This is a genomic window from Lentzea sp. NPDC058436, assembly GCF_042721515.1.
Lineage (GTDB): Bacteria > Actinomycetota > Actinomycetes > Mycobacteriales > Pseudonocardiaceae > Lentzea.
Genome location: NZ_JBHXLF010000027.1, coordinates 1 through 54785 on the forward strand (window position 1 = coordinate 1; position 54785 = coordinate 54785).

The window sequence follows — 54785 nt, forward strand, 5'->3', positions numbered from 1 at the left end:
TCACGAGTCGCGCCATAGCTCTTGCTGCACCTGGTCAGGGGTGTCAAGCGGACACGCTTTTCGTCCGCTTGACACCCCTGACCAGGTGTGGCCCGCTCTTGGTGCGGCTCGTGACGGGACCCCACCGCCAACGCGCCCACCAACGCAACCGGCAGCCGCCCTACGCAACAGGCGTGCCATCTGCCTACGGCCGGCGCTACCCCCCGATCAGATTGCCGGGGGTCTGGGGGCAGAGCCCCCAGGGGAAGCACGCAAGGCGACCAGGCCGCACGCAAAACGACCCACCCGCGAAATCGCGTCCCGCGAAATCGCGTAAGCCCCACGTAACAACCACCCGGGAACACCCCTCCCCCAGAAATGGTTGGATCCACACGTGAGGCACTTCGACCTGGTCATCATCGGCACCGGCTCCGGCAACAGCATCCCGACGGAAGCCATGGCAGGCTGGCAGATCGCCATCCTGGAAAAGGGCACCTTCGGCGGCACCTGCCTGAACGTGGGCTGCATCCCGACAAAGATGTTCGTCCACACCGCGGACCAGGCCGCAGCCCCGGCCAACGCCAAGAAACTAGGCGTGGACGCACACACGGACGCAGTCCACTGGCCAGAAATCCGCGACCGCATCTTCAACCGCATCGACCCGATCGCCGAGGGCGGCCGCAACTGGCGCGCCAACGAGAACGCGAACGTCACGGTCTTCGAGGGCACGGCCCACTTCGTCGACGCGCACACGATCGACACCGGCACCGGCGAGACCATCACCGCCGACCGGGTCGTCATCGCGGCGGGCAGCCGGCCCAGCGTCCCCGACATCGCGGACCTGGACACGACCGGTTTCCACACCAGCGACACCATCATGCGTCTCGACGAGCTGCCCGAGAGCCTGATCATCGTCGGCAGCGGTTTCATCGCGTCGGAGTTCGCGCACGTCTTCAGCAGCTTCGGCGTCAAGGTCACCGTGATCGCGCGCTCGGGCCTGTTGCTGCGCCACGAGGACCTGGAGATCGCCGAGCGCTTCACCGAGATCGCGAAGCAGAAGTGGGACGTCCGGCTGCAGCGCAAGACGACGCGCGCCGAGAAGACCGCGACCGGCGTGAAGCTGCACCTCGAAGGCCCCAACGGCGAGGAAACCGTTGAGGCGCAGCAGCTCCTCATCGCGACGGGCCGCCAGCCGAACAGCGACCTGCTCCAGGTGCAGAACGCGGGTCTCGACCAGCACCCGGACGGGCGCGTCAAGGTGGACGCGAAGCAGCGCACCAGCCAGCCGCACATCCTCGCCCTCGGCGACATCAGCTCGGACTACCAGCTCAAGCACGTCGCGAACCACGAGGCGAAGGTGGTCCAGCACAACCTGCTGAACCCCGACGACCAGATCGAGAGCGACCACCGGTTCGTTCCGGCCGCGGTGTTCTCCAACCCGCAGATCGCCAGCGTCGGTCTGACCGAGGAAGAGGCGAAGGCCAAGGAGATCCGGTACGTCACGGCGAGCCAGGCCTACGCGTCGATCGCGTACGGCTGGGCGATGGAGGACACGACCGGCTTCGCGAAGCTGATCGCGGACCCGGCGACCGGCAAGCTGCTCGGCGCGCACATCATCGGGCCGCAGGCGTCGACGGTGATCCAGCCGCTGATCCAGGCGATGAGCTTCGGGCTGGACGCGAAGTCCATGGCACGTGGGCAGTACTGGATCCACCCGGCGATGCCCGAACTGGTCGAGAACGCGCTCCTCAACCTGCCGCTGGACTGAAGGCCTTAAACGACAGGGACTTCCGCCGCTGCCCAAAACTCGCCGCACCGACCACGATGCAGCGATGACGGACAGAGTTCTGGTCGCTTACACCTCCAAGATCGCCGCCACCGACGAGATAGCCGAGATCATCGGCACCGAACTCGCCGGCTGCGGGCTGAGAGTCACCGTGCTCCCGGTCGCCGCGGCCGAGACGCTGCACGGGTTCGGTGCCGTGATCATGGGCGACGCCGCGACGCGTGACGCGCATCGGTTCGTGAGGCGGCACAAGGTTTCCCTCAAGCACACGCCGCTGTGGTTGTTCCACCGCGGTGCGCCGCCCGTGCCGAACGACGTCACGCGCATGGTTCGCAGGCTCGGTGCCAGCGGGCCGATCAGCTTCGGCGGCGCGGCACCGGACTGGGACCGCGCGAAGGCGTGGGCCCGTTACCTCGCCGACCAGCTCACGGTGCTGCACCGCGGTTTCGTGTCGAACTAGCTCTGCTGGATCCGCACGGTGTTGCCCGCCGGGTCGCGGAACACGCAGTCCCGCGCTCCCCACGGCTGGTCGGTCGGCTCCTGCACGACGTCCGCTCCGCCCGCCTGCAGCTTGTCGAACGCGCCGTCGAGATCCGGCGTGGCCAGGTTGATGAACGCGTACGAGCCGTTCTCGATCATCTCGGCGACGGCGGTGCGCTGCGCGTCGGTGAGCCCGTCCGCCATGGCCGGCGGCTCCAGCACGACGGCGGCCCCGGAACCGCTGGGCGCGACGGTGATCCAGCGCATCGTGCCCTGCCCGACGTCGGCGCGGACCTCCCAGCCGAGCAGGTCGCGGTAGAACGCCAGCGAGGCGTCGGGGTCGGTGTGCGGGAGGAACGAGGCGTGAATGCTGATGTCCATGCCACAACGCTAGGACCAGCGAGAACGCCCCGCTTCTCGATTCCTGACCAGACGGGCGTCAGACGTACCGGGGACGGCCGGCGACCATGCCCAGCACGGTCAGCGCGGCCAGCAGCACGAGCTGCAGCACGAGCGACACCGTCCACGCCCCCGTGGACTCGCGGAGCACGCCGAACGCGAACGGCCCGGAGGCGGCGATCAGGTAGCCGAGGCTCTGCGCCATGGCCGACAGCCGCGCGGTGTCCGAAGTGGACTTGGTGCGCAACGACATCATCAGCAGCGCCAGCGGGAACATGCCCATGCCGAACCCGATCAGCACCATCCAGAGCCCCGGCGCGGCGGCGGGCGCCACCAGCATGCCCAGGATTCCGGCGAACGACAGCACCCCGAGCGCCAGCACCACGGGCCCCTGGTCGGAGAACCGCGCGGCGATCGGCGGTACGAGCAGGCTCACCGGAACGCTCAGCAGCATCGACACGGCGAGCAGCAGCCCGGCGGTGTTCCTGTCGACGCCGGCGTCGACGAGCATCGCGGGCAGCCAGCCCATGACGGTGTAGGCGAACAGCGACTGCAGGCCGAAGAACACCGTGATCACCCACGCCAGCGGGCTGCGCAGCAACGAGCGCTTCTCGGCCGGCGCGGTCGAACGCACCACGGAGGCCACCGCACCGTGCCGCGCTCCGGCGAACCACACGATCACGGCACCGGCCGACAGCAGTGCCCACGCTCCGACGGCGAGGCGCCACGAGCCGAGGTAGTCCTCCAGCCGCGGCGTCAGGGCGGCGGCGAACGCGGCGCCGGCGGCGAGCGCTCCCGTGTACACGCCGGTGATCAGGCCGACCTTGTCCGGGAAGGAGGCCTTCACCACCACCGGGATCAGCACGTTGGACACCGCGATGCCCGCACACGCGACGAAGGTGCCGCCCAGCACGACCCACGGACCGTCGATCACGCGCAGCACCAGGCCGAGCGTGAGCACCCCCAGGGAAAGTCCGATCGCGCGGGCCATGCCGAGGCGGCGGCTCAACCACGGCGCCGCGAACGCCGCGAAGCCGAAGCACAGTGCCGGAACGGCGGTGAGCGCACTGGTCCAAGCGGCCGAAACGCCCAGGGCGGCGCGGACGTCGACGAGCACCGAGGCCAGACTGGTCACCGCCGGACGGAGATTCGCGGCAGCGAGGGCGACCCCGATCGCGAGCAACGCGGACCCGACCAGCGGAACGTGACGATTCTGGACAACCGTCACCCTGCGACCCCGATCGGTGGCAGGGTGGGCGGCAACAGTCGTCTGCTTCATCGTCACGCGCTTCACTATCGCAGACGTAGGATGTTCGGATGAAAGGACGACGCTGTGCCGTTGGCCACTACCCGACGGGCGGGTCTCGTCGACCAGGTGATCGAGCAGATGCGCAGCGCGATCACGACTGGTGAATGGCCCGTCGGGCAGCGCATCCCGCCCGAGCCAGAGCTGGTCACCGCGCTCGGCGTGGGGCGGAACACGGTCAGGGAGGCCGTGCGCGCGCTGTCCCACGCGGGTCTGCTGGAGGTGCGGCAGGGCGACGGGACGTTCGTCCGCGCGACCAGCGAGATCTCCGGCGCGGTCCGCCGCATGTGCGGGACCGAGCTCAAGGAGGTGCTGGAGGTCCGCCGCACCCTGGAGATGGAGGGCGCGCGCCTGGCCGCCAAGCACCGCACGGACGCCGAGCTGGCACGCCTCACCGAGCTGCTGCGCAAGCGCGACGCGGCGATGGACGGCGAGCAGTGGGCCGAGGTCGTCGAGCACGACACCGCGTTCCACGTGATGCTCGTGCAGTGCTCGCACAACACACTTCTGGCCGAGCTCTACCGGGGTTTGACCGAGGCGGTCAAAGCTTCGGTGGCGGCCTCTGTCGACACCAGCACGCCTGGTCGGGACCAGGTGTCGCACACCGGGCTGCTGGACGCGGTCCGGGACGGTGACCAGGAGAAGGCGGCGATCGAGGCGGGCGGGTTCTTCGAGGAGCTGATCGAGAAGTTCTGCTGACGAAGCTGAAAAACCGCGGACGGCGCTGTCCGCACGAGCTCATTGCGTGGGGGCCATGGAGTTCACTCCGTTCCGCATCGACATCCCGCAGGCCGAGATCAACGACCTCCGCGCCCGCCTCGCCAACACGCGGTGGCCGGAGGACGACCTGCCGGGCGTCGGCTGGTCCTACGGCGTCCCGCTGAGCTACCTGCGCCCGCTGGCCGCGCACTGGCGCGACGGGTTCGACTGGCGTGCGCACGAGGAGCGGCTGAACTCCTACCCGCAGTTCACGACCGAGATCAGCGGGCAGCGCTTCCACTTCCTGCACGTCCGCTCCCGGAACCCGGACGCGACGCCGTTGCTGCTCGTGCACGGCTGGCCGGGCTCGGTCGTCGAGTTCCTCAACGTGATCGAACCGCTGTCCGAGGACTTCCACCTGGTCATCCCGTCGCTCCCCGGCTTCGGCTTCTCGGGACCGGCGACGAAGCCCGGCTGGAACGTCCTGCGCATCGCGTGGGCGTTCTCGAAGCTCATGGAGGGCCTCGGGTACGACCGCTACGGCGCGCAGGGCGGCGACTGGGGTTCGAGCATCGCGCAGGAGATCGGCAGGGTGTTCCCCGAGCACGTCATCGGCGTGCACGTGAACATGCTGATGACGTTCCGGCCGGCCGGGGTCAGCGACCTCTCGGAGGAGGAACTGCGGTCGCTGGAGACGCTGGACCACTACCAGAAGGACCTCTCCGGCTACATGCACGTGCAGCGCACCCGGCCGCGCACCCTCGGGTACGGGCTGACGGACTCGCCGGTCGGCCAGCTGGCGTGGATCGCGGAGAAGTTCCACGACTGGACGGACAACGAGGGCACGCCCGAGGACGCGGTGGACCGCGACCAGCTGCTGGCCAACGTGTCGGTCTACTGGTTCACCGGCACGGCGGGCTCGTCGGGCGCGCTGTACAAGGAGCAGGCGGCGTACTGGGGTCAGCAGAAGCCGACGACAGTCCCGACGGGCGTCGCGGTCTTCCCGGACGACGTGAGCCTGCCGGTGCGGTCGCTGGCGGAGAAGATGATCCCGACGATCGTGCACTGGACGGAGTTCGACCGCGGCGGTCACTTCGCCGCGATGGAGGAACCGGACCTGCTGGTCCAGGACATCAGGAAGTTCTTCGAATCACTGTGAGCACAACACTTTCCACCCGCACCCTCAACCGGACGCTGCTCGCGCGGCAGATGCTGCTGCGGCGCACGGACATGCCGGTCGTGGCCGCCGTCGAACACCTCGGCGGCCTCCAGGCCCAGGCGCCGATCCCGCCGTACCTCGCGCTGTGGGCACGCCTTGAGCCGTACGACGTCGACGCGCTCAGCAAGCTCATCCTGGACCGTTCGCTGGTGCGGATGACGTTGTGGCGCGGCACCCTGCACCTCATCTCGGCCGACGACGTGTTCCTGATGCGCACCGCGTTGCAGCCGGAGCTCGACAAGTGGGCGAAGACCGTGATGCCGCCGGCCACCCGCGTCGAGATCGACCTGGCCGAGCTGGCCCGGATCGCGCGCGAGTACGTCGACTCCGAACCGCGCGCGGTCGCGGAGATCGGCACGCACCTGGCGCCGCACTTCCCCGGGGTCAGGGCGCGTGAACTCTCCACGCAGGCCCAGATGCTGGTGCCGATGGTCCAGGTGCCGCCGCGCGGGATCTGGGGCGTGGGCGGGGTGCCGCAGAACCTCGCGATGGCCACGTGGCTGGGCCGCGACCTGCCGTCCGAGGCCGCCCTGCCGGAGGTGATCACGCGCTACCTGCGGGCGTTCGGCCCGGCGACCCTCGCCGACGTGCAGGCCTGGTCGAAGCTGACAGGGCTCAAGGCCCACACGGCCGGGCTCGGCCTGGTCGAGTACCGCAACGAGGACGGCAAGGTGCTGCTCGACGTACCGGACGGCGTGATCGTGCCCGAGGACGTCCCGGCGCCCGCACGGCTGCTGCCCTCGTTCGACAACGTGCTGCTGGGGCACGCGGACCGGCGGAGGATCATGAGCGAGGACGCTCGGGCGCGGTGGGGCGCGGTGCGCAACGGCGTGTTCCCGCCGACGTTCCTCGTGGACGGGTTCGTGCACGGCACGTGGAACGTCGTGGAGTCCAAGGACACCGCGACGCTCACGATCCAGCCCTACTTCCCCACGGTGGAGGAGGACCTGGCCGACGTCGTCCGGGAGGCCAAGGCCGTGCTGAAGGTCATGGCTCCTACGAAGGAGCACGTCGTCACCGAGCGACCTGCTTGATCACGTCGAGAGCCGCGGTGATGGCGGGCCTGCGCGAGGCCTGCGTCCGCCACACCGCGTAGAGCCGCCGCGTGGGCGTGGGCCGCAGCGGTACGGCCCTGACGTTGTCCGGCACCTCCCCCCTTCCCAGCCTCGGGATCAGCGCGACCCCGATCCCCTTGGCCAGCAACGCGAACTGCGTCCGGTACTCGCTGATCCGGTACGCCACGACCGGCTCGATGCCCGCGCCGTGGAACGTCCGCTCCAGCCAGTCGAAGCAGATCGACCCCTCCGTCTGGCAGATCCACCGCTCGCCGGCGAGGTCGACCGGTTCGAGGAACTCCCTGCGCGACAACGGGTTCGAGTCGGGAACCAGCACCTCGGCGACGTCGTCGACCAGGTACGCGCGGGACAGCGGCGCCGGTACCGGCAGCGGCGTGTTCGCCCAGTCGTGCACGATCGCCAGGTCGAGCTCGCCACGGGCGACGGCCTCGGTCGCGTGGGGCGGGTCGATCTCCGTGAGCCGCACGTCGAGGGCCGGGTGCTGCTCGGCCAGGTGCACGAGGACGTCGGGCAGCAGGCCGCGGGCGGCCGTGGCGAACGCGCCGATGCACAACCGGCCGATCGCGGCACCGCGCTGTTCCTCCAGCGCGACCTCTGCCTCCTCGACCAGCTTGAGGACCTGGCCCGCGGTGTCGGCGAGCAGGCGGGCCGCGTCGGTGAGGCGGACGCCCCTGCCGTTGCGTTCCAGCAGCGTGGTGCGGGTCTCGCGTTCGAGCTTGGCGATCTGCTGCGACACGGCGGAGGGCGTGTACCCGAGCACGTCCGCGGCGGCGCCGACCGTGCCGTGCACCGCGATGGCGTGCAGAGCCTTCAGTCTTCCCAGATCGAGCATGTAGCGATGCTAAACCCAAAACCTAAGCAATCGGAACTGGTGCTAAACAGTTCGCGAGCGCAGGCTGGAGTGCATGAGTCCCCGTCACGTCCTGCTCGCCGTGCTCGTCGCCGCCATCTGGGGCTTCAACTTCGTCGTGCTCAAGGTCGGCCTCGACGAGTTCCCGCCGATCCTGTTCTCCGCGCTGCGGTTCCTCGCGGCGGCGGTGCCCGCGATCTTCTTCGTCGGACGGCCGAGGGTGGCGTGGCGCTGGATCATCTCCGTGGGGCTGGTGCTCGGCGTCGCGAAGTTCAGCTTCCTGTTCATCGGCCTCAAGGCGGGCATGCCGGCGGGCCTCGGGTCGCTGGTGCTGCAGAGCCAGGTGATCTTCACGACCCTGTTCGCGGCGGTCGTGCTGCGCGAACGTCCGAAGTCCGTGCAGATCGCCGGGATCGCGCTGGCCGTCGCGGGCATCGGCGTGATCGCGTGGGACTACGGGCTCTCGTCACCGCTGCTCGGGTTCGTGCTGCTGGTCGCCGCGGCGGCGTGCTGGGGCGTGTCGAACGTGCTGATGCGGTACGCGCGGCCGGCCGACGCGCTGCGGTTCATGGTGTGGGTGAGCGCGGTCGCGGTGCTGCCGCTGTTCGCGCTGTCGGCGCTGACCGAGGACATGAGCGCGCTCGGCCGCCTCGGCTGGGCGGGCGTCGGCGCGGTCGGGTACGTCGCGTGGATCTCGACGTTGCTCGGGTTCGCCGTGTGGGGGTTCCTGCTGCGCCAGTACGAGTCGTCGGTCGTGGCGCCCTACTCGTTGCTGGTGCCGGTGTTCGGGATGCTGTCGGCGTGGGCATTCCTCGGCGAGAACCTCACCTGGGTGCAGGCGGCGGCCGGTGGGCTCGTGCTCGCGGGGCTGGCTGTTCCGCAGTTGCTGGGGCGCCGGGCGGCACGAACGGAAGCCCCGCCGGAGCTCCTCGTTCCAGCAGGTCGATGACGGCCTTCGTGTCGAGGTGATCGGCGACCAGGTCGCCCAGCAGGTCCAGCTGGGCCTCGCGCTCGGCCTGGAAGCTCACCGCTCCCGGCACGAAGTCGCGGCCCGCGCGTTCCGCCGCCCACAGCAGGAACTTGCGGCGGAACGCGTCGTTCTCCAGCAGGCCGTGCCAGTGGGTGCCGAGAACGCGGTCGGTCTGCGCGCCCTCGTCGCCGACGAGCGGGTTCTCGGTGGTGCGGACGACCTGGCCGTGGTGGATCTCGTAGCCCGTGACGGGTTCGTCCCACGCGGTGCCCGACGGCGTGGCCAGGGTCTTGCGCGCCCGGAAGCGGATGTCGACGTCGAGCAGGCCGAGGCCGTCGACCGCGCCGCGCCCCGACTCCACGTCGTCCTCGATGTGCTTCGACAGCATCTGGAAGCCGCCGCAGATGCCGAGGACAGGGCCCGTGAAGCGCTGGATCGCTTGCGCCAGGCCGGTTTCGCGAAGCCAGGCGAGGTCGGACACGGTGGCCTTGGAGCCGGGCAGCACGACCAGGTCCGCGTCGGCCAGCCGGGACGGCTCGGTCACGAACCGCACGGACACACCGGGTTCGCAGGCCAGCGCCTCGACGTCGGTGGCGTTCGAGATGCGCGGCAGGCGGATCACGGCGACCCGCAGCCAGTCGCGGTTCGGTGGCTGCGGCCTGCCGATCACGCCATCGGCGTTGTAGGACAACGAATCCTCGGCGTCGAGCCACAGCTCCTCGCGCCACGGCAGCACACCGAGCACCGGCCGTCCGGTGAGGGCCTTCAGCTGGTGCAGGCCCGGTTCGAGCAGCCGGGCGTCACCGCGGAACTTGTTGACGACGAAGCCGGAGATCAACGCCTGGTCCGCCGCGTCCAGCACCGCGACCGTGCCGAAGAGGTGCGCGAACACGCCACCGCGGTCGATGTCGCCGACGACGAGCACCGGCAGGTTCGCCTTCGTCGCGAGGCCCATGTTCGCGATGTCGTTGGCGCGCAGGTTGATCTCGGCCGGCGAGCCCGCGCCCTCGCACACGACGACCTCGTGGTCGCGCCTGAGTTCCTCCAAAGTGGACAGAACGGTCCCGAGCAGGTGCTGCTTGCGTTCGCGGTAGCTCAGCGCCGAGACCTCGCCGACCGCCTGGCCGAGCACGACGACCTGGGACGTGCGGTCGCTGCCGGGCTTCAGCAACACCGGGTTGAAGCGGACGCTCGGTTCCTTGAACGCCGCCCGCGCCTGCACCGCCTGGGCGCGCCCGATCTCGCCGCCGTCGAGTGTGACGAACGAGTTGTTCGACATGTTCTGCGCCTTGAACGGCACGACGTCGACGCCCTGGCGTGCGAGGAACCGGCACAGACCGGCCACCAGGACGCTCTTGCCCGCGTCCGAGGTCGTCCCACAGATCAACATCGCGCCCCGCATGGACGCCAATGCTGCCATCATCACCCCCATGCTCACCGTCGTGCTCATGCACAGCCCGTTCCTCGGCCCGTCGAGCATGCGCCCGCTCGCCGACGAACTGGCCTCCGACGGGGTGGCCGTCCTGCTGGTCGACCTGCAGATGACGATCAACGAGGCACCGGTGCACCAGCGGCTGATCGGCGCTTTCGCCGACGCCCTGGAGGACTCCGGCGTCCCCGGACCGCTGGTGCTCGTGGGCCACAGCGGCGCGGGCCCGTTGCTGCCGGGCTTCGCCGACGCCCTGGAGCTGGACGTGGCGGGCCTGGTGTTCCTCGACTCCGACCTGCCGACGCCGGGCAGGGCGTGGCGCGAGACCGTCGACCCCGCGCTGGTGAACCAGGTCAAGGCGTCCGTGCGGGACGGCAAGCTGCCGCGCTGGGACCGCTGGTTCGACTCGGACCCGTTGAAGCTCGTGCCGGCCGGGCTGCGCGAGGAGATGCGCGACGAGGCCCCCGAGGTGCCGTGGGAGTTCCTGAAGGAGCAGCGCCCGGTCGTCGAGTGGTCCGGGGCGTGCGGGTACGTGCTGCTGTCGCCGGTCTACGAGGCCGCGGCCGCCCGTGCGGAGGAGCTGGGCTGGCCGGTCGAACGGGTCGAGTCGCACCACCTCGCGGCCGCGACGTCACCCTCGGCGGTCGCGGCCGCGCTGAAGTCCGTGATCAGCGGACTCTGAACCTCACCCGCGCGAGCCTGGCGGGCACGTCCAGCGGGTCACCGATCGACAGGCCGGTGATCCCGGTCTCCCGCTCGTGGCTGATGCGGCCGCGGAACGAGGAGGGCCGCAGCACCTCGACCTCCCAATCCGGCTCGGCGAAGGCGGCCCTGATGACCTCGTCGTCGACCTCCGGGCCGAAGTGCGGGCCGTCGGTGGACATGGCCAGCACGACGACGTGCCCACCCGGTTCGAGAAGCCCGGCCAGCGAACGGACGTAGGCGGCGCGGTCAGCCGCGTCGAAGATGTGGAAGAGCGCGCAGTCGAGCACGGTCGCCCACCGCCGGGCGGGGAGCTCCAGCTCGGCCGGCCGCAGCGCGTCGCCCACCACGAACCACGGCTGGACCTCCTCGGCCACGGCCTTGGCGCGGGCCAGGTCGATCGCTGCTTCGGAGATGTCCACGCCGAACGTCTCGTACCCGGCGCGGGTGAGGAAGATCGTGTTCTCCCCCGCCCCGCAGCCGAGGTCGAGCACGGGACCGGTGAACCAGCCCTCCCGCTCGGCCTGGACGACCGCCAGCTGGGGCCCGCCGATGACCCACGGGGTCACGCCCTGCGCGTAGGCGTTGTCGTAGAAGTCCTTGTTCATCAACACGGTGTCAGCTCCGGCCTCGCTGCACGACCACGCTGTTGGTGATCACCGGCGGCCCCGCGAAGACGGTGCCGACGAGGTCCGAGACCGCCTGCTTGCCCGAGGCGCCCTCGATGTGGACGTCGAGCGCCTCCTGGTCGGTGAACGTGTCGAAGATCCCGTAGGTCTCGTCGTCGATCTTCACCGCGAAGAAGCTCGTCGTTCCCGGTTCGGCGTCGAGGACGTCCTTGGAGAACGCGAAGAACCTCTCGGCCTCGGCCTGCTGGCCGGGGAGCACCTTCAGCGTCGCCCAGATGGCGAGTTCGGCCTTCGTGACGACGTCCACGACCGCGAAGAAGTGCGGCCGGAACTCGGCGACGCCCTCCCAGTACACGGCCTCGTCCTGGAAGCCGGGACGGCCGAGCAGGTCGCCGAAGCTCTCGAAGCTGTTCCAGGCGCCGAGGTTGATCACCTGGCCGCCGTCGAGGCTGCGGTGGAAGTTGATCCCGAGCAGACCGGGCGTGCCGATGGAGTCGGGCGCGTGCTTCCTGGCGAGCTCCAGCATCCGCTCCTGGTCGTCCGCGTCGACCGAGAAGACGCCGAAGTGCGCGAGCGGCGTGTCCCGCACCGAGAACCGGGTGAGGTCAGCGGGCGCGCTGAAGTCCACGGTGTACGTGCGCCTGTCGACCAGGTCGAAGCCGGCGAGCTCACCGGCGACGGACCACTCGGCGGGCACCTCCGCCGGCGGTTCGCCCGCCGCGCGCCACTGGCTGTACACGACGAACTCGCCGTCGAGCCCGGCCAGCAGGAGCGCGGCGAGGAACCCGTCGCGGCTCTTCAGCACGGACGGCAGCAGCTCGCGGGCACGCACGACGTCCGGGTTCCGCACGACGTCCTCGGGACGTCCGGCAGGCCTGCGCGGCTTCGACGACGTGCCCTGGTCCTCGGTGACCGCGCCGGCGAAGCGTTCGATCACGGTGATGACAGGCACGTCCGGGCGGACGGTCAGCACGGTTTCGGTGGTCATGGGGATCTCCTAGTCCGGGGATGTGAGTCGCACGTCCGCGACCACGCCATCGACGCTAGCCTTATTTGCTCGCGCGCGCAAACAATTTCCCTTCCGAGGCCTCCCCCAGCAGAATGGGGCGCATGGCTCACACTTCGCCCGGCATCGACGGCACCGCTCAGGACCGCGGGGCCCTGACCCAGGAGGAACAGGCGATGTGGCGCGCGCTGGGCCGCGTCGTGCAACGGCTGCCGCGCCAGCTCGACGACGCCATGATGCGGTCGACCGGGCTCACGATGACCGAGTTCTCCGTGCTGCACGTGCTGCACGAGGCGCAGGACCAGACGCTGCGCATGAGCGACCTCGCCACCAGCACCGGACTGTCGATCAGCCGGGTGAGCCGCGTGGCGCTCGCGATGGAGGGCCGCGGCTGGTGCGAGCGGCGCCGAGACGAGGAGGACGGCCGTTCGGCGCTCGCCTCACTGACCCCGGCCGGCGTGTCCGAGGTCCAGCGGGCGAAGACGCACTACAGCGACATCGCCCGGCAGCACGTCCTCGACCGCGTGCCCGCCGAGAGCCTCCACGTCCTCGCGGAGGCTCTGGCGGCCATCGCGTCCCGCCCGTGACGGTCAGCAGACCGTGAGGATCTCCGAGCCCGTGTCGGTCACGACGATCGTGTGCTCGAACTGAGCGGTCCAGCTCTTGTCCTTCGTGGTGACGGTCCAGCCGTCGTCCCACATCTCGCCCTCGAAGTCGCCGAGCGTGATCATCGGCTCGATCGTGAACGTCATACCGGGCTCCAGCACCGTCTTCACCGACGGCTCGTCGTAGTGCAGCACGACGAGTCCGCTGTGGAACGTGCGCCCGATGCCGTGGCCCGTGAAGTCGCGCACGACGCCGTACCCGAACCGCTTGGCGTACGCCTCGATGACGCGACCCACGACGTTCAGTTCACGACCGGGCTTCACGGCCTTGATGGCACGCATGGTCGCCTCGTGCGTGCGCTCGACGAGGAGCTTGGCGTCCTCGGAGACGTTGCCGGCGAAGAACGTCGCGTTCGTGTCGCCGTGCACGCCACCGATGAACGCGGTGACGTCGATGTTGACGATGTCGCCGTCCTCGACGACCGTGCTGTCCGGGATGCCGTGGCAGATGACCTCGTTCAGCGAGGTGCAGCACGACTTCGGGAAGCCCCGGTACCCCAGCGTCGACGGGTACGCGCCGTTGTCGCACAGGAACTCGTGCGCCACCGCGTCGATCTCGTCCGTCGTCACGCCGGGCACGACGACCTTGCCGGCCTCCTGCAACGCCTGCGCGGCGAGGCGGCCGGCGACCCGCATGGCCTCGACGACCTCGGGCGGCTGCACCCACGGGTCGGTGCTCTTCTGCGGCGCGGGCCTGTCCACGTACTCGGGACGCACGATGCGCGACGGCACCTGACGACGCGGGGATTGCACACCGGGTTGCAGCACAGCACGAACAGCCATGCTCCCCAGATTAGCCGTCCGCGCCGGGTGCCAGGACCGGGAGCCCGACCTCGTCAGCGGCGGCGAGCAGGCGCTTGTCGTAAGCGATGAAGGCGTCCAGGACGTCGCGGAGTCGAATCGCCGAGGCCAGGTGAATGGCGTCGAGCGAACGCACCGGTTGCGGCAACGCCCCTGCGGCATCCAGGAGATCGAACGTCATCGGGACGTTGTCGAGCTCCACCAGGATGGTGGAGGCCTGCCGCTTCTCGGCTTCGCCTTCATCACGAATCGCCCGCATGAGCTCAACCCTGGCGAGAGAGCTCGTGACAAGGTCTGTGCGCTCTCCGAGCCAGTCGACGAGAGCGTCCGTCTCCGCCTCGGTCCTCACCAGTTTCACCAGGGCCGAGGTGTCGAGATAGATCACCAACGCTCCTCGTCGCGCATCTGCTGCACCTTGTCGGAGAGCTGCACGCCTTCACGCGCCGGCAACGGCCGCGGTAGCCGCCGACCACGGCCACGCACGAGAAGACCGTTGGCGGTCAACATCAAACGCACGTTCGCGGGATCGCTCGGCGGGCCCATCTCAGCGACGACCCGGCCCCTGTCGGTGATCGCGATGCGTTCACCGGCCTCCGCCCTGCGAACGTACTCGGCAGCGTGATGCCGGAGATCACGCAGACCGACAGAATCAGCATCCATGTTTCACAATGTATCACATTGAGAGATGTGGCCTGCTCGCTCCTCCGCGCAACCGCCCGACACACTCGCGTGCGCTCACGCCCCGCGGCTCGGCCTCCACCCGAGGCTCCGGCACCCCCGACTCGGGCAGCCGAGGCGCCGGCAACAGGATCCCCGCCCGGATCAGGCGTTCCCGCACCGTCAGGTCCTTCGTCTTGCTCATCACGGCACCGCCTTCAGGAACCTCGCCGCCACGTCCACGGCCGGAGTCGAAGTCTCTCCGCTGAGCACCAGCGTCGCGAACGCGACATCGCCCCGGTACCCCATGAACCACCCGTGTGAGTGCACGCCGTCACCGAACTGCGCGGTACCAGTCTTGCCGCGCACGTCCCCATACGGCTGGAGTTGTGGTGCAGTGCCGTTCTCGATGACCTCACGCATCATCGCGCGCACGGATTCCAGAACAGCGGCAGGCGGTGCGGCGGGCTGTTTGTCCGCCTTGGTCTCCTTGCCGCGCACCAGTTGCGGCACCGGCATCGAGCCCTTCGCGATGGACGCCGACACCAGCGCCATGCCGAACGGCGACGCCAGCACCTTGCCCTGGCCGAACGAGTCCTCCGCCCGTTCCACCACGTCGGTCGCGGGCGGTACGGAACCGGTGATCGTGGTGAGGCCCGCGATGTCGAAGTCGACGCCGAGCCCCAGCGACAGGGCCGCGTCCGGCAGCAGGTTCGGTGCCATGTCCACGGCGAGCTGCGCGAAGGTCGTGTTGCAGGAGAAGGCGAACGCCGAGTGCAGCGGGATGGTGCCCTTGTCGAACTCGCTTGAGTTCGGCACGATCCGGCGTCCGTCGATGGTGGTCTTGCCGGGGCACGGGACCAGGGTGTCGGCGTTGACCTTGCCTGACCCGATCACGGCCAGCGCCGAGACGGCCTTCATCGTGGAACCCGGCGGGAAGCGGCCGGTCAGGGCCAGCGCGCCCTGGGCGTCGGCCGGGTCGTTCTGGGCCACGGCCAGGATGTCGCCGGTCGACGGTTGCAGAGCCACCAGGATCGTGGGCTCCTTCACCGGCTCGACGGCGTCCTCGGCGGCGGCCTGGATCACGCGGGACAGCGCCGTGTTCACGGCCTTGGCGGGTTCGGGCGCCTTCGAGTGCAGCTCCTCGATCTCGGCGCCCTGCGCGTCGACCGTGCTGACGCGGAAGCCCGCGTTGCCGGCGATCTCGTTCTCCATGAGCTTGCGCACCGCGGGCAGCACCTGGGAGCCGAACGTGCGGCTCGGCGCGAGGAGCGAGGTCTGCGCGCTGAACCGGACGCCGGGCAGTTCGTAGATCTTCGGCTTCACCGACTGGTAGTCGGGGTCGCGCAGCGCCGCCACCTGGTAGGCCTGACCCTCCGGCGTCTTGGCCACGCCGTCGGTGATCGTCTGCTGCGTGATGGCCTTGTCGAACGGGTTCAGCGCCTCCGCGAGGGTCTTCGTGACGGCCGCGACGTCACCGGCCTCCTTCGCGACGAGCAGCACCGAGACGACGCGTTCGGGAGCCAGCAACGGCGTGCCGTCGCGGTCGAGCACCGGCGCCGGGTCCGGGGTGAGCTCGGTGAGCTTGACCGACTGCTGCGGCGCTAGCTTCGGGTGCACCACCGACGTCGCCCAGTGCACCTTCCACGTGTCGCCCTCCTGGCGCACGTCGAACTTCGTCGGGTACGTCCAGTGGCGGTTCTTGCCGAGGTTCCAGTCGAGCGTCACGGACGCCTCGGACGCGAGCTCGCCGTTCTTGCGGATCTGGTCGACCTTGCTGCTCAGGCCCTCCGGCTTGAGCGCTCCGCGGAACTTCTCGAGTGTCTCCTTGGCGTCGTTCGGGTTGTCGGTCATCCCGGCCGCGCCCTGCACGTCGCCGGACGCGAGCTTCGACAGGAACTCATTGGTGATCTCGGGCGCCCCCGGTTCCGACTCGAACAGCCCACAGCCGCTCACCGTCACCAGGATCACCGTGATCGTCGCGAGAAGGCGCACCCGCGCGAGTATGCCCGTTCAGAAGAGGACGGTGGCGTATTGCCCGACTTGTTCGAAACCGATTCGGCGGTAGGCGGCCTGCGCGACGTGGTTGTAGCCGTTGACGTAGAGGCTCGCCGTGCGGTTGAGAACGCGGGTCAGCCGGTCAGCGACCGCCGCCGTTCCCGCTGTTCCGATGCCCTCTCCCCGGCGGTCGGGGCGGACCCAGACGCCCTGGATCTGACCGACCCTGGACGACATCGCGCCGATCTCGGCCTTGAAGACGACCTCACCGTGCTCGAACCTGGCGAACGCCCTGCCGGCGGCGATCAGCTCGCTCACCCGCGCCCGGTAGCCCGCGCCGCCGTCCTCCGCGCACGGGTCGATGCCGACCTCCTCGATGAACATCGAGATGGCGGCGGGCAGGTAGCGGTTCAGCTCACTGGGGCGGACCTGGCGGACCTGCGGGTCCGGGGCGATCTTCGGGGCCGCCGAGATGGCCATCAGCGGCTGGTCGGCGCGGACCTCGCGGGCAGGGCCCCAGTCGGGCTGGAGCTCCTCCCAGAGCGTCAGGACCTGCTCGGCCGGTCCCACGAGGCTGGAGCACATACGCCCCCGGCGACGGGCCCGGTCGGCGAACATGCGCATCGCCGCGGCACTGCCCTTGAGGGGGATCAGGTTCGGGCCGGAGAAGCAGAGGCCGTCGACCTTGCCCCTGATCGGCTTGGAGTCGGAGCCCCACATCTCGCCGCCCAGGCGCCACGGATCGAGGCCGGCGACCTCGACCCTCGCGGCGACCATGCACGCGGCGACGGGGTCCGTCTCGAAGACCCCGCGTACGTCGATCAGGTCGCGTTCGTCCAGCACGCGCGCTCCGGCCAGCCTCAGCACGTCACCTAGCGTGCCAGATGGACCGTGCAGATGACATCAGCCAACAGTGCCTTGTGCCTGGACACACGGTGAGGGGCGCCTCTCAGAACGAGAGACGCCCCTCATGCCGTTGCTGGTTCTCAGCCGACGGTGACGGCGGGCGCGCCGCCCTCGATCGGCTCCATCTCCTCGGCGAGGCGCATGGCCTCCTCGATGAGGGTCTCCACGATCGCGTGCTCGGGCACGGTCTTGATGACCTTGCCCTTCACGAAGATCTGGCCCTTGCCGTTGCCGGACGCGACACCCAGGTCGGCCTCACGGGCCTCACCGGGGCCGTTCACGACGCAGCCCATGACGGCGACGCGCAGCGGCACCTCCATGCCCTCCAGACCGGCCGTGACCTGCTCGGCGAGCGTGTACACGTCCACCTGTGCGCGGCCGCAGGACGGGCAGGACACGATCTCCAGCTTGCGCGGGCGCAGGTTGAGCGACTGGAGGATCTGGTGGCCGACCTTGATCTCCTCGACCGGCGGGGCCGACAGCGACACCCGGATGGTGTCGCCGATGCCCTGGCGCAGCAGCGCGCCGAACGCGACGGCGGACTTGATGGTGCCCTGGAAGGCGGGACCGGCCTCGGTCACGCCCAGGTGCAGCGGGTAGTCGCACTGCTCGGCCAGCAGCTCGTACGCCCGCACCATCACGACCGGGTCGTTGTGCTTGACGGAGATCTTGATGTCGTGGAAGTCGTGCTCGGCGAAGAGCGACGCCTCCCACATCGCCGACTCGGCCAGCGCCTCGGGCGTGGCCTTGCCGTACTTCTTGAGCAGGCGCGGGTCGAGCGAACCGGCGTTGACGCCGATCCGGATCGGGGTGCCGTGGTCCTTCGCGGCGGCCGCGATCTCCTTCACCTGGTCGTCGAACTTGCGGATGTTGCCCGGGTTGACCCGGACAGCGGCACAACCAGCCTCGATGGCGGCGAAGACGTACTTCGGCTGGAAGTGGATGTCGGCGATCACCGGGATCTGGGACTTCTTGGCGATCGCCGGCAGCGCGTCCGCGTCGTCCTGCGACGGGCAGGCCACGCGCACGATGTCGCAGCCGGACGCGGTGAGCTCCGCGATCTGCTGCAACGTCGCGTTGACGTCCGACGTGAGCGTCGTCGTCATCGACTGGACGGAGACGGGGAACTCGCTGCCGACACCGACGTTGCCGACCATCAACTGCCTGGTCTTGCGTCGTTCGGACAGCACCGGCGGCGGCAGTGCCGGCATTCCGAGCATCACGCCGTCACTCATGGGTTGTGCACCTTTCCGTGGATCACTTATTGCAACCTGATCGGGTTGACGATGTCGGCGGTCACGGTCAGCAGCGTGATGGCGCCGCCGATGAAGATGACCACGTAGGTGAGGGGCAGCAGACGCATGTAGTTGACCGGGGCTCCGGCGGGCTTGCCGCGGAGCTTCCTCAACCAGTCTCGCACCCGTTCGTAGAGGTTGACGGCGATGTGACCACCGTCAAGCGGGAGCAGGGGCAGGAGGTTGAACACACCGACGAAGAAGTTCAGGCCCGCCAGCATAAGGATGAAGAACGCCCACAGACCGCGTTCGGCCGCGTCACCACCCAGCCGTGAAGCACCGACCACCGAGATGGGCGTGTCCAGGTCTCGCTCTCCGCCACCGATCGCCTTCACCACGGCCGGAATGCGCTCCGGGAAGCGCATGAGGCCCTTCCAGGTGTTCACGAACATGTCGCCGGTGAACGCGATCGAGGCCGGCACCGCGGCGAGCGGGCTGTACTCGAAGTTCTGCTGCCAGGTGACGCCGATGGCGCCGACCTCCTTGACCTCGCGGCCGCCCTTGCCGTCGAGCACCTCGCGGGTGACCTGCGGCACGTTCACCGTGAGCGCGAGCTCCTTGCCGTCGCGCAGCACCTTGAACTCGGTCGGGCCGCTCAGGTCGCGGGTGATCTTGAGCATCTCGGACCACGTCGAGATCGGCTTGCCGGCGATGGCCGTGACCTCGTCGCCGGGCTGCAGGCCCGCGTCCTTGGCCGGGGCCGGGGCGCCGGGCTGGCACGGCGCGGTGAGACCGACGGTGTGGTCCTGCACGCACGGCGTGATCTCGGACAGGACCGGCAGGTCCTTGTTGTTCGGCAGGCCCAGCGACATCGCGAGGATCAGCAGGATGATGAAGCCGAGGATGAAGTGCGTGATCGACCCGGCCGCCAGCACGACGACGCGCTTCCACACCTTCTGGTTGTAGAAGGCGCGCTTGCGGTCGTCCGGGTGCACCTCGTCGAGCGCGGTCATGCCGGTGATCTCGCAGAAGCCGCCGGCGGGGATCGCCTTCAGGCCGTACTCGGTCTCGCCCTTGCGGAACGAGAAGAGCTTCGGGCCGAAGCCGATGAAGTAGCGGGTGACCTTCATGCCGAAGGCCTTCGCGGTCAGCAGGTGCCCGAACTCGTGCAGCGCGATGGACACCGCGATGCCGGTCGCGAACAACAGCACCCCGAGGATGTTGATGAATGTGTTCACGGAAAGGTCAGTTCCTTCCAACCAGCTCGCGGGCACGTGCGCGTGCCCAGTCCTCGGCGGCCAGGACCTCCGCGACGTCCGCGGGGTCGTTCACCCATTCGTTCGCCTCGCCGAGAACCTGGCCGATGGTGTCCACGATCGACAGGAACGACGTGCGGCCGGCGACGAAGGAGGCGAGTGCCTCCTCGTTCGCGGCGTTGTAGATCGCAGGATGGCAACCACCGGTGGTGCCGGCCTGCCGCGCGAGCTCGACCGCCGGGAACGTGACGCTGTCCAGCGGTTCGAACGTCCACGAGGTGGCGGTGTCAAAGGTACAGGCGGGAGCCGCGCCCGCGACGCGCTCCGGCCAGCCCAGCCCGAGTGAGATCGGCAGCCGCATGTCCGGAGGCGACGCCTGCGCGAGCGTCGAGCCGTCCGTGAAGGTGACCATCGAGTGAATGATGGACTGAGGGTGCACCACGACGTCGACGCGGTCGTACGGGACCCCGAACAGCAGGTGCGCCTCGATCAGCTCGAGCCCCTTGTTGACCAGGTTCGCCGAGTTGATGGTGACGACCTGCCCCATCGACCACGTCGGGTGCGCCATGGCCTGCTGCACGGTGACCGATTCGAGTTCTTCGCGGCTTTTGCCCCGGAAAGGCCCGCCGGAAGCGGTGAGGACCAATTTGTGGACCTCGTTCTCGGTGCCACCCCGCAGGCACTGCGCGAGCGCCGAGTGCTCGGAGTCGACCGGCACGATCTGACCGGGCTTCGCCGCCCCCAGCACGAGCGGCCCGCCCGCGATGAGCGACTCCTTGTTCGCGAGGGCGAGCGTGGCCCCGGACTCCAGGGCCTTGAGCGACGGCTCCAGCCCCCTGGACCCGTCCATGCCGTTGAGGACGACGTCCGCCGGGCACGCCTCGATCAGGTCGACCATGCTGGTCAGCGTCCTGACACCGGGCACCTCGGCACCGTTGGCCACCGCGACGGTGTTCACGTCGAACTCGGCTGCCTGCTCTTTCAGCAGGTCCAGCTGACGCCCGCCCGCGCCGAGCCCGACGACCTGGAAGCGGTCGCGGTTGCGCCGGATGACGTCGAGCGCCTGGGTGCCGACAGAGCCGGTCGACCCCAGGATCAGGACAGTGCGTGGAGTACTCATCGCCCCTCATTGTTCCGGAGAGTGCCTGAGAGCCTCGGCACAGCCCGTTACTTTGATAACGGAGCGGTTTTGGAGGTGTGAAGTCGCCAGATCGAGGGCATTCCAGCCACGTCAAGTCGTTGGAAGGAGACTCTCGGTGGGCATCCTCGGATGGATCGTGCTCGGCCTCCTGGCCGGAGCCATCGCCAAGGCGATCATGCCGGGCAAGGACCCGGGCGGAATCATCATCACGATGCTGATCGGCATCGTTGGCGCGATCCTGGGCGGATTCATCGGATCCGCCGTGTTCGGGACCGATCTGGGTTCGTTCTTCGAGATTCGGACGTGGCTGCTGGCCATCGTCGGATCGTTGATCCTGCTGGGCATCTACCGCCTGGTGACGGGTCGGCGAAGCCACGCCTAGCCGCTCATGACGTTTGAGGCCGTTCGGGTGTCACCCGAACGGCCTTGTTTTTTGGTCGCGGCTGCGCCGCTCCGGCTCGTTCGCCGAGTAGCTGGTCGTCCGGCCACCGCTTCGCCGCGATTGGGCTTCGCCGAATCACGACGAAGGGGCGACCGGACGACCAGCGCGAACTCGCGAGCACGCGTGTAGCCGACCACCAGCCGCTGGCTGTCAGTTCGCGATGCCCGCGTCCCGTGCCAGCAGTGCCGCCTGCACGCGGTTCGTCAGCCCCAGCTTGGCCAGCAACCGCGACACGTAAGTCTTCACCGTCGCCTCCGACATGTGCAGCTTCGCGCCGACGTCGGCGTTCGACATCCCCTGACCGAGCAGCGCGAGCACCTCGACCTCGCGGTCGGTCAGCCCCTCGACGGCCTTCTGCGCCTCCTGCCGCTTCGGCTGCCCGGAGGTCGCCACCATGCCGACCACCCGCGACGTGACCATCGGCGACAGATACGCCTCACCGTTGTGCACAGCACGCACGGCCCGTAGCAACTCCTCGGGCGCGGAGTCCTTCAACAAGAACCCAGCCGCACCGTCGGAGAGAGCGCGCACGATGTTGTCGTCCTCGCCGAACGTCGTCAGCATCACGACGCGCACGGAAGGCGCCACGACGCGCAGCTCACGAGCGCACGCCAGGCCGTCCATGCGGGGCATGCGGATGTCGAGCACGGCCACGTCGACCCGGCGTTCGCGCACGATCTGCACGGCTTCGCGGCCGTCGCCGGCCTCCGCCACGAGCTCGATGTCGTCGGCGGTGCCGAGGATGGCCTTGATGCCCGCACGCATCAGCGGCTCGTCGTCGGCGATGAGCACCCGGATCATTGACCAGTCCTCTGCACGTGGATCTTCTTCTCGACCAGCTTGCCGTCTCGGAAGCAGAAACGCACCACCCTGGTGCCCTTCGCGAGGTACGACTGCTCGTCGGTGATGTGGTAGACGCAACGGGCGCCGGGCGGTTCGGGGGACGCCTGCGACTTGCGCTCGCCGTCGGCGACCAGGGGTTCGTCGCCCGCCGGGAGCAGCGCGAGCACGTCCGCCTCGGACTGGCCCTCCTGGATGCGGTCCAGGTTCTCCTGCGACACGACCTCGGTCACCGGTTGCGCGCCGAGGTAGGTGAAGCCGCCGATGATGACCGCCAGCACGAGGGACGCGCCCGCGATCGAGCCGATGCCCGCCCACTTGCGGATGCCGCGCGGCGACTCGGTCTCCTCGTGCTCGTCCTCGGGTTCGTCGGGCAGCGGCGTCTCCTCGTACGGCAGGACGGCCGCGATCCGGAAGCCGCCGGACGGGAGCGCGCCCACGTGCAGGATTCCGCCGGCCACGCGCACGCGTTCGGTGAGGCCGATCAGGCCCACGCCCGGTGCCTGGACCGGCGAGCCGTTGCGGGACGGGTTGTTGCGCACCTCGACGACCAGGGCGTCCGGCTCGTACTTCACCGTCACCTGCACGGCGGCGCCCGGTGCGTGCTTGGCCGCGTTGGTGAGGCCCTCCTGTGCGACGCGATAGGCCGCGTGAGAGACACGTGACGGCAACGGGTGTGCTTGTCCGCCGCGCACCAGACTGACCAGAACGCCTGCCTTGCGCGCGTCGGCGACCAACGAGTCGATGGACTCCGCGGTGCGTGTCGCCGGGTCGTCGTCGGGACCGTCCTCGGCCCGTAGAACGCCGATGATCGACCGCAGCTCCCCCATGCCGGTCAACGCCGCCGAGCGCAGCACCCCGATCGCCTCGCGCTGCTTCTCCCCCAGCGACGGGTCCAGCGCCAGCGCGCCGGCGTGCACGGAGATCAGCGACAGCCGGTGGCCGAGGCTGTCGTGCATGTCCTGGGCGATGCGGCTGCGCTCGCGCAACCGGACCTGCCGCGACAGCATCTTGTGCTCGCCGCGCATGCGGGCCTCGCGCTCCTGCATGGCCAGCACCAGCGCCTCGCGTTGCGCCAGGTACCGCCCGACGAGGAACGGCAGCGCCACGCCCACGCCGAAGATCGTGATCAGGATGAGCATCCCGTAGACGGGCTCGATGTCGAGCGGCCGCGCGTCCCAGTCCCACAGCAGCACCACGACGACGAACGTCATCGTCGCCGACACCACCGCCCTGACCCACGACTCGATCCGGCGGCCCGCCGTGTAGCTCAGCACGACCATCGCCGCGGGACCGAGGAACGTCAGCGCCGCGCCGCCGATCATGGCCGTCGCGGGCAGCAGGTGCCGCAACGACAGCAGGACCACGTAGACGGCGAGGATGCCGGCGAGCGTCCAGCCCGACGCCCTCGTCTCGGCCCACGGCCCCGGCCACACGTCCAGCAGGATCGCGGCGACCATGACGATCAGGTCGCCGACGAGCCGCACGACGGTCAGCCCCCGTAGCCGCTCCAGGGTGTCGGCGCGGAACGCCTCGGCCCTGGTGCGCACAGCAGTAATCACGCTCCCAAGCTACGAGACGTCCCATGTCCGCGCGGCACGCTGGAGTATCGAATTCCCGCGACGAAAGTTGACGCCGCGGTCATCCAGGTCGCCTGGAACCCCTTCGACGAGGTTCGAAGGAGCCTCCCCACGCGAGATCGTCTCGGCATGCTCCGCCTCCTGCACATCAATCTCAGGGGGAAACATGAGAAAAGCGTTGTGTGTGCTGTTCGCCGCCGCCTTGGCGCTGATGACGCTGCTGGGGACGGCGTCGGCGTCGGGAACGGCACCGGCCGAGATCGACCTGAGCGTCCCCGCGGAGGTGGCGGCACCGCCGCAGCCCGACGTGTCGGCTCAGGCGTTGTCGTGCGGCAGCGGCAACATGTGCGCGTGGCCGGTCGGTGACGGCAGCAGCAGCCGGTGCAGCTGGGGCGTCGCCGACCCCGACTGGCAGGGCGGGGACGTCCGGTGCTCGTGGTCGGGAACCAGCGCGGTGCGGGCGGTCGAGAACGCCGGCGTCAGCACGTCCTACACCAGGGTGTGCCTGTACCCCGGCGCGAACTACAGCGGCAGCGTCGCCTACTGGGTCGCCCGCGGGGCGGAGGCACCGAACTTCCCGAACGTGCTGATCCGCTCGCACAAGTGGGTCACGGGGAACACCTGCTGGTGACCACCTGATCGCCGGGGGCCGTCCGGCGGATGTCCGAAGTGGACGCTCGTCGCGGCGGCCCCCGGCCGTGCGTCACCGCCCCGCGAGCAACCGCAGTCCCAGCGGGGTGATGAGGTGCCGGGCGAAGTTCTCCTCGCGTTCGGTGGCGATGAGGCCCGCCTCGCGCAGAACGCCGGTGTGATGGCTGACCGTGGCGGGGGCGACGCCCACCAGCCTCGCCAGCCTGCAGGTGGTGTTCCCACCGATCACCGACCGCAGGATCGAGGCCCTGGTGGCTCCCAGCAACGCGGTCAGATGGTCACCGCCCGCCCGCTCGCCCGCGCGGAGGCGGGACTCGGCCTGGATCGGCAGCACCAGCACGGGCCGCGTCGGCGTCACCAGGTGCCGCACGGCGAAGTAGCAGGGGATCAACGTGAGACCGCGGCCACCGAGATGCAGGTCGCGGTCGTGCGCGTGGTCCACGGACAGCACGGGCGGATGCCATCGGGTGGCGGCCCCGAGCGTGCTCAGCAGTCCTTCCGGTCCGCGGCGCAGGTACTGGTGGATCCTGGCCGCCGCGTCGGTGCACAGCCCGTCCTCGATGACCGGGAGGTGCGGCTCGATCACGCGCCGGTGGTACACCCGCAGGGCCCGGTGCAACCGCCGGAGCGCGGCGGGCCCGGCGGTGGCGAGGTCGTCCGGCCAGTGCGGCGCCACCGCCGCCACCGTGTGCACCGCCATCCGCAGGTCCGGGTCGCGTGCGGCGAGCTCGCGCACGTGGCGGCGCCACGGACCGAAAGGCAGGTCGCCGTCCCCGCACCGCAGCGTCCGGGCGCTGCTGACGATCTCCCACATCAGGTCGGTCTCCAGTTTCAACCGCGTGTGGGCGATGTCCCGGTCGGTGAAATGGATGTGCAGCTGCGGCACGTCTTCCTCCCCCAAGGAATGCCGATTACCCCCGCAGGAGAAGTCGTGCCCACACAGGCGGAGATACAGCCCTGGCTTGAAGTTAGGCCAGCCGTGCGACGGATCCAGCCCGCCGCGCACGCCACGACGCGAACACCACACCGATGATCAGCAGCAGTGCCGTCGCCGTCACCATCAACGTCGAAAGCGCCACGATCTCCGGAGAGATTCCACGCTTCGACGCCTGCGCGTAGACGAACACCGGCAGCGTCGTGGACCCGACACCGGTCAGGTACGACGAGATCACCACGTCGTCGAACGACAGCAGGAACGCGAACGCCGCACCCGCCGCCACCGCGGGCGCCACCAGCGGCAGCGTCACGGTCCGGAACGCCACGAACGGCGACGCCCCCAGGTCGGCCGCCGCCTCCTCCATCCGGACGTCCATTCCGGACACCCGCGACCGCACCACGACGACCACGAAGCTCAGCGAGAACGCCACGTGCGCGAACAGCAGCGCCCCGAACCCCAGCGGCACACCGGCGAGCTTCACGAAGAACCCCAGCATCGCCACGCCCATGACGACCTCGGGCACCACGAGCGGCAACGACAGCAGCACCGTCCACAGTCCACGGCCGGGGAACGCCCTCCGCAGCCCGAACGCGGCCAGCGTCCCGATCACCGTCGAGATCACCGCCGACGCCAGCGCCAGTTGCAACGTCAGCTGCAGAGAGGCGAAAACCCGTGTGTCGTCAGCAAGTTCCGCGTACCACTGCAGCGAGAACCCGCTGATGCGCGACAACGACCGCGACGAGTTGAACGACGCTACGGCGAGCCACGCGATCGGTGCGTACAAGAACAGGAACACCAGGGCCACAACGGCGCCGAGCGCCCACGGACGACGGTTCACAGCACGTCCTCCCCACGCCGTCCGCGCAGCACGAGCACGAACACCACCAGCACGAGCAACAACACCGCCATCGCCGACCCGAGAGGCCAGTTGTTGCCACCGCGGAACTGGTCGTCGATCACCGACCCGAACGTCGACTGGTCGACGCCGCCGAGCAGCTTCGGCGTCACGAAGTCACCGGCCGCGGGCACCAGCACCAGCAACGACCCGGCCAGCACACCGCTCATCACCCCCGGCAGCACCACGCGGAGGAACGTCGACACCCGCCCGTGCCCGAGGTCGTACGACGCCTCCACCAGCCGCACGTCGAACCGCTCGCACGCCACGTACAGCGGCAGCACCATGAACGGCAGGAATCCGTACGTCAGACCGAGCACCACGGCACCGTCGGTCAGCAGGAACCCGCCGTCGCGGTCCAGCCCGACCCACCCGAGCACGGTGTTCACCAGCCCCTCGCCGTCGAGCAGCGCCTTCCACGCGTAGATCCGCGCGAGGTAGCTCGACCAGAACGGGATCAGCACCGCCGCGAGCAACGCCGTCCGGTAGCGCCCGCCGTACCGCGCGATGAACCACGCCAGCGGGAACCCGAGCAGCAGGCACAGGACGGTCGTCGCGCCGGCGTAGAGCAGGGTCCGCCCGAAGATCGGCAGGAACGCCGGGTCGAGCGCCGTCCGGTACGCCTGGACCGTCCACGGCAGCACCGCGCGGGCGACGCCGGTGTGGCGCGTCGCGAAGCTGAACTCGACGACCACGACGAGGGGTGCGATCAGGAAGAACCCGAGCCAGAGACCGGTCGGGGCGAGGAGGGCGTTGGCCTTCAGCCAGCGTCGAAGCACGGATCCACATCCTGCCACCCGACATGATGGTGAACACTCATGTACCGTTGTGAACATGAGTGTTCACCTCCTGCAGACGGCGACCTCCGTCCTGCTCAAGGACCCGACCGCGTCCCTCGGCGACGTGGCACGGGCCGCCGGTGTCGGCAGGACCACACTCCACAAGCGCTACCCGACCCGCACCGACCTCGTCCGCGCGGTCGCGAGCGAGGCGCTCGACCTGATCCACTCGGTCGCCCGCGAAGTGGACTTCGAGAGCGACGACGCCCTGGAAGACCTGATGAGGCGCTTGGTCCCGCTCGGCCCGCGGGTGGAGTTCCTGCTCCGCTTCCCCGGCCTCGAACGCGACGAGGAGGTGGCCGGACGCATCCGCGAGATGGACCGGCCGGTGCTCGACGTGATCACCCGGCTGCAGGGCACGAGGCTGCGCCGCGACCTGCCCGCGTGGTGGATCCTCCAGACCGCCTACGCCGGGCTCTTCATCGCCTGGGAGGCGATCAGCGACGGCCGTCTCGCGCCGCTGGACGCTCCCCGGTTCGTGCTCACCACTGTGTTCGAGGGGGTACAGCATGTTGGAACAGCTGACCGGGCATGAAGATCCGCATCCGATCTACGAACGGCTACGCGCGCACGGACCGCTGACGCGCGACGAAGACGGGATGTGGGTGACGACGGGTCATGCGCTGACCAACAAGATCCTGCGCGACCGCAGGTTCGGCGTCCGTTACGCCGACGGCAGCTTCCCCGACGACGGGAGTCCGCTGCCCCAGTCGTTCCTGGGGATGGACGCGCCCGACCACACGCGACTGCGCAGGCTCGCCACGCCGGCGTTCAGCCCGAAGAGGATCGACCACTACCGCACCCGCGTCGAGAAGGTGGCGGACTCGTTGCTGGACTCCGACGAGTTCGACCTGATCGCGGACTTCGCGGCGCCGCTGCCGATCTCGGTGATCAGCGATCTGCTGGGCGTTCCCGACGCCGACACCGCCGACTTCGCCGCCTACGGGGCGCTCGTCGGGGCCTCGTTCGACACGGGTGTCACACCGGAGATGGCCGATGCCACCGACAAGGTGCTCGCGCTGTTCGACCGGTTGATCTCCGAACGCCGCAGGACGCCGGGCGACGACGTGATCAGCTCGCTCGTCGCCGCCGAGGCGGAGCAGAAGCTGACCGCACGGGAGATGCTCGGCACGCTGGTGTTGCTGCTGGTCGCGGGCTTCGAGGCGATGGTGAACACGATCGGCAACGGCTGCCGCGCGCTGCTGGAGCACCCTGAGCAGTGGCAGCTCCTCAAGTCGAACCCGGACCTCGCGCCCGCCGTCGTCGAGGAGACCCTGCGCTGGGCGCCGGCGGTGCACCTGACGACCCGGATCGCGCACGAACAGGTCGACGAGATCGGCAAGGGCGAAATCGTCACGCTGATCATCGCCGCGGCGAACCGCGACCCCGAGGTCTACCCGGACGCGCACAGGTTCGACATCACGCGCCCGCACAAGCCCGAGCACCTCGCGTTCTCCAGCGGCGCCCACTACTGCCTGGGCGCCACGCTCGCGCGCATGGAGGGCGACGTCGCGTTCCGCGCGCTGGCACGCCGCATGCCGCGGCTGAGGCAGGCCGGTGAGATCCGGTACCGCGAGTCGGTGGTGATCCGCGGGATGAGGTCGATGCCGGTCAGCCGGTCTTGACCTTCGTCCACGCGTCGGCGTAGCGCGCTTCGGCGTCGCCGCCGAGGTCCTTGGTGAACGGGAGCTTCGCGAGCTGGTCCTCCGGCGGGTAGACCACCGGGTCGTTCAGCAGCTCCTTGTCGATCAACGGCTTCGCGGCGGCGTTGGGGCTGCCGTACCGGACGGCGTTGGACAGCGCCGCGCCCGTCTCCGCGCCGAGGACGTAGTCGATGAACCGGTGGGCGTTCGCGGCGTGCGGGGCGTCCTTCGGGATGACGAGGAGGTCCACGTAGGACAGTCCGCCCTCGGCCGGGATGGCGTACCCGATGTCGTCGTTGGTGTCGCTCGCCTGGAACGCGTCACCGGAGTACGCCTGGGCGAGCCGGACCTGGCCGGAGGTCAGCGGTTCGATCACGTCCGAGGTGATCTGGCCGAGCTTCTTCTTCAACGACAGCAGGAAGTTCGCCGCGTCCTCGATCTGCTTCGGATCGGTGGTGTTCGGGTCGTGGCCGAGCTTCAGCAGCCCGATCGCCATGCCGTCGCGGGCCTCGTCGAGGATCGAGCTGCGGCCCTGGGCGTTCGGCAGGTCGAAGGCGTCGAAGCTCGTGACGTCGCCGCCGATCTGCGACTTCGAGTACGCGAGACCCGTGGTGCCCCAGGCCCACGGCACGGAGAACCGGTTGCCGGGGTCGTACTCGGCCTCGACGAACCGCGGTTCCAGGTTGCGCAGGTTCGGGATCGCGTCGTGGTCGAGCGGCTGCAGCAGGCCGGACCTCAGGAAGCGGCGGAGGAAGTTGTCGCTCGGCACCACCAGGTCGTAGCCGGCCTGGCCGGACGCGATCTTGGCTTCCATCTCGTCGTTGGTCGAGAAGTTGTCGTAGGTGACCTCGATGCCGCTGACGGCGGTGAAGCCCGGCAGCGTCTCCGGCGCGATGTAGTCGGTCCAGTTGTAGAAGTTGAGCTTCGGCTCGTCGGCCAGGTTCGTGGCCTCGGCCTCGCTCGGGCCACCGGAGTTCGTGGGCGCGGGGCCGACCGCGCAGGCGGCGAGCGCGAAGAACGCCATCGAGCCCAGCATCGTGCGCCGGGTCACCCGCGGGCTGTCGACGTCCCACAGCCGGGCGATCCGGACGCGCTCAGCCATCCCCCGGCTCCAGCAGCACGGTGAACTCCGGGTCCCACGCCATCCGCACGGTCTGGCCGGGCGCGCCCGCGTCGTCGATGCGCTGGGCGTTCTGCACGAACGCCGTCAGCACGCCCGCCGGGGTCTCGACCACGAACTGCGTCGAAACGCCCGTGTAGACGACGTCCTGGACGACTCCTCGCAGCACGCACCAGCCCGTCGGCGGCTCGGAGGTCTCGTTGAACAGGTGCACCTTCTCGGGGCGCACGGTGGCAGCGACCTTCTTGCCGTGACTCACACCGCCGGAGAACTTGGCGCGCAGGCCGGTGGCGCCGGGGGCGTTCAGCGAGACCAGCCCACCGTCCACACCGGACACCTCGGCGTCGAGGATGTTGGACGTGCCGATGAACCCGGCCACGAACCGGGTCGCGGGCCGTTCGTAGACGTCCTCGGGGTAGCCGACCTGCTCGATCCGGCCCGCGTTCATCACGGCGATGCGGTGCGAGAGGACGAGCGCCTCCTCCTGGTCGTGCGTGACGTAGAGGAACGTCGTGCCGACCTCGCGCTGGATGCGCATCAGCTCGATCTGCAGCTCCTTGCGGAGCTTGGCGTCGAGCGCGCCGAGCGGCTCGTCGAGCAGGAGCAGCCGGGGACCGGCGGCGAGCGCGCGGGCGATGGCGACGCGTTGCTGCTGACCGCCCGAGAGCTGGGCAGGCCTGCGCTTCGCGAACTGCGAGAGCCGCACGAGTTCGAGGTGCTCGCCGACCCGCTTCTTCAGCTCGTCGCCGCGGACCTTCTTGCGCTTGAGGCCGTACGCGACGTTGTCCCACACCGACATGTGCGGGAACAGCGCGTACGACTGGAAGACGGTGTTGACGTCGCGCCGGTAGGGAGGCACGCCCACCATGTCGTTGCCGTCGAGCTCGATGCGGCCCTCGTCCGGATCCACGAACCCGGCGATCATGCGCAGCACCGTGGTCTTGCCGCAGCCAGACGGGCCGAGCACCGAGAAGAACTCGCCCTCGTGGACGTTCAGCGAGACGCCGTCGACCGCCACCTGGTCCGAGAAGCGCTTGCGCACGCCGTGGAGACCGATCTCGACGGGGGCGAACGTGTCCGGAGTGGAGGCCTCAGCGGGAGAGAAGCCGGTCAAGTCGAGGCGCCTTCGCAGGGTCGGACGGGTGGGGCCGCGTCGAGCGTAACGCGCCCGACCTGGCTCGTAAGACGTGCGCGCGCGACCTCACACATCCGTGCTCACTCACATGTGCGACGATGGCCTCGTAATCCGGATGAGCAGTGGAGGAAACCGTGGCTTCGTCCTCGGAACTGGACAAGCGTCCTGCCGTCGACCCTCACGAGGAGCCGTCGCACGAGTGGGGCTGGCACGGCACGCTGCCCAAGGGCACCCGCATCGCCGGCTGGCTCTCCGCGATCTTCTGCTTCCTGATGCTGATCGGCAACCACCACGGTCAGACCGAGAACATCTGGCTCGTCGCCTCCGGTGTCTCGATCATCGCGCTGCTGGTGTGGGACGCCGCGCGCCGCAAGAAGCCCTGGCGCAGCTAGAACGCTCCTGATGCGCGTGTCCCGGGCGTTCGCCCAGGGCACGCGCATTTTTGCGCCGTCGATACCTGGTACCTGGTAGAAACCAGGTGTGATCAGGGACGTTTACCGCAAGGAGTGCCCGTGCCGCGGCCTGCTGGACATGGTCGCGTCGAAGTGGACGGCGCTGGTGATCGGCGATCTGGAGGACGGGCCCAAGCGGTTCAGTGAGCTCAAGCGCCGGTTGGAGGGCATCAGCCAGAAGATGCTCACGCAGACGTTGCGCACGTTGGAGCGCGACGGGCTCGTCACGCGCACGGTGTACCCCTCGGTGCCGTTGCGCGTCGAGTACGAGCTGACCGAGATGGGGCGCAGCGTCACCGAGCCGCTGGCCGCACTGCGGTCGTGGGCGCAGCGGAACTACGAGTCCGTGGCCGAGGCGCGCGAGACGTTCGACAACGCCGAGCCGATCGGCCTGGAGCCCGCCGCTACCCGGTGACCCAGCCGAACGGGAACTCCACGGTGTAGCCCTCGCACTTCGGGTCGAGCGAGTCGAAGTGCGTGCCCTTGATGAGGCAGCGGTAGAGGATCCGCGCGGGCACGTCGTCCGGCTTGTCCTTGAAGACGTGGCCGAGCGGGGTGGGGCTCACGAGCGTCTGCCCCTCGCACCCCGACGACACCGACGTCATGTGGTCCTCCGACCCGTTGAGGCGGCAGGCGTAGAGCGGCTTCGTGCCCTCCTCGGGGTTCGCGAGGAGCTTGCCGAGCGAGTTGGCCTCCGCCTGGAACCCTGCCGGCGCGGGCACCCGTGACGTACCGCTGAAGTGCCAGCCGCCCGCCTTCAGGTAGCGGGTCAGCACCAGCGTCTCGCGCGGTGGCTTCGGCTGCGTGGTCGGCTGGGCCTGCGCCTGCGTCGTCTGGGTGGGCTTGGAGGTCGCGCTGGACGACGGCGCCGCGCTGCTGCTCGGTGCGGCGCTGCTGCTCGACGGCGCGCTGGAGGCGGTGCTGCTCGCGGTCGTCGGCTGCACCGAACCGGGTGCCTGCTGGGCGGCGGCAGCCTCCCCCTGCCGCTTCTCCGGGTTGATCAGGAACACGGCCGCGAGCGCGATCACCACGACCGCCGCCGCTGCACCCGCGAACAGGCCGACCTTCTTGCGGGACTTGGGTTTCTCGTCCCAGTCCGCGTGCGTCGGCGTGTTCGGCGCGACGTAGCTCGTGACCGGTTCGATCACGACGGTCTGCTCGGACGGCGACAGCGGCTTGACCGTCGTGGTGGCGCCGCTGAGCCGTTCCCGCAACTGGGCCGCAGTGAGCCGGTGCGTGTCGTCCTGGCTGAGCAGGGCCATGATCGTGTCGGCGAGCGGGCCCCTGGTCCGCTGGAGGGCCGGCTGCTCGTACATGATCGCGTGCATGGTGGCCGCGGTCGTGTCGCGCTGGAACGGCGAACGGCCCTCGACGGCGTGGAACATGGTGGCGCCCAACGCCCACAGGTCGCTCGCCGGTGACGGCTGCTTGCCCGCGAACAGCTCCGGCGCCATGTAGCCGGGCGAGCCCATGATGCCGCCGGTCGCCGTCAGCCCGGGGTCGTCCATCGCGCGGGCGATGCCGAAGTCGGCGAGCTTCACACGTCCGTCGGGCAGCACCATGATGTTGCTGGGCTTGACGTCCCGGTGCACGATGCCCGCCGCGTGCGCCGCTTCGAGCGCGTTGAGGGTCTGCAGGCCGATGTTCGCGACCTCGTCCTCGGTGAGGCTCCTGCGCGTCATGACCTCGGAGAGCGTGGGCGCCTCGACGAGTTCCATGACCAGGTACGTGACGCCGTGCTCGACGATGACGTCGTAGATGCCGACGACGTTCGGGCTGTTCAGGCGGCCTGCCGTGCGGGCTTCGCGCAGCACCCGGTCGGTCTCGGTGGTCCGCAGCTCCTTGAGCGCGACCTGCCGGCCGATGACCCTGTCCTCGGCGAGCCAGACGACCCCCATGCCGCCCCGGCCCAGCTCTCTGATCGTCGCGTATCTGCCCGCGACCAGCCTCGTCTCGTCCCCCACGACGCCGCATGGTAGCCGCACGGTCGTGTCGACCGGTTTCCTGTCCGGTTCTGTCCGCTGACAGTGCGTGCGGGGTTCGCTACCGTTCGAGATGGTCTAGACCGCTTCCCTGTCATCGCGTTGAAGGCGGTCTGCTCATGTCTTTAGGCGTGTTGTTGGCGGCGTTGACCCTGCTCAGTCCGATCGTGGACGACCTGCCGGACGAGTTCCGGCAGCCCTCGCCCGCCCTGTCCGTCCAGTCCGTCGTGTGTGACGGCGACGGCGTGAGCGGCAAGCGCGTTCAGGCCGTGTACGTGCGCGGCGACCAGTCGGCGGACCGGTATCCGCAGCTCGTGAGCCAGTTCCAGTCGTTCGCGGACCAGATCGACAACGCGTTCGTCGAGGCGGCCTCACGCCTGGGCGGCGGCGTCCGGCACGTGCGGTTCGTGACGCAGGCCGACTGCCGCGCGAAGGTGGACAACGTTGTCGTCCCGCAGTCGGCGATGTCCTCCCCCTCCGCGGTGGCCGACCAGCTCGCGGCCCGCGGCTACAACCGCACCGATCGCAAGTACCTGTTCTGGCACGACTCCGGCGGCTGCGGCGTGGCGTGGGGCGCGCCGGGCGACGACCGCCCCGGCGCCGACAACGGCTACAACTCAGGACCTTCCTACGCCGCAGTCGGAACGGGCTGCTGGACGTGGCAGGCCAGCGCGCACGAACTGCTGCACACGCTCGGTGCCGTGCAGCGTTCAGCGCCGAACTCCACGGCGTTCGGTCACTGCTGGGACGACCAGGACATCATGTGCTACAACGACGGCGGCATCCCGAACCCGCCCGGCGGCCTGGTGAACGTCTGTCCCAACGCCCCCGAGAACCAGCTCGACTGCGGCGGCAACGACTACTTCCACACCAACCCCGCGGCTGGCTCCTACCTGGCGACGCACTGGAACGTCGCGCGCAGCCAGTTCCTGGTCTCCTCGGGATCGGGCGGCGGGACGATCGTCGGCATCGGCGGGAAGTGCGTCGACGTCAGCAACTCCGGCACCGCTGACGGCACCGCGATCCAGCTGTGGGGCTGCAACGGAACCGGCGCCCAGCAGTGGTCCCGCGTCGGCGACACGTTGCGCGCGTTCGGGAAGTGCATGGACGTCAACGGTTCCGGCGTCGCCGACGGCACCGTGGTGCACCTCTGGACGTGCAACGGGACCGGCGCCCAGGTGTGGTCGCGCGTCGGGAACACGTTGCGCAACCCGCAGTCCGGCAAGTGCCTCGACGCCGCGGGCAACTCGTCCGCGGACGGCACGAAGCTGAACATCTGGACGTGCACGGGCGGGGCGAACCAGAACTGGCAACTCTGATTCACCTCTGTCCCCGCTTGTGTCGGAGTGAGGGCGTTTCTCACGTGATGGGCCCACTTGCACGTATGCGCATGCGGCAGTTGGCTCAAGCACCACCCCAGGTGAGAGGAACCGAACCATGTCGGTCACCGACGAGTTGCTCGCCAACAACGCCCTCTACTCCGCACAGTTCTCCGGCCCGCTGCCCCTGCCGCCCGCCAAGCACGTCGCCGTGGTCGCCTGCATGGACGCCCGCATCGACGTGTACCGCGTGCTGGGCCTGAACGAGGGCGAGGCGCACGTCATCCGCAACGCCGGCGGTGTGGTGACCGAGGACGAGATCCGTTCGCTCGCGATCAGCCAGCGCCTGCTCGGCACGAAGGAGATCATCCTCATCCACCACACCGACTGCGGCATGCTGACGTTCACCGACGACGACTTCAAGCGCTCGATCCAGGACGAGGTCGGCATCAAACCCTCCTGGTCGGCCGAGGCCTTCGGCGACCTCGAAGAGGACGTCCGCCAGTCGCTCGCGCGCATCACCGGCAACCCGTTCGTGCCGGTGAAGGACTCGGTGCGCGGCTTCGTGTTCGACGTCGCCACCGGGGCGTTGAACGAGGTGAAGCCCTGAGGACGCGGTAGTACGGCAGCTCGCCGCGTTCCTCCCCCAGGACGACGCGGCGAGCCGCCACGACCAGGTGACACTTCTGGAGGCCCACCGACCACCGCGCTACGGTCGAGCGGATTGCAGATCACGTCTCTTGGGGAGGACGACGTTGAAAAGCAGGTTTCCGAGGCTGTGCCTCGTCATGCTCGGAGCGCTCACGCTGATCGGGGTGGTGTCGCCCAGCGCGGCACTCGCGGCGGAGAGGCCGGGCGGCAAGGAGAGCTACGCGGTCTCCATCGGCCAGGTGGCGCCGGAGGGAACGCCGCCCACCGGCAAGGAGTTCGCCCGGCTCGCGATGTACTACTTCGACCTCGACGGCACCGTCCGCGAGGCGTTCTGGTTCTGGAGCTGGAGCATCGGCTACCCGGCGGCCACGATCGCGCCCACCTCGGCCGGCTGCGACAACTGCAAGATCCACACCGCCGGTGGCTTCCAGAACGGCGCCGAGGTCAAGGAGCTGCGGGGCCGCTACACCGTCACCGGTGACCAGCTCGCCATCACCTGGAGCAACGGCTCCACCGAGAGCTGGACGGTGACCCGCCCGGAGACCGGCATCAGCGTGATCGCGCTGACCGCCTCGAACTACGGCGCGAACGTCGGCAAGGGCTACGGCAGCAACGTGAGGACCACCGTCTCCGTCCCGGTCAACGACATCCCGAAGAAGCGCTATCCGGGTGAGTACAGGTACAACGCCTGGGACGCCGTGAACGAGAAGCTGACCTCCGACTGGGGCACCTCGGGGATCAACCTGCAGCAGTTCCAGAAGTGCAACGACAACTGCCTCAGCGGCGCCGTCGAGATCACCGACCCGAACTCGAAGGCCTGCTCGGCGTGCAAACCCGGCGAACAACGGGCGGTCCGGTACTACCTGGCCTCCGACGGCGGCCGGAAGAACTACTACGAGCACTTCTGCACGTGCCTGCTGCAGGGCACCAACAAGTGCTACACCGGCGGCTCGCACCTCAAGCCGCAGCTCCAGGTGATCGACGACGCGCAGAGGTTCCGCGGCTGGGTCGGCATCGAGGCCCAGCAACGGATCGCGAACCGCGGCACGCTCGGCGTGCACTGGTACACCGACGTCTAGACCCCGGCGGGGATCGCCGCGGTCAGCCCTCGGCAGCCAGCTGACCGCAGGCCGCGGCGATCTCCTGCCCGCGCGTGTCCCGCACGGTGCACTCGACACCCTGCTCCCGCACGCGCCGCACGAACTCCCGCTCGACCGGCTTCGGTGACGCGTCCCACTTGCTGCCCGGCGTCGGGTTCAGCGGGATCAGGTTCACGTGCACCAGCTGCCCCAGGTACTTGCGCAGCTTCTTGCCGAGCAGATCGGCGCGCCAGCCCTGGTCGTTGATGTCGCGGATCAACGCGTACTCGATGCTGACCCGGCGCCCGGTCTTGTCCGCGTAGCCGCGGGCGGCTTCGAGAACCTCCGCGACGTTCCACTTCGTGTTGACCGGCACCAGCGTGTCGCGCAGCTCGTCGTCCGGCGTGTGCAGCGACACCGCGAGACGGACCTGCAGGTTCTCCTCGGTCAGCTTCTTGATCGCCGGCACGAGACCCACCGTCGACACCGTCACGTGCCGCTGCGAGATGCCCAGCCCGTCCGGCGCCGGGTCGCAGATGCGGTGGACGGCCTCGAGGATGCGCTTGTAGTTCGCGAGCGGCTCGCCCATGCCCATGAAGACGATGTTCGACAGCCGGCCGGGACCGCCGGGCAGGTCGCCGTCGCGCATGGCGGCGGCGCCGAGGCGCACCTGGTCCACGATCTCCGCGGTCGACAGGTTGCGCTGCAGGCCGCCCTGGCCGGTCGCGCAGAACGGGCACGCCATGCCGCATCCGGCCTGCGACGAGATGCACAGCGTCGCGCGGTCCGGGTAGCGCATCAGCACGGACTCGATGAGCGTGCCGTCGTGCGCGCGCAGCAGCGTCTTCGCCGTCGTGCCCTCATCGGTGGTGACCTTGCGCACGACCGTGAACAACGGCGGCATCAGGTCGGCGACGAGCTTGTCGCGCGTGGTCGCCGGGATGTCGGTCATCTCGGCGGGGTCGACGGTCAGGCGGCTGAAGTAGTGGTTCGACAGCTGCTTGGCCCGGAACGGCTTCTCACCAAGGGCCGCAACGGCTTCCGCGCGTTGGGCGGGCGAGAGGTCGACCAGGTGGCGCGGCGGCAGGCCGCGCTTGGGCGCGTCGAAGACAAGGGGAAGCGAGGTCATAGCACATCTAGTGTCCCACGAACTTCACCAACACAAGACCGTTGCATCGCGATAGGTTCCGATATATCGTTAACGACATGATGATGAGACCACACCACCGAGAACACCACCAGAGGCATCGCCACGGACCCTTCGGGGGCGGCGGGCGAGGCAGGGGCGGCGGCCGCCAGAGGCGCGGCAACGTCCGGGCGGCGGTTCTGTCCTTGCTGGCAGAACGGCCGATGCACGGCTACGAGATCATCCAGGAGATCGCCAGGCGCACCGGCGGCGTGTGGAGCCCGAGCCCCGGCTCGGTCTACCCGACGCTGCAGATGCTCGCCGACGAGGGCCTCGTCTCCGCAGAGGAAGAGGGAGGCAAGAAGTTGTTCGACCTCACCGAGCGCGGCAGGACGGAGCACACGGCCCCGCCCTGGCGCGACATCGAGTTCCAGCTGGACCCGGCCGACGGCGAACTGCGCACCGCGGTCCGGTTGCTCGGCGCCGCGATGGAGCAGATCTCCCACGCGGGCACGCCGGAGCAGAAGGGCCGCGCGACCGAGCTCTACAACGAACTGCGGCGCAGGCTCTACGCCATCCTCGCCGAGGAGTGACCTACCACCGGTCGTGCACGTGCGGCCGGATCAGCTCGTCGTACACCTCGGCGACGGCCTTGCCGTCCACCGGCTCCAGGCCGGCCGCCCGCACGTTGCCCTGAGCCTGCTCCACGTTGCGAGCACCGGGAATCACGACCGTGACGCCGGACTGGTCCACGATCCACCGAAGCGCGAACTGCGCCATCGTGGCACCTTCCGGCACCAGCGGCCGCAACCGTTCGACGGCCTCCAGCCCCACCTCGAACGGCACCCCGGCAAAGGTCTCGCCGACGTCGAACGCCTCACCGTTGCGGTTGTAACTGCGGTGGTCGTCGGCACCGAAGGTCGTGCCCGCGTCGTACTTCCCGGTCAGCAGACCGGACGCGAGCGGCACGCGCGCAATGATCGCGACCCCCGCCTCGGCGGCCTTCGGCAGCACCTCGTCGAGCGGCTTGAGCCGGAACGCGTTCAGGATGATCTGCACGCTGGCGACGTTCGGACGCTTGATCGCCTCCAGCGCCTCCTCGACCTTCTCCACCGAGACGCCGTAGGCGGCGATCCGCTGCTGCTCGACCATCTCGTCCAAGGTGTCGTACACCTCGTCACGGCTGTAGACCGCGGTCGGCGGGCAGTGCAACTGCACGAGGTCCAACGTGTCGACGCCAAGATTGCGGCGGCTCCGGTCGTTCCACGCGAGGAAGTTCTCCCGGCTGTACCCCTCCGTGACCTGCTCCGGCAGCCGCCGCCCCATCTTCGTGGCGACGAAAACACCGTCGTCCTTGCGCTCCTTGAGGAACCGCCCGACCAACGTCTCACTACGACCGTCGCCGTAGACGTCGGCGGTGTCGAAGAAGTCGACGCCCTCGTCCGCCGCCGCGTGCAGCAACGCGAGGGCGTCGCTCTCGTCCACGTCGCCCCAGTCGGCGCCGAGCTGCCAGCAGCCCAGTCCGATGACGCCGACCTGGCGGTTCAACCTGCGTGCTTCTCGCTTTTCCACGAACCGAGAGCCTAGTCGCGGATCATCTCGGTCGCGATTGCGGCAAGGGGCACTCCGCAACGCATCCCACTTGGTCAACCGCGGGTGCTTCGTGGCGCATGACGGTCGCGAGTCATCGAGGTGCCCGCGCGATGTCGGCCAGTCGACATTCGGACCTGCCCGCAGCGCGACGCGTTCCTGAGCTCCGAAGCAAGCTCCGCATAGGGCGCCACCGTCACAGAACCAGGCCCTTCGGCTTGCGGCGCACGTGCAGCCGGTACCCGACCGGAAAGCTCAGCCCGGCCACGGAGGCGATCGCGCGTTCGGCCACCTTCGCCGAGAACTCGATGCGCAGCACCGCCTCCAGGTCCTCGCGCTTCTCGAACCGCCACTCCGCAGTGACGCGGCGAAGCGAGAACCCGTTGTCCGAGAAGAACTTCTCGACCGCGAACGGGTCGTAGCGCGGTTCGTCGGCGCGCAGCCACGGCCCGTACGGGTCGGCGGAGCCGTCCAGGTCGACGATCGCGAGCGCGCCGCCCGGCCGCAGCACCCTGTCCGCCTCCCGCATCCCCGGTTCGCAGCCCGGCCCGAAGAAGTACGCGGTGCGCGCGTGCACCAGGTCGGCCGAGGCGTCGTCGAGCGGGAGCCGTTGCGCGGGACCGGAAACGACGCGGGCGTTCGGCAGGCCGGCCACGCGGTGCTTGGCCCTGACGACCAGAGGCGGGTGCGGTTCTACGCCCGTGACGGACTTCGCGGTGCCGGCGAACAACGGCAAATGGAATCCGTCTCCGCAGCCGACGTCCACGACATCGCCATCAATAAACGGACATTCTTCGCTTAATGCCGTCCAGATCGCACCGTGGACGTCCTGCGCCCGGTTCTCGACCTCGTAAATGTCAGGCCAGTGCCAGATGTTCGGGCTCGGCACCACATCTGCCGGACGCACCGCGTTCAGCGCCGCCCGCACGAATCCCCTCACGAAGCCACTGTAGGGCCTCGATTTACCTGTGACCGTACGAATTCGTCCAATCACGGCGTAGCGTGTCAGCATCTCTCCCCTGCAGGAGGCGGCAGTGTCGATCGCGCCCAACTCGCCCAAACTCGCGCCGTTGTTATCCGGAAGTCCCTGCTGGGTCGAGAGATCCGTCGACGACCTCAGGGGCGCCATCGAGTTCTACACCGGCCTGTTCGGCTGGCACTACGCCGACGACGCCGGCTACACGGTCGCGATGGTGGACGGCATCCCCGTCGCCGGCCTGCCGCAGGGAGATCCGGAACCGTGGCGGTTGTACCTGGTCACGCCGCACGCGCGCGCCACCGCCGAGAAGGCCTTTCACCTCGGTGGATCCGTGCTGCGCAACCCCGAGGACGCCGCCGACCACACGCAGAGCACGGTGATCGCCGACCCGACCGGCGCCGTCGTCGGGTTCCGGCACGTGCCGCCGGACTGGCGGTTCGGCATGGGAGGGCACGGGTCCTACGCGTGGGCCGAGCTGAACACCCGTAACGGAGCGGCGGCCGACGAGTTCTTCGGCGAGCTGTGCCACTTCGACATCACGCAGATCGGCGACGGGCACCGGCTGGACTACGCGTCGTGGACGGTCGAGGGCACCGAGGTGATCGGCCGGCAGAAGATGGGGCGCGAGTTCCCGTACGGAGAACGCTCCCACTGGATGGTGTACTTCAACGCCGCGCCCGAGATCGGCATCGACTCGGTGGCGTACCGGGTGCTGGAGCTCGGCGGCCGGGTGACGGTCGAGCCCTACGACACCCCGTTCGGGCGCATCACCGTGGTCGAGGACCACGCGGGGATGGCCTTCTCGGTGATTGACGAGTCCCGCGTGATCGAGGCCGAGCCGCGCAGCGCGGTGGACGACCCGTTCGACGACTAGGGCCTACGGCACGAAGAGGTGCAGCAGCAGCCAGGACGCGACGGCGGACGGCAGGAGCGAGTCCATCCTGTCCATCAGGCCGCCGTGGCCGGGCAGCAGCGTGCCCATGTCCTTGATGCCGAGGTCGCGCTTGATCAGCGACTCGACCAGGTCGCCCGCGGTGGCCGTGACGACGAGCGCGGCACCGAACAGCGCGCCCTGCCACCACTGGCCGTCGAGCAGCGTCGACACCGTGATCGCGCCACCGACCACACCGGCGGTCAGCGAGCCGGCGAAGCCCTCCCAGGACTTCTTCGGGCTGATCGTCGGCGCCATCGGGTGCTTGCCCAGGAAGACACCGGCCGCGTAACCGCCGACGTCCGACAGCACGACACCGATGATGAACGCGAAAACGCGGCCCACGCCGTCGTCGGGAACGACGAGCATGGCCGCGAACGCCGCGAACAACGGCACGTACGCGACGGTGAACACGGACGCGCTCAGGTCACGCAGGTAGCCGTCGGAACCGCCCCGGAACCGCCAGATCATGCACACCAGCACGGTGACCACGAACGCGGCCATCATGCCGGCGCGCTCCAGCGGCCAGGACAGCCACAGGATCGCCTGACCGCCGATCAACGCCGGCCACAGGGCGACGTTGATGCCGGCCTTCTTGAAAGCGCCGGCGATCTCCCACGTCGACACCGCGACCGCGGCCGCGACGATGGCGATGAAGGTCTCCTTCACCGTCAGCAACGACGCGATGATCACCGCGCCGAGCCCGACGCCGACCAGGATCGCCGCACGCAGGTCACGCCCCGCGCGCGACGGCTTCGACGCGGGCACGTCCGCGGGACCGCCTGCCACCTGTGCTCCCATCACGACCTCCGCCCGGCCAGGGCCATCACGCCTGCCGCGACTCGGCCGGGCGAACCATCAGTGGAACATCAGACTTCGAGGAGTTCGGCTTCCTTGTGCTTCACGAGCTCTTCGACCTGGGCGACGTACTTGTGGGTCAGAGCCTCGAGCTCCTTCTCACCACGCGCGCCGTCGTCCTCGCCGACCTCGCCGTCCTTGACGAGCTTGTCGATCTCTTCCTTCGCCTTGCGACGGACGCCGCGCAGGGAGACCTTCGCGTCCTCGCCCTTCGACTTCGCGACCTTCACCATGTCCCGGCGGCGCTCCTCGGAGAGCTGCGGGATGACGATGCGGATGATCGAGCCGTCGTTGCTCGGGTTGACGCCCAGGTCGGAGTCCCGGATCGCCTTCTCGATGGCGTTGAGCTGGCCCGCGTCGTACGGCTTCACGACCGCCATGCGCGCCTCGGGGACCGTGATGCTGGCCATCTGGTTCAGCGGCGTCATCGAGCCGTAGTAGTCGATGTGGATGCGGTTGAACATCGAGGGAGTCGCACGACCGGTTCGGACGGAGGAGAGGTTCTCCTTCGCGACCGAAACCGCCTTTTCCATCTTCTCCTCGGCGTCGAGGAGGGTCTCGTCGATCACGACTGCTCCTTGCTCTGCGTGTTCGTGCCTGATTCCCGGTCCTGGAGAGATCCCACCAGGTCTAGAAGGCCGGGCGGCCACCGGGGGTGCTGACCAGGGTGCCGATCTTCTCACCACGCACCGCTCGCGCGATGTTCCCCTCGGTGAGGAGGTTGAAGACGAGGATCGGCATGTTGTTGTCCATGCAGAGGCTGAACGCCGTCGCGTCGGCGACGTTGAGGCCGCGCTCCAGCACCTCGCGGTGGGTGATGTTGTCGAACATCAGCGCGTCCGGGTCGATCTTGGGGTCGGCCGTGTAGACGCCGTCGACGGCCTTGGCCATCAGGACGATCTCGCAACCGATCTCCAGCGCGCGCTGCGCGGCGGTGGTGTCGGTGGAGAAGTACGGCAGACCCGCGCCGCCGCCGAAGATCACGACGCGCTTCTTCTCGAGGTGGCGCATCGCGCGGCGGGGGATGTACGACTCGGCGACCTGCGTCATCTGGATCGAGGTCTGCACGCGCGTGTCGATGCCGTGCTCGCGTTCGAGGAAGTCCTGCAGCGCCAGGCAGTTCATGACCGTGCCGAGCATGCCCATGTAGTCGGCGCGCGAGCGGTCCATGCCGCGCTGCTGGAGTTCGGACCCGCGGAAGAAGTTGCCACCACCGATCACGACGGCCACCTGCACGCCGGACTTGTGGACGGCCGCGATCTGGCGGGCGACTGTCTGGACGACGTCGGGATCCACACCGACGCCACCGCCGCCGAACATCTCGCCACCGAGCTTGAGCATCACCCGGCTGTAGCCGTGGCTGCCTTCTTCGCTCACAGGTCCTCTCCTCGCGCCCTGGGAAACTGGTGTGGACACGCCAAGGGCGGGGTCGCTGGTGCCTGCAACCCCGCCCTCATGCGAATCAGCTCTGGCCGACCTCGAACCGAGCGAAACGGGTAACCGTCACGCCGGCCTCGTCCAGAAGAGCCTTGACCGTCTTCTTGCTGTCCGTCACGGAAGCCTGCTCGAGGAGCACGACGTCCTTGAAGAAGCCGTTGACGCGACCCTCGACGATCTTGGGGAGCGCACCCTCGGGCTTGCCCTCCTCGCGAGCGGTCTCCTCGGCGATGCGACGCTCGTTGGCGACGAGCTCCTCGGGCACCTCGTCACGGGTGACGAACTTCGGGCGCATCGCGGCGATCTGCATCGCGGCACCCTTGGCGACCTCGGCGTTGTCACCGGTGTACTCGACCAGGACGCCCACGGCGGGCGGCAGGTCGGCGGCACGCTTGTGCAGGTAGACCGAGACGGTGCCGTCGTAGTCGACGGCCTTCGCCAGCTCGAGCTTCTCGCCGATCTTGGCGGAGAACTCCTGGACCAGCGCGTCGACCGACTTGCCGTCGACCTCGACGGCCTTGAGGGCGTCGACGTCGGCGACCTTGTTGGCCTTGGCGAGCGCGACGATGTCGTCGGCCAGCGCGATGAAGTCGGCGTTCTTCGCGACGAAGTCGGTCTCGCAGCGCAGCTCGACCATCGCGCCGTCCTTGACGGCGACGAGGCCGTTGGACGTGGTGCGCTCGGCGCGCTTGCCGACGTCCTTGGCGCCCTTGATGCGGAGGATCTCGACGGCCTTGTCGAAGTCGCCGTCGGCCTCGTCCAGGGCCTTCTTGCAGTCCATCATGCCGGCGGCGGTCAGCTCGCGGAGCTTCTTGACGTCCGCGGTGGTGTAGTTCGCCATCGTTTTCCTTCTGCGATGTACGCGCTTAGGTCACGAGGTGCCCGCTGATCGCGGGCACCTCGTGGGGGAAATCAGGACTGGACGGGCTGCTCGGCCGGGGCCTCGGTCGCGACGGCCGCGTTGCTGGTGAGGAGCTCCTGCTCCCACTCCGCCAGCGGCTCGTCGGTGGCGACCTCGGGCTTGTCCTGGCCGTCAGCGGCGTCACGACGACCACCGGAGCGCTGCATGAGACCGGCGGCGGCGGCCTCGGCCACGACCTTGGTCAGCAGGGCCGCGGAACGGATCGCGTCGTCGTTACCCGGAATCGGGTAGTCGACCTCGTCCGGGTCGCAGTTGGTGTCGAGGATCGCGACGATCGGGATGTTCAGCTTGCGAGCCTCACCGACCGCGATGTGCTCCTTCTTGGTGTCCACGATCCACACGGCGCTGGGCACCTTGGACATGTCGCGGATACCGCCGAGCGTGCGCTCCAGCTTGTCCTTCTCGCGGTTCATCATCAGGATTTCCTTCTTGGTGAAACCCTGGAAACCGCCGGTCTGCTCCATCGACTCGAGCTCCTTGAGGCGCTGAAGCCTCTTGTGGACCGTCGAGAAGTTGGTGAGCATGCCGCCCAGCCAGCGCTGGTTGACGTAGGGCATGCCAACGCGGAGAGCCTCGTTGGCGATGGCCTCCTGCGCCTGCTTCTTGGTGCCGATGAACAGGATCGACCCGCCGTGCGCGACCGTCTCCTTGACGAACTCGTAAGCCCGGTCGATGTAGGTCAGCGTCTGCTGCAGGTCGATGATGTAGATGCCGTTGCGCTCGGTGAAGATGTAGCGCTTCATCTTCGGGTTCCAGCGCCGCGTCTGGTGCCCGAAGTGCACGCCGCTGTCGAGCAGCTGCTTCATGGTTACGACGGCCATGGCCGGTTCGCACCTCATCTGTAGGACGCGCGAGGTCTCGCCTTTGCGCGTCGTTGCCGGTTGTCGCCTCCGGCCTGGTTCGGCCGTCAGCCCTGGTGCCTCCGCCGCCGCCCGCACCTGCGGAGCATCTCTGCACCGTCAGGACCGTCGGACGTCGTGACTCGACCCTGCTGGAACAGCCGGTCGGATCTGCGTTGGCACGCGAAGTCGTCCCGCGCACACACGGGACGCGCCCAAAAGTCTACTCCCCACCCCCGACAAAACTCGAATCGCCCCCATCTCACAGAGGGCAGTTGTCCACAACCGGCGAGTAATCCACAGCTTCCACATCACCCCTGGTCCCCCAGGCGCCACCCAGCCCACTGTTGACCCATGCCCCTCCTCCCCGCCGCCCTGCTCCTCACGACGCTCCTGGCCCCGCCCTCGTCGACGCCCACGGTCTCCACTTCGGCTGACGCTCCGCAGCTGACATCGGCTCTGACACCGGCGTCGCCCCCAGCATCGGCTCGGACCCTGACACCGGCGTTGGCACTGGCCACTGACCCGAGACTGGCCATGGCCCCGACCTCAGCACCAAATCCGGCCTCGGCCTGGACACCAACACCAGCCGCAGCACCGGCACCGGCGTTGGCGTCGGCACCGGCGTCGGCACCGGCATCGGCCCTGGCACCGGCTTCGCCCTTGACCCGCTTCACCTGGCCTCTGCCCCCGCCGCACCAGGTGGTGCGAGCCTTCGAAGCCCCGGCCACCCCGTTCGGTCCAGGCCACCGCGGCGCAGACCTGGCCGCACCGGCCGGCACCCCGGTCTTGGCCGCAGCCGACGCGACCGTGGTCTACGCAGGCGCCGTGGCAGCAAGAACCCTCGTCTCCCTGGACCACCGCAACGGCCTACGCACCACCTACGAGCCCATCGCCCCCACCGTCAAAGCAGGCCTCCCAGTCCGCCGAGGCGAGGTGATCGGCCACCTCCAACCAGGCCACTGCGCGTCCCCCTGCCTGCACTGGGGCGCCCGAAGAGCCCACACCTACCTGGACCCGCTCCGCCTGGTGACCTCACCACGAGTACGCCTGCTCCCCCTCCCACCCAAGGGTGGCTGACGACCACTGCCGCACGCCCCTCGCGCGGCACTCCAACAGGGCGCTCCCCGCACCGTCAGCGGGTCGACCAGCGGCGCACCTCCCCAGCCGCAAGCGCCCACCAGGGGCCGGGAGGCGGCCCCCGCTCACCCCGCCGCCTCCCGGCTCACCTGGCCACACGCCCCGCATCCCGACGCACCTCAACAGCACGCCGGGCCCGGCCACACGCTCTGCACGCCAGCCGCCGATGTGCCCGAGCACCTCTTAGTCGGCCCGACCACCGACTGTCGCCACCTCACTTGTGGTCCGACTGTCGCCCCCCACACGCCAGTCCGACTGCCAGCCGCCCCAGGTGCCGGTTCAACTGCCGCCACCCACGCGCTACATCGGTAACTGCGGCTACCGGAAAGCTCGCTTGCCCACCTAGCGGCTCGACTGTCCGCCGGTTGCCCGATTCACGCCTCGACCATCCGCCAACAGCACAACCACGAGCGGGCACGTGCACGACCGACCGCTCGCCGGTGCAGCAGTTCCTCGACCGCACGGTCGCGATACCCGTTGTTCGCCGTCCGCGTGGCTTCGGCCGGAGCTGTCCACAGCCCGCCCGGCTTGCCGTTCGGCGATGCCTCGAATGCCCGAGTGGGCACGCGGCGTGCTTGGAGCAAGCCCAAGACCCACCCGTTCGAGTGAATTAGGCCTGGCAACGGGCGGAAAGGGGTTTTGAGCCGCTTTGTGAGGCTCTCGCGGCGGTACGGGTGTTCGGCAGCCCGGCGCTCGCCAGGCTGCTGGGTCGTCGAGGTGCGGTCAGGCCTCGGACTGCTCGTTGAGCTTGGTGCGCAGGCGCAGGACGGCGCGGGTGTGCAGCTGGCAGACCCTGGACTCGGTCACGCCGAGGACCTTGCCGATCTCGGCGAGGGTCAGGTTCTCGAAGTAGTAGAGGGTCACGACGACGCGGTCGCGTTCTGCCAGCTGGGCGATCGCGTCGGCCAGCTGACGGCGGCTGTCCTGGTCGACGAGGCTCGCCACCGGGTCTTCCGCGGCATCGTCCGGCAGCGACTCGGCCAGCGAGGAGCCGCCCTTGTTCGGGGCGATCAGCTCGTCGAGGGCCACGACGCTGGTGAGCTGGAGCTGGCCGTAGAGCTCGCGGAGCTCGGCCAGGCCGATCTTGAGCTCTGCGGCGAGCTCGCGGTCGGTGGGCGTGCGCTGCAGCTTGGCGCCGAGGCGTTCCAGGGCTCGTTCCACGTCGCGGGCGCGGCTGCGGACCGAGCGCGGCACCCAGTCCTGGGAGCGCAGGTCGTCGAGGATCGCGCCGCGGATGCGCTGCATGGCGTAGGTCTCGAACTTGAGGCCGCGCTCCGGCTCGAACTTCTCGATCGCGTCGACCAGGCCGAAGATGCCGGACTGGATCAGGTCGGCCACGTCCACGTGCGCGGGCAGGCCCGTGCCGACACGGCCGGCGACGTACTTGACCAGCGGCGCGTAGTGCAGGACCAGGCGGTCGCGCTGGTTCTGGTCGCGGGACTCGCCGTAGCTGCGCCACAGGGCGACGATGCCGGCTTCCACGTCGTCACCGGACCGAACGTCCGCGCGCGTCACCGCAGTCGGAACGGCCGCGGGCGTGCCGTTGACATGCGTGTTGGCACCGGGCTCGGGGGTCGCCTCGGTGCGTGGCGCGCCGTTCTGACGGTGCCCGTTGCTCGCCTGCTTCGACACTGGTGCCGGCAGGGCGGGTTCAGGGGGCACGGTCGCCGTACGCGATCCTCCCCCTGCGGCGTCAGGAACGGGGGTGGGTTCGGTCATGGATCGCCTTCAGCCGTTCGACAGTGACGTGTGTGTAAAGCTGAGTCGTTGCGAGCGTAGCGTGACCAAGCAGTTCTTGGACGGTGCGCAGGTCCGCTCCTCCTTCCAGCAGATGGGTCGCGGCGGAGTGGCGCAACCCGTGCGGCCCGATGTCCGGTGCGTCCGGTACCACGGCGACGACCTCGTGCACCAAGGTGCGAACGGCCCGCTGGTTCAGCCTGCCGCCACGAGCACCAAGAAACAACGCGGGTGGCGAATCCGGTGCTACCAGGGCGTTTCGCCCCTCGTCCACCCACCGCCGCAGCGCTCGCTCGGCAGGCACGCCGAATGGCGTGGTGCGCTCGCGTCCACCTTTACCGAGAACTCGAATCACCCTCAGGGAGTAGTCCACGTCGTCGAGATCAAGACCACAGAGTTCGGCCACGCGGATACCCGTGGCGTACAGCAACTCCACCACGGCCTGATCACGCAGCGCAACCGGATCACCCTGGGACGCGCCAGAGGATACGGCGCTCATCACGTCCTTCGCCTGGTCCTCGCGCAACACCGACGGCAACGTCCGGTGCGGTCGCGGGGCGGCGAGCCGCGGCCCGGGATCCGAGGCCAAATGCCCTGCTCGATGCGCCCATGCGGTGAACGCGCGCGCTGCCGCGGCACGGCGGGCGAGCGTCGTGCGACTCGCGCCTGAAGTGCGTTGTGCGGCGAGCCACGAGCGCAAACCGGTCAGATCGATGTGCGTGACATCCACTTTTTCCGGAATATTCCCCGCGACATGTCCAAGCAGCGCCACCGCATCACCGATGTAGGCGCGCACCGTGTGCGGCGACAGATCACGCTCCAACTTCAGATACCGCTCGAACTGCCGCAACACGTCCGCGACCGTCGCCGGCAGTTTTTCGCGCAGGCGAACGAGATCGACACGACGTGTCCGACCATGCGGCGGCGAGGACATAGGCCAAGACGCTGCGCCAGTCGGGGCGATTGGTCAAGTATCGCCACACCCTCGCCCCATTTGGGAGCGCTCTCATGATCGAGAAGACGATAACGTTTCAACTCCCTGTGACGACCAGAGGTTCGAGGACCCGCACAGATCACCTTTCGGAGTAGTGACGGCGGCCGGCCCCATCGCCCGAACAGCCGACGAACCAGACCCGGCCGAACGCCGGCCGCGACCCGGAGATCACCGCCGCCCACTCCTCCAGATCACGAACCCGTTGAATCCACAGTGGACAGTCCTCACCTCATCTCGAGCTTCTGCCAGCCCTCGTCGAGGTGCAGCGCCAGACCAGCGAGTTCCAGCTCGGGTAACAACGCCCTCACCCGTGGCAGCGGCACTCCGGACTCGACAGACACGGCTTCGTCGCTGACCCCGTTCCGCTTCCCGAGGGCTTCGTACACGCGCATGGCCTCGCCCTGAGGCGCGCCGAGGTCACTTTCCTTCTCGGCGGGTTCCGTGGCGAGGTCGTCACCGAACCGGCCCACCGACTCGACGATCTCGGCCACCGAACTGACCGACACCGCCCGCCCGTCCCGCAGCAGCTCGTGACAGCCGACAGAACTGGCAGAGGTGACAGGCCCCGGCACCGCCATCAACGGCCGCCCCACCGCCTGTGTGATCGCCGCCGTGTTCTTGGCGCCGCTGCGCCGCCCTGCCTCGACGACGACAGTGCCGCCACCCAACGCGGCGATGAGCCGGTTGCGCGTGAGGAACCGGTGCCGGGCGGGCATCACACCGGGCGGGTACTCGCTGACGATCAGTCCCTCCCGCGAGATCTTGGCGAGCAGCCCCTGGTGACCGGCGGGATAGGCGTTGTCGACACCGCACGCCAGCACGGCGATCGTCAGTCCGCGGGCGCCCAGCGCACCACGATGAGCGGCACCGTCGATCCCGTAGGCGGCGCCGGAGACAACGGTCAAACCCGCCAACGCCAGCCCGTATGCGAACTCGCCGGCAACCTGCTCGCCGTACGCGCTGGCAGCCCGCGACCCGACCACGGCTACGGCCCTCTCCACCACGTCGGCGAGGAAGTGCGGCCCGCGCACCCAGAGCGCGATCGGCTCACCCCCGCAACGCCTGGCGGCGACGTTCTCCAGCCCGAGCAACGGCCACCGGGGCCACTCGTCGTCCTCGGGAATGACGAGCCGCCCGCCGATCCGGGCCATGAAGGCGAGGTCAGCGTGAGCACGCTCCTCGGCCCGCCGCGCCGACGTCTGGCTGGCGACGGACGGCGAGACCTCGCCGGACCTCACGAGCTCAGCGGCTTCGATCGGCCCGACCTCGGCGATCAGCGCCGCGAGCGCCGCCGGGTAGGGCTCCGCCACGCGCGAGAGGTAGGCCCTGGCCAGGCGAACGGCGTCGGGGGCCGGGTCGGCAGGCGGAGTGGCGGAAGAGTCGGCCAGCGAGGTGGCGGTCGGCGCGGTCGTGGGCGGGGTCGGCGGGTCGTTGGACTGGTCGGTCACCGGAACCACCACCAGGGCAGCCAGCGGTGCCAGGGGCTGGGGAGCCACGGGCTTGGAGGGCTGGCGCCCGAGGTGCGCCTTCGGATCGTGCATTGCAGTTGCAGGAGTGCCGGTGTGGCGGCCGCTGTGGTTGCGATGGAGGTCGTGGCTGGACTGAGGAGTGGGGGCATGTTCGGGCTCCTTGGGGCGGGCACGAGGTGGTGGGTGAGCGGGTCGCCCGCTGGGGAAGGGGCGGGCGACCCGCTCTGGACCGGGCGCGGAGCGGGAGTGGGCTTCGCGCCCGGTGGCTTTGTGGCTGGCCGGGGACGGCGGCTTGCGCTGGGTGGTGGGTGAGCGGGCGCTCGCAGGGGGACGAGCGCCCGCTCGGCTGGGGCCGGGCGCGGAGTCGGGGCGTTGAAGCTCCACGACCGGCTGCTTGGGGCTCCAAGGTGGGCCGGGCTGGTGGGTCAGGGGGCTCGGCGTTCTCGGAACTGGAGGGCGGCGGCCACGTGGTCCGGGGTTGGGCGGTCTGCTTCGGCCAAGTCCGCAAGAGTCCAAGCGACTCGTAGACAACGGTCCGCGCCTCTGCCTGTCAGGGCGCCTACTGCCAGTGCTCGGTCGAGGAGGGCTGTCGTCGGCTTCGGCAGCGCGAACTCGCGGCGCAGGGCTGGGCCTGGGACGAGGGCGTTGGCCGGCCAGGTGTGGCCGTGGGCGGACCAGCGGGTGGCGGCCCTCGACCTGGCTTTGAGGACTCGTTCTCGGACCACCGCTGTTGGTTCTGGCGGGGTGGCGTCGGCGTTCGACATGGCGGTGGTGGCTCTCATGCGGACTCTCAGGTCCACGCGGTCCAGCAGTGGGCCGGACAGGCGGGACTGGTAGCGGCGGCGGACTGTGGCCGTGCAGATGCAGTCGATCTCCTTGGGTGGGGCGCAGGGGCAGGGGTTGGTGGCGAGGATCAGCTGGAAGCGGGCCGGGTAGCGGGCTACGCCGTCGCGGCGGGGGATGCGGACTTCGCCCTCTTCCAGGGCAGTGCGGAGGGTGTCGATGGTCTTCTGTCCGAACTCGCAGGCCTCGTCGAGGAAGAGCACTCCCTTGTGGGCTCGGGAGGCCGCGCCCGGCTTCGCCATTCCCGCGCCGCCGCCTATCAGGGCCGCTATCGACGTCGTGTGGTGGACGTTGACGAACGGTGGGCTGGCCACCAGCGGGTAGTCGGAGGAGAGGACGCCTGCCACCGAGTGGACGGCTGTCACCGCCAGGGACTCCTCGCGGGTCAGTGGCGGGAGCAGGCCGGGGAGGCGTTCGGCGAGCATCGTCTTGCCGGTGCCCGGTGGGCCCGCCAGGAGTAGGTGGTGGGCGCCTGCTGCGGCCACCTCCAGTGCCCAGCGGGCTTCTGGCTGGCCCACCACGTCGGCCAGGTCCGCGACGTCCGGCAGTGGCGGGTCGGCCGAGGCCGGAGGTGGGTGCAGCGTCACGTCCTCGCCGCGCAGCCACGCCAGGGTCTCGGTGAGGGTCGTGGCGCCGTGGAGTTCTATGCCGTCGACCAGGGCGGCTTCCGGCAGAGCGTCGACAGGGACGATGGCCGCCTTGAGCCCTGCCCGGCGGGCCGCGAGCAGGGCCGGGAGGACGCCGCGGATCGGGCGGACGCGGCCGTCGAGGGCCAGTTCGCCCAGCAGGACCGTGGTGGCCAGGCGTTCGCACGGGACCGAGCCCGCCGCGGCGAGGGTGGCGCAGGCGATGGCGAGGTCGTAGCTGCTCCCGCCCTTGGGCAGGTTCGCCGGGGACAGGCCCAGGACGATGCGCTGCTTCGGCCACTCCTCGGCGCTGTTGCGAACGGCGGCCTTCACGCGCTCCTTCGACTCGTGCAGGGAGGCGTCGGGGAGCCCGAGGAGGTGGGTACGGGGCTGGCCCACGCCCACGTCGGCCTCGATCTCGACCGCCAGGCCGTCGACACCGCAGAGGGCGACGGACCACGCCTGCGCCAGGCCCATCTCAGGCTCCCCGCAGGTGCTGCAGGTGCGGCTCGCCCGACGGCGGCCAGGTGACCGAGATCAGGTCGACTCGGACGTTGCACCAGCCGACGCCGTGCGCGGCCAGCCAACGCAGCGCCGTGCGGCGCAGACGGGAGAGCTTGCGCTGGTCGACCGCCTCGTCCGGGCGGCCCCAGGCCGGGCCGGACCTCGTCTTGACCTCGCAGACGACGAGGCGCTCGCCTTCCACCGCCACGACGTCGAGCTCGCCGTCGCGGCACGTCCAGTTCCGCGACAGGACCACCAGGCCCTGCTCCTCCAGGTACCTGCACGCCAGTTCCTCGCCCTGGCGCCCCATCTCCTGCTGCCTGGTCTCAACCAGTGCCCGTGCCACCACTGCCCTCGCCTCCCTGCGGGTCGTTGGGTTCGACCTTGCAGGGCGGGGCGGGGAGGGTGGCCGGGCTGAGGGGAATCTGTGGACAACTCAGCGGCTGTGGACAAGTCGGCCGATGTGGATGTTGGAACGGCGGAATTGTCGGTGGGGTGTGCTAGAAGCCTCGGGCTGGGCTGGGCTGGGCTGGGCTGGGCTGGGCTGGGCTGGGCTGGGCTGGGCTGGGCTGGGCTGGGCTGGGCTGGGCTGGGCTGGCGCTGGGGTCCGTGTCGGGCTGCATGCGGGGCTTGAGCTGCGCAGTAGCAGGCAGCAGGCAGCAGGCAGCAGGCAGCAGGCAGCAGGCAGCAGGCAGCAGGCAGCAGGCAGCAGGCAGCAGGCAGCAGGCAGCAGGCAGCAGGTGAGCGTACGACGCCGCCCCCGTGTCCCGGTGCGACCTGGGAAACGGGGGCGGCGCGATGAGGCTCAGGTGGGGAACGGACCGCTTTCCGGCAAGCGAAGGTCCGGCTTGTCCAGCTCCTCCACGTTCACGTCCTTGAACGTGATGACACGAACGTTCTTGACGAACCTCGCGGGGCGGTACATGTCCCACACCCACGCGTCCGACATGCGCACCTCGAAGTACACCTCGCCGTCGGCGTTGCGCACCTGCACGTCCACCGAGTTGGCCAGGTAGAACCGCCGTTCGGTCTCCACGACGAACGAGAACTGGCTGACTATGTCGCGGTACTCCTTGTACAGCGACAGTTCCATCTCGGTCTCGTACTTCTCGAGATCCTCTGCACTCATTACGCCTCCGCGCGGGTCATCTGCTCCGCGCCCTCCCTCGTCGCGAGCTCCCCGGCGTCAGCCGGGGCTGCATCATTCTGGACCACGGCCGTCGCGGTCGTGGCGCGCGCCACCCTGTGCGGCGCGGCGAGACCGTGCTTGGCTGCGGCTGCTGCCACATTTACATACGACCAGCGATGCTCCGCACACGGGCCGTGTTCCATCAACGCTGCCGTGTGGTCTGGTGTGCAGTAGCCCTTGTGCACGTTGAAGCCGTACTGCGGGTGTTGCGCGTGCAGGTCGGCCATTATGCGGTCTCTTGTGACCTTGGCCAGCACCGATGCCGCCGCCACGCAGGCTGCGGCCTGGTCGCCTTTGAGCACCGCCACGTTCGGCGCGGGCATGCCCGGCACCTTGAAGCCGTCCGTCAGCACGTAGCCGGGGTGCGTCGCCATCTGCGCCACCGCGCGGCGCATGCCCTCGATGTTCATGACGTGGATGCCCAACCAGTCGATGTCGGCGGGCGAGACGACCACGATCGAGTGATCCAGCGCACGCTTCAGCACCAGGTCGAACATGCGGTCGCGGGCGGCGGCCGTCATGAGCTTCGAGTCGTTCAGGCCCTCGAACCTGGCGGCGTCACCCGGTCGGAGGACGCACGCCGCGATCACCAGCGGGCCTGCGCACGGTCCGCGGCCCGCTTCGTCGACGCCGGCGACCGGGCCGAGGCCCCGGCGCTCCAGGGTGCTCTGCAGCGCCCAGTTGCCCGACGAGCCCCGCACCACCGCGCGAGGCGGCATCAGCATGGTCATCGGCGGAATCGGTCCCGCACTCGACGCCCGAGCAGCAGAAGAGGCCACGCGCCGACGATACCCAGGCCCAGCGGGACGTTCTCCTGCCAGCCCGGCGCACTCATCGCCACGGTCTG

General features: G+C 69.3%; 59 protein-coding genes and 1 pseudogene (1 of these 60 running past the window's edge). 20 read left to right on the plus strand and 40 right to left on the minus strand.

Annotation, left to right across the window (positions count from 1 at the left end):
* Positions 1-373: 373 nt before the first annotated feature.
* Positions 374-1747, plus strand: coding sequence for a mycothione reductase (locus tag ACFWN2_RS41925; protein WP_382436205.1), 1374 nt, complete (start codon positions 374-376; stop codon positions 1745-1747).
* A gap of 64 nt (positions 1748-1811) precedes the next feature.
* Positions 1812-2225 (plus strand): hypothetical protein, encoded by a 414-nt coding sequence (locus ACFWN2_RS41930; RefSeq protein ID WP_382436206.1) that lies wholly within the window; start codon positions 1812-1814, stop codon positions 2223-2225.
* Here the strand turns inward: ACFWN2_RS41930 and ACFWN2_RS41935 are convergent.
* Positions 2222-2626, minus strand: a complete 405-nt coding sequence (locus ACFWN2_RS41935) for a VOC family protein (RefSeq protein ID WP_382436207.1) — start codon at positions 2624-2626, stop codon at positions 2222-2224. The two genes, ACFWN2_RS41930 and ACFWN2_RS41935, sit on opposite strands and share 4 nt — an antisense overlap.
* A 58-nt stretch (positions 2627-2684) precedes the next feature.
* Complete coding sequence (locus ACFWN2_RS41940; RefSeq protein WP_382436209.1) at positions 2685-3872, minus strand: MFS transporter; 1188 nt, start codon at positions 3870-3872, stop codon at positions 2685-2687.
* Between the two features lie 105 nt (positions 3873-3977).
* Between ACFWN2_RS41940 and ACFWN2_RS41945 the strand changes: the two genes are divergently transcribed.
* The 3 genes from ACFWN2_RS41945 to ACFWN2_RS41955 are packed head-to-tail and all read left to right on the plus strand — an operon-like array spanning position 3978 to position 6902.
* Complete coding sequence (locus tag ACFWN2_RS41945) at positions 3978-4649, plus strand: FadR/GntR family transcriptional regulator (protein ID WP_382436210.1); 672 nt, start codon at positions 3978-3980, stop codon at positions 4647-4649.
* Positions 4650-4704: 55 nt separating this feature from the next.
* A complete protein-coding gene (locus tag ACFWN2_RS41950) occupies positions 4705-5808 on the plus strand; it encodes an epoxide hydrolase family protein (protein WP_382436211.1) in 1104 nt (367 codons plus the stop codon).
* Complete coding sequence (locus tag ACFWN2_RS41955) at positions 5805-6902, plus strand: winged helix DNA-binding domain-containing protein (RefSeq protein WP_382436213.1); 1098 nt, start codon at positions 5805-5807, stop codon at positions 6900-6902. Before ACFWN2_RS41950 ends, ACFWN2_RS41955 begins: the two co-directional genes overlap by 4 nt.
* On the opposite strand, the gene ACFWN2_RS41960 is transcribed toward ACFWN2_RS41955, so the two are convergent.
* Entirely contained in the window at positions 6883-7776 is an 894-nt protein-coding gene (locus ACFWN2_RS41960) for a LysR family transcriptional regulator (protein WP_382436214.1), read from the minus strand. The genes ACFWN2_RS41955 and ACFWN2_RS41960 overlap by 20 nt on opposite strands.
* A 73-nt stretch (positions 7777-7849) precedes the next feature.
* Here ACFWN2_RS41960 and ACFWN2_RS41965 point away from each other — a divergent pair.
* Positions 7850-8608 (plus strand): annotated as a pseudogene (locus ACFWN2_RS41965) (EamA family transporter); the annotation flags it as partial.
* Positions 8609-8618: 10 nt separating this feature from the next.
* On the opposite strand, the gene ACFWN2_RS41970 reads toward ACFWN2_RS41965, so the two are convergent.
* On the minus strand, positions 8619-10166 hold the full coding sequence (locus tag ACFWN2_RS41970; RefSeq protein ID WP_382436298.1) for a cobyric acid synthase: 1548 nt from the start codon (positions 10164-10166) through the stop codon (positions 8619-8621).
* Positions 10167-10194: 28 nt separating this feature from the next.
* Between ACFWN2_RS41970 and ACFWN2_RS41975 the strand changes: the two genes are divergently transcribed.
* On the plus strand, positions 10195-10875 hold the full coding sequence (locus tag ACFWN2_RS41975) for a hypothetical protein (RefSeq protein ID WP_382436215.1): 681 nt from the start codon (positions 10195-10197) through the stop codon (positions 10873-10875).
* On the opposite strand, the gene ACFWN2_RS41980 is transcribed toward ACFWN2_RS41975, so the two are convergent.
* Positions 10862-11503 (minus strand): class I SAM-dependent methyltransferase, encoded by a 642-nt coding sequence (locus ACFWN2_RS41980; protein WP_382436299.1) that lies wholly within the window; start codon positions 11501-11503, stop codon positions 10862-10864. The two genes, ACFWN2_RS41975 and ACFWN2_RS41980, sit on opposite strands and share 14 nt — an antisense overlap.
* Before the next feature lie 10 nt (positions 11504-11513).
* Positions 11514-12512 carry a putative quinol monooxygenase gene (locus ACFWN2_RS41985; protein ID WP_382436216.1) on the minus strand — a complete coding sequence of 333 codons (999 nt, stop codon included), beginning with the start codon at positions 12510-12512 and terminating at the stop codon, positions 11514-11516.
* Between the two features lie 122 nt (positions 12513-12634).
* On the opposite strand from ACFWN2_RS41985, the gene ACFWN2_RS41990 reads away from it, so the two are divergent.
* Positions 12635-13117 (plus strand): MarR family winged helix-turn-helix transcriptional regulator, encoded by a 483-nt coding sequence (locus ACFWN2_RS41990; protein ID WP_382436217.1) that lies wholly within the window; start codon positions 12635-12637, stop codon positions 13115-13117.
* A 3-nt stretch (positions 13118-13120) separates the two neighbouring features.
* Here ACFWN2_RS41990 and map read toward each other — a convergent pair whose 3' ends face one another.
* The 9 genes from map to dxr all read right to left on the minus strand — a co-directional run bounded on the left by map (position 13121) and on the right by dxr (position 21168).
* A complete protein-coding gene (map, locus tag ACFWN2_RS41995) occupies positions 13121-13978 on the minus strand; it encodes a type I methionyl aminopeptidase (protein ID WP_382436218.1) in 858 nt (285 codons plus the stop codon).
* A 10-nt stretch (positions 13979-13988) separates the two neighbouring features.
* Positions 13989-14381, minus strand: coding sequence for a type II toxin-antitoxin system VapC family toxin (locus ACFWN2_RS42000; RefSeq protein WP_382436219.1), 393 nt, complete (start codon positions 14379-14381; stop codon positions 13989-13991).
* Entirely contained in the window at positions 14378-14656 is a 279-nt protein-coding gene (locus tag ACFWN2_RS42005; RefSeq protein ID WP_382436220.1) for a type II toxin-antitoxin system Phd/YefM family antitoxin, read from the minus strand. The genes ACFWN2_RS42000 and ACFWN2_RS42005 overlap by 4 nt, the downstream gene beginning before the upstream one ends.
* Positions 14657-14669: 13 nt before the next feature.
* Positions 14670-14858, minus strand: coding sequence for a hypothetical protein (locus ACFWN2_RS42010; protein WP_382436221.1), 189 nt, complete (start codon positions 14856-14858; stop codon positions 14670-14672).
* Complete coding sequence (locus ACFWN2_RS42015) at positions 14858-16648, minus strand: penicillin-binding transpeptidase domain-containing protein (protein WP_382436222.1); 1791 nt, start codon at positions 16646-16648, stop codon at positions 14858-14860. The genes ACFWN2_RS42010 and ACFWN2_RS42015 overlap by 1 nt, the downstream gene beginning before the upstream one ends.
* Before the next feature lie 18 nt (positions 16649-16666).
* On the minus strand, positions 16667-17518 hold the full coding sequence (locus tag ACFWN2_RS42020) for a GNAT family N-acetyltransferase (protein WP_382436223.1): 852 nt from the start codon (positions 17516-17518) through the stop codon (positions 16667-16669).
* Positions 17519-17637: 119 nt separating this feature from the next.
* Positions 17638-18768 (minus strand): flavodoxin-dependent (E)-4-hydroxy-3-methylbut-2-enyl-diphosphate synthase, encoded by a 1131-nt coding sequence (gene ispG, locus ACFWN2_RS42025; protein WP_382436300.1) that lies wholly within the window; start codon positions 18766-18768, stop codon positions 17638-17640.
* A 50-nt stretch (positions 18769-18818) separates the two neighbouring features.
* Positions 18819-20030 carry a M50 family metallopeptidase gene (locus ACFWN2_RS42030; RefSeq protein ID WP_382436224.1) on the minus strand — a complete coding sequence of 404 codons (1212 nt, stop codon included), beginning with the start codon at positions 20028-20030 and terminating at the stop codon, positions 18819-18821.
* Positions 20031-20037: 7 nt separating this feature from the next.
* Complete coding sequence (gene dxr, locus ACFWN2_RS42035) at positions 20038-21168, minus strand: 1-deoxy-D-xylulose-5-phosphate reductoisomerase (protein WP_382436225.1); 1131 nt, start codon at positions 21166-21168, stop codon at positions 20038-20040.
* A 136-nt stretch (positions 21169-21304) separates the two neighbouring features.
* Here dxr and ACFWN2_RS42040 point away from each other — a divergent pair, with 136 nt between their 5' ends.
* Positions 21305-21571 (plus strand): GlsB/YeaQ/YmgE family stress response membrane protein, encoded by a 267-nt coding sequence (locus ACFWN2_RS42040; RefSeq protein WP_382436226.1) that lies wholly within the window; start codon positions 21305-21307, stop codon positions 21569-21571.
* A 210-nt stretch (positions 21572-21781) separates the two neighbouring features.
* On the opposite strand, the gene ACFWN2_RS42045 is transcribed toward ACFWN2_RS42040, so the two are convergent.
* Together ACFWN2_RS42045 and ACFWN2_RS42050 are read right to left on the minus strand one after the other, a co-directional pair.
* A complete protein-coding gene (locus ACFWN2_RS42045; RefSeq protein ID WP_189153751.1) occupies positions 21782-22432 on the minus strand; it encodes a response regulator transcription factor in 651 nt (216 codons plus the stop codon).
* Positions 22429-24033, minus strand: coding sequence for a sensor histidine kinase (locus tag ACFWN2_RS42050; protein ID WP_382436227.1), 1605 nt, complete (start codon positions 24031-24033; stop codon positions 22429-22431). The genes ACFWN2_RS42045 and ACFWN2_RS42050 overlap by 4 nt, the downstream gene beginning before the upstream one ends.
* A gap of 184 nt (positions 24034-24217) precedes the next feature.
* Between ACFWN2_RS42050 and ACFWN2_RS42055 the strand changes: the two genes are divergently transcribed.
* Positions 24218-24682, plus strand: coding sequence for a hypothetical protein (locus ACFWN2_RS42055; RefSeq protein ID WP_382436228.1), 465 nt, complete (start codon positions 24218-24220; stop codon positions 24680-24682).
* Between the two features lie 72 nt (positions 24683-24754).
* Here ACFWN2_RS42055 and ACFWN2_RS42060 read toward each other — a convergent pair whose 3' ends face one another.
* The 3 genes from ACFWN2_RS42060 to ACFWN2_RS42070 all read right to left on the minus strand — a co-directional run bounded on the left by ACFWN2_RS42060 (position 24755) and on the right by ACFWN2_RS42070 (position 27313).
* Positions 24755-25588, minus strand: a complete 834-nt coding sequence (locus ACFWN2_RS42060; protein WP_382436229.1) for an ArsR/SmtB family transcription factor — start codon at positions 25586-25588, stop codon at positions 24755-24757.
* Between the two features lie 82 nt (positions 25589-25670).
* Positions 25671-26477 carry an ABC transporter permease gene (locus tag ACFWN2_RS42065; protein WP_382436231.1) on the minus strand — a complete coding sequence of 269 codons (807 nt, stop codon included), beginning with the start codon at positions 26475-26477 and terminating at the stop codon, positions 25671-25673.
* On the minus strand, positions 26474-27313 hold the full coding sequence (locus ACFWN2_RS42070; protein ID WP_382436232.1) for an ABC transporter permease: 840 nt from the start codon (positions 27311-27313) through the stop codon (positions 26474-26476). The genes ACFWN2_RS42065 and ACFWN2_RS42070 overlap by 4 nt, the downstream gene beginning before the upstream one ends.
* Positions 27314-27368: 55 nt before the next feature.
* Between ACFWN2_RS42070 and ACFWN2_RS42075 the strand changes: the two genes are divergently transcribed.
* Positions 27369-27908, plus strand: coding sequence for a TetR/AcrR family transcriptional regulator (locus ACFWN2_RS42075; protein WP_382436234.1), 540 nt, complete (start codon positions 27369-27371; stop codon positions 27906-27908).
* Positions 27883-28998 carry a cytochrome P450 gene (locus ACFWN2_RS42080; protein ID WP_382436235.1) on the plus strand — a complete coding sequence of 372 codons (1116 nt, stop codon included), beginning with the start codon at positions 27883-27885 and terminating at the stop codon, positions 28996-28998. The genes ACFWN2_RS42075 and ACFWN2_RS42080 overlap by 26 nt, the downstream gene beginning before the upstream one ends.
* Here the strand turns inward: ACFWN2_RS42080 and ACFWN2_RS42085 are convergent.
* Positions 28985-30118 carry a spermidine/putrescine ABC transporter substrate-binding protein gene (locus tag ACFWN2_RS42085; protein ID WP_382436236.1) on the minus strand — a complete coding sequence of 378 codons (1134 nt, stop codon included), beginning with the start codon at positions 30116-30118 and terminating at the stop codon, positions 28985-28987. The two genes, ACFWN2_RS42080 and ACFWN2_RS42085, sit on opposite strands and share 14 nt — an antisense overlap.
* A complete protein-coding gene (locus ACFWN2_RS42090) occupies positions 30111-31250 on the minus strand; it encodes an ABC transporter ATP-binding protein (protein ID WP_382436237.1) in 1140 nt (379 codons plus the stop codon). The genes ACFWN2_RS42085 and ACFWN2_RS42090 overlap by 8 nt, the downstream gene beginning before the upstream one ends.
* 155 nt (positions 31251-31405) lie before the next feature.
* Between ACFWN2_RS42090 and ACFWN2_RS42095 the strand changes: the two genes are divergently transcribed.
* Positions 31406-31663, plus strand: coding sequence for a DUF2631 domain-containing protein (locus tag ACFWN2_RS42095; RefSeq protein WP_382436238.1), 258 nt, complete (start codon positions 31406-31408; stop codon positions 31661-31663).
* Between the two features lie 139 nt (positions 31664-31802).
* Positions 31803-32138, plus strand: a complete 336-nt coding sequence (locus tag ACFWN2_RS42100) for a winged helix-turn-helix transcriptional regulator (protein WP_382436302.1) — start codon at positions 31803-31805, stop codon at positions 32136-32138.
* Here ACFWN2_RS42100 and ACFWN2_RS42105 read toward each other — a convergent pair.
* Positions 32128-33687, minus strand: a complete 1560-nt coding sequence (locus tag ACFWN2_RS42105) for a serine/threonine-protein kinase (RefSeq protein WP_382436240.1) — start codon at positions 33685-33687, stop codon at positions 32128-32130. The two genes, ACFWN2_RS42100 and ACFWN2_RS42105, sit on opposite strands and share 11 nt — an antisense overlap.
* Positions 33688-33824: 137 nt before the next feature.
* Here ACFWN2_RS42105 and ACFWN2_RS42110 point away from each other — a divergent pair, with 137 nt between their 5' ends.
* The 3 genes from ACFWN2_RS42110 to ACFWN2_RS42120 all read left to right on the plus strand — a co-directional run bounded on the left by ACFWN2_RS42110 (position 33825) and on the right by ACFWN2_RS42120 (position 36754).
* Positions 33825-35024 (plus strand): ricin-type beta-trefoil lectin domain protein, encoded by a 1200-nt coding sequence (locus ACFWN2_RS42110; protein WP_382436241.1) that lies wholly within the window; start codon positions 33825-33827, stop codon positions 35022-35024.
* Positions 35025-35142: 118 nt separating this feature from the next.
* A complete protein-coding gene (locus tag ACFWN2_RS42115) occupies positions 35143-35634 on the plus strand; it encodes a beta-class carbonic anhydrase (RefSeq protein ID WP_382436242.1) in 492 nt (163 codons plus the stop codon).
* A 145-nt stretch (positions 35635-35779) separates the two neighbouring features.
* Complete coding sequence (locus ACFWN2_RS42120; protein ID WP_382436243.1) at positions 35780-36754, plus strand: hypothetical protein; 975 nt, start codon at positions 35780-35782, stop codon at positions 36752-36754.
* 22 nt (positions 36755-36776) lie between these two features.
* Here ACFWN2_RS42120 and rlmN read toward each other — a convergent pair whose 3' ends face one another.
* The gene (gene rlmN, locus ACFWN2_RS42125) at positions 36777-37883 is read right to left on the minus strand and encodes a 23S rRNA (adenine(2503)-C(2))-methyltransferase RlmN (RefSeq protein ID WP_382436244.1); all 1107 of its coding nucleotides are present in this window, start codon (positions 37881-37883) and stop codon (positions 36777-36779) included.
* 203 nt (positions 37884-38086) lie between these two features.
* Here rlmN and ACFWN2_RS42130 point away from each other — a divergent pair, with 203 nt between their 5' ends.
* Positions 38087-38473, plus strand: a complete 387-nt coding sequence (locus tag ACFWN2_RS42130; RefSeq protein ID WP_382436245.1) for a PadR family transcriptional regulator — start codon at positions 38087-38089, stop codon at positions 38471-38473.
* Position 38474: 1 nt separating this feature from the next.
* Here the strand turns inward: ACFWN2_RS42130 and ACFWN2_RS42135 are convergent, their stop codons facing one another.
* Together ACFWN2_RS42135 and ACFWN2_RS42140 are read right to left on the minus strand one after the other, a co-directional pair.
* Positions 38475-39452: an aldo/keto reductase gene (locus ACFWN2_RS42135; protein WP_382436246.1), complete on the minus strand. Its 978-nt coding sequence runs from the start codon at positions 39450-39452 to the stop codon at positions 38475-38477.
* A 214-nt stretch (positions 39453-39666) separates the two neighbouring features.
* Positions 39667-40410, minus strand: a complete 744-nt coding sequence (locus ACFWN2_RS42140; RefSeq protein WP_382436247.1) for a class I SAM-dependent methyltransferase — start codon at positions 40408-40410, stop codon at positions 39667-39669.
* A gap of 94 nt (positions 40411-40504) precedes the next feature.
* Between ACFWN2_RS42140 and ACFWN2_RS42145 the strand changes: the two genes are divergently transcribed.
* Positions 40505-41323 carry a VOC family protein gene (locus ACFWN2_RS42145; RefSeq protein WP_382436248.1) on the plus strand — a complete coding sequence of 273 codons (819 nt, stop codon included), beginning with the start codon at positions 40505-40507 and terminating at the stop codon, positions 41321-41323.
* Positions 41324-41326: 3 nt separating this feature from the next.
* Here ACFWN2_RS42145 and ACFWN2_RS42150 read toward each other — a convergent pair whose 3' ends face one another.
* The 5 genes from ACFWN2_RS42150 to rpsB form a co-directional block, all read right to left on the minus strand.
* Positions 41327-42181, minus strand: a complete 855-nt coding sequence (locus ACFWN2_RS42150) for a phosphatidate cytidylyltransferase (protein WP_382436249.1) — start codon at positions 42179-42181, stop codon at positions 41327-41329.
* A 68-nt stretch (positions 42182-42249) separates the two neighbouring features.
* Entirely contained in the window at positions 42250-42807 is a 558-nt protein-coding gene (gene frr, locus ACFWN2_RS42155) for a ribosome recycling factor (protein ID WP_382436250.1), read from the minus strand.
* Between the two features lie 61 nt (positions 42808-42868).
* Complete coding sequence (gene pyrH / locus ACFWN2_RS42160) at positions 42869-43579, minus strand: UMP kinase (protein ID WP_301325822.1); 711 nt, start codon at positions 43577-43579, stop codon at positions 42869-42871.
* Positions 43580-43700: 121 nt separating this feature from the next.
* Complete coding sequence (gene tsf / locus ACFWN2_RS42165; protein ID WP_382436251.1) at positions 43701-44516, minus strand: translation elongation factor Ts; 816 nt, start codon at positions 44514-44516, stop codon at positions 43701-43703.
* A 71-nt stretch (positions 44517-44587) separates the two neighbouring features.
* Positions 44588-45418 carry a 30S ribosomal protein S2 gene (gene rpsB, locus ACFWN2_RS42170; protein ID WP_382436252.1) on the minus strand — a complete coding sequence of 277 codons (831 nt, stop codon included), beginning with the start codon at positions 45416-45418 and terminating at the stop codon, positions 44588-44590.
* A gap of 555 nt (positions 45419-45973) precedes the next feature.
* Between rpsB and ACFWN2_RS42175 the strand changes: the two genes are divergently transcribed.
* Complete coding sequence (locus tag ACFWN2_RS42175; protein ID WP_382436303.1) at positions 45974-46516, plus strand: M23 family metallopeptidase; 543 nt, start codon at positions 45974-45976, stop codon at positions 46514-46516.
* Between the two features lie 434 nt (positions 46517-46950).
* On the opposite strand, the gene ACFWN2_RS42180 is transcribed toward ACFWN2_RS42175, so the two are convergent.
* The 9 genes from ACFWN2_RS42180 to lepB form a co-directional block, all read right to left on the minus strand.
* Positions 46951-47142, minus strand: coding sequence for a hypothetical protein (locus tag ACFWN2_RS42180; RefSeq protein WP_382436253.1), 192 nt, complete (start codon positions 47140-47142; stop codon positions 46951-46953).
* Between the two features lie 157 nt (positions 47143-47299).
* On the minus strand, positions 47300-48295 hold the full coding sequence (locus ACFWN2_RS42185; RefSeq protein ID WP_382436255.1) for a FliA/WhiG family RNA polymerase sigma factor: 996 nt from the start codon (positions 48293-48295) through the stop codon (positions 47300-47302).
* Positions 48270-49247, minus strand: a complete 978-nt coding sequence (locus ACFWN2_RS42190; RefSeq protein ID WP_382436256.1) for a tyrosine recombinase XerC — start codon at positions 49245-49247, stop codon at positions 48270-48272. Before ACFWN2_RS42190 ends, ACFWN2_RS42185 begins: the two co-directional genes overlap by 26 nt.
* Before the next feature lie 284 nt (positions 49248-49531).
* Positions 49532-50848: a DNA-processing protein DprA gene (gene dprA / locus ACFWN2_RS42195; RefSeq protein ID WP_382436257.1), complete on the minus strand. Its 1317-nt coding sequence runs from the start codon at positions 50846-50848 to the stop codon at positions 49532-49534.
* 353 nt (positions 50849-51201) lie between these two features.
* The gene (locus ACFWN2_RS42200; RefSeq protein ID WP_382436258.1) at positions 51202-52722 is read right to left on the minus strand and encodes a YifB family Mg chelatase-like AAA ATPase; all 1521 of its coding nucleotides are present in this window, start codon (positions 52720-52722) and stop codon (positions 51202-51204) included.
* A 1-nt stretch (position 52723) separates the two neighbouring features.
* On the minus strand, positions 52724-53095 hold the full coding sequence (locus tag ACFWN2_RS42205) for a YraN family protein (protein ID WP_382436259.1): 372 nt from the start codon (positions 53093-53095) through the stop codon (positions 52724-52726).
* Positions 53096-53554: 459 nt separating this feature from the next.
* Positions 53555-53878, minus strand: coding sequence for a DUF2469 domain-containing protein (locus ACFWN2_RS42210; RefSeq protein ID WP_030468024.1), 324 nt, complete (start codon positions 53876-53878; stop codon positions 53555-53557).
* Positions 53878-54669 carry a ribonuclease HII gene (locus tag ACFWN2_RS42215; RefSeq protein ID WP_382436260.1) on the minus strand — a complete coding sequence of 264 codons (792 nt, stop codon included), beginning with the start codon at positions 54667-54669 and terminating at the stop codon, positions 53878-53880. Before ACFWN2_RS42215 ends, ACFWN2_RS42210 begins: the two co-directional genes overlap by 1 nt.
* Positions 54666-54785 carry the final stretch of a signal peptidase I gene (lepB, locus tag ACFWN2_RS42220; RefSeq protein ID WP_382436261.1) on the minus strand. 744 nt of this gene lie beyond the right edge of the window, so only the last 120 of its 864 coding nucleotides appear in the window; its start codon lies beyond the right edge, outside the window; the stop codon is at positions 54666-54668. Before lepB ends, ACFWN2_RS42215 begins: the two co-directional genes overlap by 4 nt.

What these genes read in the sequence shown, in the direction of transcription:
- tsf (WP_382436251.1), bottom strand. Translation starts at nt 44,516, where the DNA reads ATGGCGAACTACACCACCGCGGACGTCAAGAAGCTCCGCGAGCTGACC.
- ispG (WP_382436300.1), bottom strand. Translation starts at nt 18,768, where the DNA reads ATGCCGGCACTGCCGCCGCCGGTGCTGTCCGAACGACGCAAGACCAGG.
- ACFWN2_RS42215 (WP_382436260.1), bottom strand. Translation starts at nt 54,669, where the DNA reads ATGACCATGCTGATGCCGCCTCGCGCGGTGGTGCGGGGCTCGTCGGGC.
- ACFWN2_RS42075 (WP_382436234.1), top strand. Translation starts at nt 27,369, where the DNA reads ATGAGTGTTCACCTCCTGCAGACGGCGACCTCCGTCCTGCTCAAGGAC.
- pyrH (WP_301325822.1), bottom strand. Translation starts at nt 43,579, where the DNA reads ATGCTCAAGCTCGGTGGCGAGATGTTCGGCGGCGGTGGCGTCGGTGTG.
- dprA (WP_382436257.1), bottom strand. Translation starts at nt 50,848, where the DNA reads ATGCACGATCCGAAGGCGCACCTCGGGCGCCAGCCCTCCAAGCCCGTG.
- ACFWN2_RS42185 (WP_382436255.1), bottom strand. Translation starts at nt 48,295, where the DNA reads ATGACCGAACCCACCCCCGTTCCTGACGCCGCAGGGGGAGGATCGCGT.
- ACFWN2_RS42110 (WP_382436241.1), top strand. Translation starts at nt 33,825, where the DNA reads ATGTCTTTAGGCGTGTTGTTGGCGGCGTTGACCCTGCTCAGTCCGATC.
- ACFWN2_RS41930 (WP_382436206.1), top strand. Translation starts at nt 1,812, where the DNA reads ATGACGGACAGAGTTCTGGTCGCTTACACCTCCAAGATCGCCGCCACC.
- dxr (WP_382436225.1), bottom strand. Translation starts at nt 21,168, where the DNA reads ATGAGTACTCCACGCACTGTCCTGATCCTGGGGTCGACCGGCTCTGTC.
- ACFWN2_RS42085 (WP_382436236.1), bottom strand. Translation starts at nt 30,118, where the DNA reads ATGGCTGAGCGCGTCCGGATCGCCCGGCTGTGGGACGTCGACAGCCCG.
- ACFWN2_RS41950 (WP_382436211.1), top strand. Translation starts at nt 4,705, where the DNA reads ATGGAGTTCACTCCGTTCCGCATCGACATCCCGCAGGCCGAGATCAAC.
- ACFWN2_RS41985 (WP_382436216.1), bottom strand. Translation starts at nt 12,512, where the DNA reads ATGACCACCGAAACCGTGCTGACCGTCCGCCCGGACGTGCCTGTCATC.
- ACFWN2_RS42080 (WP_382436235.1), top strand. Translation starts at nt 27,883, where the DNA reads ATGTTGGAACAGCTGACCGGGCATGAAGATCCGCATCCGATCTACGAA.
- ACFWN2_RS41970 (WP_382436298.1), bottom strand. Translation starts at nt 10,166, where the DNA reads ATGCGGGGCGCGATGTTGATCTGTGGGACGACCTCGGACGCGGGCAAG.
- ACFWN2_RS42055 (WP_382436228.1), top strand. Translation starts at nt 24,218, where the DNA reads ATGAGAAAAGCGTTGTGTGTGCTGTTCGCCGCCGCCTTGGCGCTGATG.
- ACFWN2_RS42210 (WP_030468024.1), bottom strand. Translation starts at nt 53,878, where the DNA reads ATGAGTGCAGAGGATCTCGAGAAGTACGAGACCGAGATGGAACTGTCG.
- ACFWN2_RS42045 (WP_189153751.1), bottom strand. Translation starts at nt 22,432, where the DNA reads ATGATCCGGGTGCTCATCGCCGACGACGAGCCGCTGATGCGTGCGGGC.
- ACFWN2_RS42005 (WP_382436220.1), bottom strand. Translation starts at nt 14,656, where the DNA reads ATGGATGCTGATTCTGTCGGTCTGCGTGATCTCCGGCATCACGCTGCC.
- ACFWN2_RS42190 (WP_382436256.1), bottom strand. Translation starts at nt 49,247, where the DNA reads ATGTCCTCGCCGCCGCATGGTCGGACACGTCGTGTCGATCTCGTTCGC.
- ACFWN2_RS42100 (WP_382436302.1), top strand. Translation starts at nt 31,803, where the DNA reads ATGGTCGCGTCGAAGTGGACGGCGCTGGTGATCGGCGATCTGGAGGAC.
- ACFWN2_RS41975 (WP_382436215.1), top strand. Translation starts at nt 10,195, where the DNA reads ATGCTCACCGTCGTGCTCATGCACAGCCCGTTCCTCGGCCCGTCGAGC.
- map (WP_382436218.1), bottom strand. Translation starts at nt 13,978, where the DNA reads ATGGCTGTTCGTGCTGTGCTGCAACCCGGTGTGCAATCCCCGCGTCGT.
- ACFWN2_RS42200 (WP_382436258.1), bottom strand. Translation starts at nt 52,722, where the DNA reads ATGGGCCTGGCGCAGGCGTGGTCCGTCGCCCTCTGCGGTGTCGACGGC.
- ACFWN2_RS41990 (WP_382436217.1), top strand. Translation starts at nt 12,635, where the DNA reads ATGGCTCACACTTCGCCCGGCATCGACGGCACCGCTCAGGACCGCGGG.
- ACFWN2_RS41935 (WP_382436207.1), bottom strand. Translation starts at nt 2,626, where the DNA reads ATGGACATCAGCATTCACGCCTCGTTCCTCCCGCACACCGACCCCGAC.
- ACFWN2_RS42150 (WP_382436249.1), bottom strand. Translation starts at nt 42,181, where the DNA reads ATGGGAGCACAGGTGGCAGGCGGTCCCGCGGACGTGCCCGCGTCGAAG.
- ACFWN2_RS42175 (WP_382436303.1), top strand. Translation starts at nt 45,974, where the DNA reads ATGGCCCCGACCTCAGCACCAAATCCGGCCTCGGCCTGGACACCAACA.
- ACFWN2_RS41960 (WP_382436214.1), bottom strand. Translation starts at nt 7,776, where the DNA reads ATGCTCGATCTGGGAAGACTGAAGGCTCTGCACGCCATCGCGGTGCAC.
- ACFWN2_RS42010 (WP_382436221.1), bottom strand. Translation starts at nt 14,858, where the DNA reads ATGAGCAAGACGAAGGACCTGACGGTGCGGGAACGCCTGATCCGGGCG.
- rpsB (WP_382436252.1), bottom strand. Translation starts at nt 45,418, where the DNA reads ATGGCCGTCGTAACCATGAAGCAGCTGCTCGACAGCGGCGTGCACTTC.
- rlmN (WP_382436244.1), bottom strand. Translation starts at nt 37,883, where the DNA reads ATGACCTCGCTTCCCCTTGTCTTCGACGCGCCCAAGCGCGGCCTGCCG.
- ACFWN2_RS41980 (WP_382436299.1), bottom strand. Translation starts at nt 11,503, where the DNA reads ATGAACAAGGACTTCTACGACAACGCCTACGCGCAGGGCGTGACCCCG.
- ACFWN2_RS42115 (WP_382436242.1), top strand. Translation starts at nt 35,143, where the DNA reads ATGTCGGTCACCGACGAGTTGCTCGCCAACAACGCCCTCTACTCCGCA.